The 57671-nt window shown below is 58.1% G+C and carries 53 protein-coding genes (1 of these 53 running past the window's edge); 25 read left to right on the plus strand and 28 right to left on the minus strand.

The window, feature by feature from the left end; translation table 11 throughout:
• From DW754_RS01640 to DW754_RS01650, 3 genes are all read right to left on the minus strand, one after another.
• A partial coding sequence (locus DW754_RS01640; RefSeq protein ID WP_118071988.1) for an NAD-dependent protein deacetylase, SIR2 family occupies positions 1-716 on the minus strand: 716 nt, incomplete at its 3' end.
• Positions 704-1402, minus strand: coding sequence for a hypothetical protein (locus tag DW754_RS01645; RefSeq protein ID WP_117758299.1), 699 nt, complete (start codon positions 1400-1402; stop codon positions 704-706). The genes DW754_RS01645 and DW754_RS01640, both read right to left, overlap by 13 nt.
• 3 nt (positions 1403-1405) lie before the next feature.
• A complete protein-coding gene (locus DW754_RS01650) occupies positions 1406-2371 on the minus strand; it encodes an NAD-dependent protein deacetylase (RefSeq protein WP_187361923.1) in 966 nt (321 codons plus the stop codon).
• Positions 2372-2514: 143 nt separating this feature from the next.
• Here DW754_RS01650 and DW754_RS01655 point away from each other — a divergent pair, with 143 nt between their 5' ends.
• Positions 2515-3075, plus strand: coding sequence for a TetR/AcrR family transcriptional regulator (locus DW754_RS01655; RefSeq protein ID WP_117758298.1), 561 nt, complete (start codon positions 2515-2517; stop codon positions 3073-3075).
• A gap of 224 nt (positions 3076-3299) precedes the next feature.
• Here DW754_RS01655 and DW754_RS01660 read toward each other — a convergent pair whose 3' ends face one another.
• A complete protein-coding gene (locus tag DW754_RS01660) occupies positions 3300-3644 on the minus strand; it encodes a DUF6508 domain-containing protein (RefSeq protein ID WP_117758297.1) in 345 nt (114 codons plus the stop codon).
• 9 nt (positions 3645-3653) lie between these two features.
• Entirely contained in the window at positions 3654-5387 is a 1734-nt protein-coding gene (locus DW754_RS01665; protein ID WP_117758296.1) for a DUF262 domain-containing protein, read from the minus strand.
• 289 nt (positions 5388-5676) lie between these two features.
• On the opposite strand from DW754_RS01665, the gene DW754_RS01670 reads away from it, so the two are divergent.
• The gene (locus tag DW754_RS01670) at positions 5677-6207 is read left to right on the plus strand and encodes a flavodoxin family protein (protein WP_117758295.1); all 531 of its coding nucleotides are present in this window, start codon (positions 5677-5679) and stop codon (positions 6205-6207) included.
• Between the two features lie 108 nt (positions 6208-6315).
• Here DW754_RS01670 and DW754_RS01675 read toward each other — a convergent pair whose 3' ends face one another.
• The 3 genes from DW754_RS01675 to DW754_RS01685 all read right to left on the minus strand — a co-directional run bounded on the left by DW754_RS01675 (position 6316) and on the right by DW754_RS01685 (position 11941).
• A complete protein-coding gene (locus tag DW754_RS01675) occupies positions 6316-7410 on the minus strand; it encodes an ATP-binding protein (RefSeq protein WP_117758294.1) in 1095 nt (364 codons plus the stop codon).
• A gap of 247 nt (positions 7411-7657) precedes the next feature.
• Entirely contained in the window at positions 7658-9898 is a 2241-nt protein-coding gene (locus DW754_RS01680) for a DNA gyrase subunit A (RefSeq protein ID WP_117758293.1), read from the minus strand.
• Between the two features lie 45 nt (positions 9899-9943).
• Positions 9944-11941: a type IIA DNA topoisomerase subunit B gene (locus DW754_RS01685; RefSeq protein WP_117758292.1), complete on the minus strand. Its 1998-nt coding sequence runs from the start codon at positions 11939-11941 to the stop codon at positions 9944-9946.
• Positions 11942-12392: 451 nt separating this feature from the next.
• On the opposite strand from DW754_RS01685, the gene DW754_RS01690 reads away from it, so the two are divergent.
• Together DW754_RS01690 and DW754_RS01695 are read left to right on the plus strand one after the other, a co-directional pair.
• Entirely contained in the window at positions 12393-12623 is a 231-nt protein-coding gene (locus tag DW754_RS01690) for a helix-turn-helix transcriptional regulator (RefSeq protein ID WP_055252407.1), read from the plus strand.
• A gap of 9 nt (positions 12624-12632) precedes the next feature.
• Positions 12633-13217, plus strand: coding sequence for a hypothetical protein (locus DW754_RS01695; protein ID WP_055252406.1), 585 nt, complete (start codon positions 12633-12635; stop codon positions 13215-13217).
• Between the two features lie 90 nt (positions 13218-13307).
• Here the strand turns inward: DW754_RS01695 and DW754_RS10865 are convergent, their stop codons facing one another.
• Positions 13308-13487, minus strand: coding sequence for a hypothetical protein (locus DW754_RS10865; protein WP_147336364.1), 180 nt, complete (start codon positions 13485-13487; stop codon positions 13308-13310).
• A gap of 68 nt (positions 13488-13555) precedes the next feature.
• Positions 13556-14560: a helix-turn-helix transcriptional regulator gene (locus DW754_RS11040; RefSeq protein WP_199411428.1), complete on the minus strand. Its 1005-nt coding sequence runs from the start codon at positions 14558-14560 to the stop codon at positions 13556-13558.
• Positions 14561-14857: 297 nt separating this feature from the next.
• Between DW754_RS11040 and guaA the strand changes: the two genes are divergently transcribed.
• The gene (gene guaA / locus DW754_RS01705) at positions 14858-15838 is read left to right on the plus strand and encodes a glutamine-hydrolyzing GMP synthase (RefSeq protein ID WP_117758291.1); all 981 of its coding nucleotides are present in this window, start codon (positions 14858-14860) and stop codon (positions 15836-15838) included.
• Between the two features lie 116 nt (positions 15839-15954).
• Here guaA and DW754_RS01710 read toward each other — a convergent pair whose 3' ends face one another.
• Both DW754_RS01710 and DW754_RS01715 read right to left on the minus strand, forming a co-directional pair.
• Positions 15955-17103, minus strand: a complete 1149-nt coding sequence (locus DW754_RS01710; protein WP_117758290.1) for a cell wall metabolism sensor histidine kinase WalK — start codon at positions 17101-17103, stop codon at positions 15955-15957.
• Positions 17100-17774 (minus strand): response regulator transcription factor, encoded by a 675-nt coding sequence (locus DW754_RS01715; protein WP_117758289.1) that lies wholly within the window; start codon positions 17772-17774, stop codon positions 17100-17102. Before DW754_RS01715 ends, DW754_RS01710 begins: the two co-directional genes overlap by 4 nt.
• 89 nt (positions 17775-17863) lie before the next feature.
• Between DW754_RS01715 and DW754_RS01720 the strand changes: the two genes are divergently transcribed.
• The 6 genes from DW754_RS01720 (at position 17864) to DW754_RS01745 (ending at position 26746) form a co-directional block, all read left to right on the plus strand.
• A complete protein-coding gene (locus DW754_RS01720) occupies positions 17864-18010 on the plus strand; it encodes a CD1871A family CXXC motif-containing protein (RefSeq protein ID WP_197032826.1) in 147 nt (48 codons plus the stop codon).
• Entirely contained in the window at positions 18003-18914 is a 912-nt protein-coding gene (locus tag DW754_RS01725; protein WP_117758288.1) for a 4Fe-4S binding protein, read from the plus strand. Before DW754_RS01720 ends, DW754_RS01725 begins: the two co-directional genes overlap by 8 nt.
• A gap of 35 nt (positions 18915-18949) precedes the next feature.
• Complete coding sequence (locus DW754_RS01730) at positions 18950-19912, plus strand: redoxin domain-containing protein (protein WP_117758287.1); 963 nt, start codon at positions 18950-18952, stop codon at positions 19910-19912.
• Between the two features lie 226 nt (positions 19913-20138).
• A complete protein-coding gene (locus DW754_RS01735) occupies positions 20139-21830 on the plus strand; it encodes an FAD-dependent oxidoreductase (RefSeq protein ID WP_117743321.1) in 1692 nt (563 codons plus the stop codon).
• 221 nt (positions 21831-22051) lie between these two features.
• Complete coding sequence (locus DW754_RS01740; RefSeq protein ID WP_117758285.1) at positions 22052-25306, plus strand: ABC transporter ATP-binding protein/permease; 3255 nt, start codon at positions 22052-22054, stop codon at positions 25304-25306.
• Between the two features lie 159 nt (positions 25307-25465).
• Positions 25466-26746, plus strand: a complete 1281-nt coding sequence (locus DW754_RS01745; RefSeq protein WP_117635845.1) for an MFS transporter — start codon at positions 25466-25468, stop codon at positions 26744-26746.
• A 202-nt stretch (positions 26747-26948) separates the two neighbouring features.
• Here the strand turns inward: DW754_RS01745 and DW754_RS01750 are convergent, their stop codons facing one another.
• Positions 26949-27512, minus strand: a complete 564-nt coding sequence (locus tag DW754_RS01750) for a TetR/AcrR family transcriptional regulator (protein WP_117563584.1) — start codon at positions 27510-27512, stop codon at positions 26949-26951.
• A 239-nt stretch (positions 27513-27751) separates the two neighbouring features.
• Here DW754_RS01750 and DW754_RS01755 point away from each other — a divergent pair, with 239 nt between their 5' ends.
• The 3 genes from DW754_RS01755 to DW754_RS01765 all read left to right on the plus strand — a co-directional run bounded on the left by DW754_RS01755 (position 27752) and on the right by DW754_RS01765 (position 31453).
• Positions 27752-28990, plus strand: coding sequence for an agmatine/peptidylarginine deiminase (locus DW754_RS01755; protein ID WP_117635844.1), 1239 nt, complete (start codon positions 27752-27754; stop codon positions 28988-28990).
• A gap of 121 nt (positions 28991-29111) precedes the next feature.
• A complete protein-coding gene (locus DW754_RS01760) occupies positions 29112-30176 on the plus strand; it encodes an ornithine carbamoyltransferase (RefSeq protein ID WP_117635843.1) in 1065 nt (354 codons plus the stop codon).
• Positions 30177-30187: 11 nt separating this feature from the next.
• Positions 30188-31453 (plus strand): MFS transporter, encoded by a 1266-nt coding sequence (locus tag DW754_RS01765; RefSeq protein ID WP_117635842.1) that lies wholly within the window; start codon positions 30188-30190, stop codon positions 31451-31453.
• Between the two features lie 123 nt (positions 31454-31576).
• Here DW754_RS01765 and DW754_RS01770 read toward each other — a convergent pair whose 3' ends face one another.
• Complete coding sequence (locus DW754_RS01770; RefSeq protein WP_117758284.1) at positions 31577-32710, minus strand: hypothetical protein; 1134 nt, start codon at positions 32708-32710, stop codon at positions 31577-31579.
• A 63-nt stretch (positions 32711-32773) separates the two neighbouring features.
• Entirely contained in the window at positions 32774-33301 is a 528-nt protein-coding gene (locus tag DW754_RS01775) for a DUF3592 domain-containing protein (protein ID WP_117833463.1), read from the minus strand.
• Positions 33302-33839: 538 nt separating this feature from the next.
• Between DW754_RS01775 and DW754_RS01785 the strand changes: the two genes are divergently transcribed.
• Positions 33840-34793, plus strand: coding sequence for a tRNA-dihydrouridine synthase (locus DW754_RS01785; protein ID WP_117758282.1), 954 nt, complete (start codon positions 33840-33842; stop codon positions 34791-34793).
• A gap of 124 nt (positions 34794-34917) precedes the next feature.
• Here the strand turns inward: DW754_RS01785 and DW754_RS01790 are convergent, their stop codons facing one another.
• The 4 genes from DW754_RS01790 to DW754_RS01805 all read right to left on the minus strand — a co-directional run bounded on the left by DW754_RS01790 (position 34918) and on the right by DW754_RS01805 (position 37985).
• Positions 34918-35802 (minus strand): Sir2 silent information regulator family NAD-dependent deacetylase, encoded by an 885-nt coding sequence (locus tag DW754_RS01790; RefSeq protein WP_117758281.1) that lies wholly within the window; start codon positions 35800-35802, stop codon positions 34918-34920.
• Positions 35744-36529, minus strand: coding sequence for a protein-ADP-ribose hydrolase (locus tag DW754_RS01795; protein ID WP_117758280.1), 786 nt, complete (start codon positions 36527-36529; stop codon positions 35744-35746). Before DW754_RS01795 ends, DW754_RS01790 begins: the two co-directional genes overlap by 59 nt.
• A gap of 331 nt (positions 36530-36860) precedes the next feature.
• The gene (locus DW754_RS01800) at positions 36861-37106 is read right to left on the minus strand and encodes a glutaredoxin (protein WP_117758279.1); all 246 of its coding nucleotides are present in this window, start codon (positions 37104-37106) and stop codon (positions 36861-36863) included.
• 51 nt (positions 37107-37157) lie between these two features.
• Positions 37158-37985 carry a TipAS antibiotic-recognition domain-containing protein gene (locus tag DW754_RS01805; RefSeq protein WP_117833464.1) on the minus strand — a complete coding sequence of 276 codons (828 nt, stop codon included), beginning with the start codon at positions 37983-37985 and terminating at the stop codon, positions 37158-37160.
• Between the two features lie 86 nt (positions 37986-38071).
• Here DW754_RS01805 and DW754_RS01810 point away from each other — a divergent pair, with 86 nt between their 5' ends.
• The gene (locus DW754_RS01810) at positions 38072-38863 is read left to right on the plus strand and encodes a tRNA (N6-threonylcarbamoyladenosine(37)-N6)-methyltransferase TrmO (protein ID WP_233508841.1); all 792 of its coding nucleotides are present in this window, start codon (positions 38072-38074) and stop codon (positions 38861-38863) included.
• Positions 38864-38976: 113 nt separating this feature from the next.
• A complete protein-coding gene (locus tag DW754_RS01815; RefSeq protein ID WP_117758277.1) occupies positions 38977-40188 on the plus strand; it encodes a MalY/PatB family protein in 1212 nt (403 codons plus the stop codon).
• A gap of 96 nt (positions 40189-40284) precedes the next feature.
• On the opposite strand, the gene DW754_RS01820 is transcribed toward DW754_RS01815, so the two are convergent.
• Together DW754_RS01820 and DW754_RS01825 are read right to left on the minus strand one after the other, a co-directional pair.
• Positions 40285-40764 carry a pyridoxamine 5'-phosphate oxidase family protein gene (locus DW754_RS01820; RefSeq protein WP_117758276.1) on the minus strand — a complete coding sequence of 160 codons (480 nt, stop codon included), beginning with the start codon at positions 40762-40764 and terminating at the stop codon, positions 40285-40287.
• A 41-nt stretch (positions 40765-40805) separates the two neighbouring features.
• Positions 40806-43610, minus strand: coding sequence for a transporter substrate-binding domain-containing protein (locus tag DW754_RS01825; RefSeq protein WP_117758275.1), 2805 nt, complete (start codon positions 43608-43610; stop codon positions 40806-40808).
• Positions 43611-43823: 213 nt separating this feature from the next.
• Here DW754_RS01825 and DW754_RS01830 point away from each other — a divergent pair, with 213 nt between their 5' ends.
• The 3 genes from DW754_RS01830 (at position 43824) to DW754_RS01840 (ending at position 46249) form a co-directional block, all read left to right on the plus strand.
• Positions 43824-44249: a potassium channel family protein gene (locus tag DW754_RS01830; protein ID WP_055252221.1), complete on the plus strand. Its 426-nt coding sequence runs from the start codon at positions 43824-43826 to the stop codon at positions 44247-44249.
• A 36-nt stretch (positions 44250-44285) separates the two neighbouring features.
• Complete coding sequence (locus DW754_RS01835; RefSeq protein ID WP_117758274.1) at positions 44286-44819, plus strand: TIGR00730 family Rossman fold protein; 534 nt, start codon at positions 44286-44288, stop codon at positions 44817-44819.
• A 125-nt stretch (positions 44820-44944) separates the two neighbouring features.
• Positions 44945-46249, plus strand: a complete 1305-nt coding sequence (locus tag DW754_RS01840; RefSeq protein WP_117758273.1) for a chloride channel protein — start codon at positions 44945-44947, stop codon at positions 46247-46249.
• A 94-nt stretch (positions 46250-46343) separates the two neighbouring features.
• Here the strand turns inward: DW754_RS01840 and DW754_RS01845 are convergent, their stop codons facing one another.
• From DW754_RS01845 to DW754_RS01860, 4 genes are all read right to left on the minus strand, one after another.
• The gene (locus DW754_RS01845) at positions 46344-47219 is read right to left on the minus strand and encodes an EamA family transporter (protein ID WP_117640579.1); all 876 of its coding nucleotides are present in this window, start codon (positions 47217-47219) and stop codon (positions 46344-46346) included.
• 68 nt (positions 47220-47287) lie between these two features.
• Entirely contained in the window at positions 47288-47986 is a 699-nt protein-coding gene (locus tag DW754_RS01850; protein WP_117758272.1) for an ABC-2 transporter permease, read from the minus strand.
• The gene (locus tag DW754_RS01855; protein WP_117758271.1) at positions 47983-48864 is read right to left on the minus strand and encodes an ABC transporter ATP-binding protein; all 882 of its coding nucleotides are present in this window, start codon (positions 48862-48864) and stop codon (positions 47983-47985) included. The genes DW754_RS01850 and DW754_RS01855 overlap by 4 nt, the downstream gene beginning before the upstream one ends.
• A 23-nt stretch (positions 48865-48887) precedes the next feature.
• The gene (locus DW754_RS01860; protein WP_117758270.1) at positions 48888-49268 is read right to left on the minus strand and encodes a GntR family transcriptional regulator; all 381 of its coding nucleotides are present in this window, start codon (positions 49266-49268) and stop codon (positions 48888-48890) included.
• Between the two features lie 559 nt (positions 49269-49827).
• Between DW754_RS01860 and DW754_RS01865 the strand changes: the two genes are divergently transcribed.
• The 3 genes from DW754_RS01865 to DW754_RS01875 all read left to right on the plus strand — a co-directional run bounded on the left by DW754_RS01865 (position 49828) and on the right by DW754_RS01875 (position 53010).
• Entirely contained in the window at positions 49828-51441 is a 1614-nt protein-coding gene (locus tag DW754_RS01865; protein WP_117758269.1) for a peptide chain release factor 3, read from the plus strand.
• Between the two features lie 156 nt (positions 51442-51597).
• Positions 51598-52320: a VUT family protein gene (locus DW754_RS01870; RefSeq protein WP_231501599.1), complete on the plus strand. Its 723-nt coding sequence runs from the start codon at positions 51598-51600 to the stop codon at positions 52318-52320.
• Positions 52321-52329: 9 nt separating this feature from the next.
• Complete coding sequence (locus tag DW754_RS01875; RefSeq protein ID WP_117758268.1) at positions 52330-53010, plus strand: SDR family NAD(P)-dependent oxidoreductase; 681 nt, start codon at positions 52330-52332, stop codon at positions 53008-53010.
• A 50-nt stretch (positions 53011-53060) separates the two neighbouring features.
• Here the strand turns inward: DW754_RS01875 and DW754_RS01880 are convergent, their stop codons facing one another.
• Positions 53061-53786, minus strand: a complete 726-nt coding sequence (locus DW754_RS01880) for a uracil-DNA glycosylase (protein ID WP_117758267.1) — start codon at positions 53784-53786, stop codon at positions 53061-53063.
• Between the two features lie 88 nt (positions 53787-53874).
• Positions 53875-54777 carry a DMT family transporter gene (locus tag DW754_RS01885; RefSeq protein ID WP_117758266.1) on the minus strand — a complete coding sequence of 301 codons (903 nt, stop codon included), beginning with the start codon at positions 54775-54777 and terminating at the stop codon, positions 53875-53877.
• Between the two features lie 158 nt (positions 54778-54935).
• Here DW754_RS01885 and DW754_RS01890 point away from each other — a divergent pair, with 158 nt between their 5' ends.
• Complete coding sequence (locus DW754_RS01890) at positions 54936-55802, plus strand: LysR family transcriptional regulator (protein WP_117758265.1); 867 nt, start codon at positions 54936-54938, stop codon at positions 55800-55802.
• Between the two features lie 27 nt (positions 55803-55829).
• Here the strand turns inward: DW754_RS01890 and DW754_RS01895 are convergent, their stop codons facing one another.
• Complete coding sequence (locus tag DW754_RS01895) at positions 55830-57212, minus strand: MATE family efflux transporter (RefSeq protein WP_117758264.1); 1383 nt, start codon at positions 57210-57212, stop codon at positions 55830-55832.
• Positions 57213-57390: 178 nt separating this feature from the next.
• On the opposite strand from DW754_RS01895, the gene DW754_RS01900 reads away from it, so the two are divergent.
• Positions 57391-57671, plus strand: partial view of a putative RNA methyltransferase gene (locus DW754_RS01900; RefSeq protein WP_117758263.1) — the 5' portion only. 532 nt of this gene lie beyond the right edge of the window; the window shows 281 of its 813 coding nt (coding positions 1-281); it begins with the start codon at positions 57391-57393; its stop codon lies beyond the right edge, outside the window.

The raw sequence follows: 57671 nt of genomic DNA on the forward strand, positions 1-57671 counted from the left end.
TTCGCGGTCATGCTCCAGAACGGGAGCGTGATGATGCCGGGGGTCATCTCGCCCACGCCGAGCTCCAGCAACAGCACGCGGCGATCGCTGCGCTCGCGCACGAAGTGCTCGTATCGTCCGAGGCTCTCGCGCCAGGCCGCACCCTGCAGAAACGTGTCGTCGCGCACCCACGGCACAAGCTGCCAGCCGCAATGCGGGCATCGGGGGATATCCTCGCTGAGGACCTCGAACCCCGCCATGCCCGCGAGCATGCGTTCGACGTAGGGGCTCGCGTCGAAGAGCTCGTCGCAGCATGGCTGCTTGCACTGAAGGTGCGCGAAGCTTCCCTGATAGTTACAGGTTCTCTCGTCGGGAAACGTCTTCTCGACTTGGGTGTCCACATTGGTGCTCAGGATGAAGTAATCCTTATGGCCGATGAGGGACCGTAGGTCGAGATAGGGCTGCGAGGCCAGCTCGCGCAGCATGAAGTCGATGTATCGCGCATAGTATGCCCATCGCTGCTCGAGGCTGGGGTAGAGGTGGTAGAAGCCGTCGAAAAGGCTCTTGAAGCCAAAGGCTTGCTGCCAGTCCGTCATTCCGGCGCGCGCCATGCCTGCGCGGTTGTAATGGTTGAACCCGGCGGCGCTTGACATGCCCGAGCCGATGCCGACGATGATGGCGTCGGCATCGTCGATAAGGCTTCGAAGCCTATACGCTTCCCTCTCTAGAGACGGCATTGGGCAATCTCCTCGAAAGCCGGGGCCATATCGCCGTCAACGAGAATCGTCTCGCACGATGCATCGGGCGCCATAGCCTGGCTGTAGTTGAACACGATGTAGGTGGCGTGCTCGCAGACGTTCGCGATCTGGGCGAGCATGTGCTTTATGATGCCGTTGCGCAGTCCCACGCCAAGTTCGAGGATGGCGACCCTGCCGTTGCGATGGGCTTGCACAAGGCGCTCGAGCTCCTCGAGCTGGGTCATGGCGAGGGCGTCTGGATGGGCGAGGCGCCGCTCGTCAACCGACGTGCGCGTGCTCCCCTCAGTCTCGAGCACGCGCTCCTCGTCGAACCCGGCGCGCGCGAAGTGCCCGTCGATGTTGCATGTGACCACGAAGGTGTCGGCGTGCTCCGTAAGACGCCGCAGCCCGTTCATGAGCGAGCCGGGCTCATATTCGAGATACTCCTTTTGATGGAACCGCTCGGCCCATCGGCGTCGCACGCTGGCATCCGGGGAAGCGAGCCCCTGCAGTATGCAGCCGATGCCGTCTGCCTGAGCGAGGTCGCCGTACGCCTCTTGGAAATGAGCATCGGCGCAGAAAAGGTTGAGCCCCTCCGCCATGTCGAGTCCGTTGCTAGCGCCGATGATGACAAGATCCGCTTCGGCTAGCGCCCTGCCTATGCGAACTGCTTTCGCCGTCTCCATGCGCTACCTCCCCAGCGTCTTGCGCACGTCGGCGAGCACGTCGGCGATGTCGGCGCGAACGGCGAGCCCCCGATCCTCGATCGCGCGGGGGAGAAACTGCGTCTTGTTGTTTACGGCGATGTAGCTGGCCTGCGGTAACTGCGCCGTTAGGGCCCAGAACGGCTCCTGGATAAACGCGGGCGTCATGCGGCCCACACCCAGCTCGAGGAAGAGGATCCTCTGCCGTGCGTGCGCGTCGAGCCAGTCGGACACCTTGCGGTACTGCTCCTCGTAGAGTTCGCCCTGCAGGAAGTTGCCGTAGCCGCGAACCCAGGGGAACGCCTCTGCTCCGCAGTGCGGGCAGCGCGGCACGAGCTCTGTCGGAACCTCCAGACCGTCTCCCATGGCCTCTACCATGTGGGAGACCGGCTCGACCGCGTTCCACACCTCGTCGGTGCAACAGTGGGAGCACTGAAAGAAGCGGTGGTCGCCTTGGATCTCTGCCACTTTCTCCCAGGGATAGAGCTTCACAAACTGCGTGTCCTGGTTGGTGGTGAGCACGAAGAAATCCTTCTCGGCGAGAATGGTGTCGAGGTCCCTGTAGGGCTTGCGCAGCGGGGCGTTGAGCGTGGTGTCGAGGAAGGTGGCGAGGTATCCCCAGCGCGCCTCGGCGGTGGGCCAGCGGTAGAACGACCCCTCGAAAGCGCCCTTGAAACCGTAGCGCTCGGCGAATTTGCCGAAATGCCTGCGATAGGTTGCGTTGTCCTCGTAATAGAAGTCGCCGCCGCCCGCCGCGGAGAGCCCAGAGGCCCCGCCCACCAGCACGCAATCGGCTTCCTCGATCATGCGGGCGAAGTCCCTGATTTGCTGGTCGTAGGGCTCGGGCTCGCGGTCACTCAGCTCATAGGGCGTGCCGCCGCTGCGGTAGGCGGCCTGAAGGGAAAACGATTGGTTGGTGAGCTCGATAACGAGCTGCTCGTACAGGGTCACTGGATACCTTCTTTCAGCTATTATAAACAGGTGTCTATAAAAAGTATCCATGTCGATTTGCTTAAGAGCAATGAACAGCTTCGGCCTGCTGTCGATAAACGAGCGTTTGCCGGGCATTGTCGAGCGTTGCAATTGGAGGGGTAATGGAAGCGGGGAAGATCGATCGTCGCCGACGCTATACACTCTCGGTCATACGGGAGGCGTTCTTCGCGCTGCTGGCCGAGGTCGGCTTCGCGAAGATGACGGTAGCGGATATCTGCCGCCGCGCCGATATCAACCGTGGCACGTTCTATCTGCACTACGAGGACAAGTTCGCCCTGCTCGACGCGCTTATCGACGAGGCCTTGGCGGCGGTGCCGCCGCTCGAGGGAACGGAGGCGGGTGCCCTCTGCCAGCGTCCGCCGGCAAACGATGACTATTATCTGCTCTACTCGGATGACGACGCGTACGCCCGGGTGGCACAGCGCGTCGTCGAGCGCGGCGCCGAGCAGATGATTCCCTCGATCATGGAGGAGACTGGGCTTTCGCGCGAGGACGCCTATCTGCTCTTCGTCCACAACGTCCAGGGAAATCTCGCGGTCAACCGCCTGCTCGGTTGGAGGCGAGGGCCCGAGTTTGCCCACGCTCAGGAGCTGCTCAGCGCCTATTCCGAAGGGGGCATGCGGGCGGTGTCTGCCCGCTATGATTCTCGTAGTTCATCTTGACCACGGGTTCATTTCAAGTAAGCAGTGCAGCTATGAGCTGAGGATAAAGCGCCACAGTGTGCCCCGCGTTCTCGACTTCCCGGCAGAAACGTGAGTCCTTTGGTTAACGCATCTCAAGATTGAGCGTTGGTTCCGCTTTTGATTTGGTGGCATGACGGAGTGGACGGCATGGCATTGTCGCATCGCCGTGCTGTCGCAGCGCCAGACGTCTTCGTGGCTGCCGTTCAGCCCTCGTCGAGCTCCTTCAGCCGGGAGAGGCAGCGGTCCAGAAACCCGCTCCTAGCTTGCGCGGCAAGGAGTCCGTCGCAAAAGCGGTCGCCACGAACGCACCACGTGATGCATGCACGTATCAGGTCAATGTCCCCATGGTCGATGTCGCAGCTGTCTATACCTTCCGAGGTGTCGATGCTATGGCGTTCAAGCGTCTCGAAGTAGCTGGTGTCCGCGAACCCGTCCAGTCCATAGAAATCGTCGACGAAATCCTCGAGTCCGAACGTCCCGCCCCCAAACTCGACATTCATGTTTCTGTCCGCCAGCTTGCCAGCGTACTTGGTTAGTCTTTCGAACATGTTCGCTCCTTAGCTCAAAAGTCCGTTGTCGCCCAGGTAGTCCACGAAGGCATCGATGATCCGTGCCGTGCGAGTCGCGATGTCTATTTCGGTGAAGTCTCCCATGACTTGTGCCAGGCGCTTGAGTTCCGTGATCTTTGTTCCGGCTTTGCGCTTGCCATTGCCGTCGGTGTATCCCTCATAGTATTTGCGTTTATCGCAGAATCTGTAGTCGGCCGCGCGGATGTTTACACGCTTCTCGAGCAGCGCCTTGTTACCCAGCGCCTCCAGGCTGGATTGATCGACGAGCGGGTCTATCTCGTTGCGCTTCTTGGCATAGATGTGCTCAATTTCGAGCGTGGTGTCTAGGTCCATGAGTGGTTGATCTGGGTCTGCGTACGCCCACCAAGTGAGTATGGACTTTGTTACAGGCCTGCCGTTGGTGAACACGTAGGTTCGGAATCGCTCAGCAATATTTGCGCGATTGAAGTGGTGGTTAGGAAACTCCACCGGGCGGTGCTCCACGATGTTGATCATCTCGGGATACACTGGCGAACGCAGCGCGTTCACGCCGGGTCGCTCAATGGCGTAGGCGAAAATGAATGCCGTGATCTTGTTTAGAAAGCCGTAGAGTGCCTCGTCATCGAGGACACCTTTGCTGTCGCTGTTGGCAAGGAACCAGACGCTTAGCAGATAGGTCCACATGCCGTTGGGGGCGTAGTTCAGCACGAAGAGCCTGCGGAGCACGCGCTCGCTGAACCCTTCCTGCGCGTCGACGCGTTTCCAGAAGCCGAGCAGCGCCTCGAGATCGGCGAGCGTGGCGTCCTCCTTGAGCATGGCGTAACCATCGGCACCGAAGAAGTCGCGCAACGATGCGGTGGTCGTGTCGCGGATGCCTTTCTTCGCGCGGCGGTAGTACATGTAGCGCGTAAATAGCTCATCGGTTGGTGTGCCGCGCATGGGCCGGAAGATAGCGTTCGCTCCCTCCTCGAGTCCCTTCCAGCGACGGATGAACTCGTCCTTGCGCCCCGTGTCGGAATAATGCTTGTAGAACTGGCTCTTGAAGATGTCGGCATCCGAGAGAGGCAACCCTCGGTCGTTTAGAGTCGAGAAGATGCGTAGCGCGGTGTCCTGCGATTCCGCTTCAATGGGCAACAGTATCACATTGTTGATGACGCGTGTGGCCATGTAGACGGTGTAGGTGGGCCACTCGCTCACCAGTTGCTCAATTTTCCTCTGGAAGAAAGCGAAGTTGCGGGCATAGGCGCTCTTCCAGCCATCGCCTACATTGCCCTCTCGTAAAATCTCGAGGAATTCATTCTTGTCGTTGTCCGATGCAACCTCGGAGTCGATCTTGAGGCGTTCCATGTCGGGCTCGTCGAACTCGTCGGTTTTCCATACACAACGGGCGATTGCCTCGCGCATCTTCACAGACTGCTTATCCTTCATGTTGGTGAACTTGTCGTAGAACGCGCGGAGCAGCAGCATGATGGTGGTGAGGCGCTGCTGGCCGTCAATGATTTCGAGTTGGCCAGAGAGGTTCTTAAAGGTGACGATGGGTCCTAGGAAGTATTCGTCGTTCTCGCTGTCGAAGCGCTCGTAGTCATCGCCCGGAAAAGCGAACGCGAATAGGTCATCCCACAGCGTTGCGCATTCGTCCTCGCCCCAGGCGTAGGGCCTCTGGTAGTCGGGGATGAGGAAGTCTGATCGCTTATCGGTGAGAAGATCGCGAATCGATCGCTGGTCGATGTTGAGCTTGGACATGAGCTGTACCTTCCGCGCGGGAACAATCAAGATGACACGGATTATATCGCCGAAGTCGTCATTCGCTCTATTGCTGCGAGCTACTGAATCTGGCAACCTCTGGCCAACCCTTACGGTTTCATGTCGTGATCCATATCGGCGCTGATTAATGTCCGTGATGCTTCTGCTTGCACCTTCTTTGGAGAGCGCGAGCGAGAGATGCGATCTACAGACGTCTGAATAGCTCCATCCGTTTTGGTTACAACAAAATGTGTGCCGCGCGCCTGCGGCATGAAGAAGGGAGATTCTTGTGAATATCGTTGTATTGAGCGGTAGCCCGCGTAAGGGCGCCAATACAGATACCATGGTCGAGGCGTTTGCCGAGACCGCGCGTGAGGGCGGCAATACGGTCGAGGTCGTCCGCGTTGCCAGCAAGAAGATCGCCGGCTGCTTGGGATGCCAGTACTGCTTCGCTCATGAGGGCGTCTGCGTGCAGAAGGATGACATGGTCAACGTGATCGAGTTGCTGAAAGACGCAGATATGGTCGTCTTTGCCTCGCCTATCTACTGGTTCGATATCACTGCGCAGGAGAAGGCTGTCATCGACCGCCTGTACGCCTTCGGTGCTACGGGCTTCCCGTTCACCAAGACGGCCCTTTTGCTCGATAGCCACAGCGAGGGCGTCTATGATGCGGCGATCGCCATGTACAAGTCCACGTGCGCATACTGCAAGTGGGAGGACCAGGGCATTGTCACCATCAGCGGTATGACCGAGCGCGACAGCATGGCCTCCTCGCCCAAGCTGGAAGAGGTGCGAGAGCTCGCTCGCAAGCTTGCCTAAGGACAAGAAGAACGCGTGGCAATCAGCACAAGCGGAAATGCTTGCTGCCCTTACCAAGAGGATTGCTGATTGCCATGCAACGATGCTCCCGCGGACAATTCCGGTGTGCTAAAACGCCTTCTCGTTCAAGAATTCCCTGAACGCGGGGATGTCGAAGCCGACGAGGCCACGTCCACGTTCCCCGATAACGCCGTCCTCGAGGAGGCGGCGTTTGTATTGGCTTGCGTAGTTGCTGGCGACGCCCATGCGTTTGGCTATCTCCGAGACCCTGCTGGGGCCAGAATCGGGCAGCATCGCGAGCAAAAACTCAATGTCTTTATCGGAAAGCTCCTGATAGGTCGTTTCGAGAATACGATCGCGCAGCTCCATACGGGCAAGCAGAGAACCCTGCTGGACATCGGATGTACTGATTTGGGGCGAGTTTTCCGAAACATCCCAAGTGCGATATCCGACGAGCTGCATCATGTAGGGAAATCCGTCGACGGCCTTCACGGCATCCTCGAGCGCTTCTGGCGTGATTGAGCGTCCTCCTGCTTCAATGGTTTTACGAAATGCATTTGCAATCTCAACATCAGTGATTCGTCCCAGCTGATGATACTGGGAGCGTCTGAGGAACGAGACGGAATCGTTACGTAGCAACGCCGATACTTTGTAGGGCAGTCCTGCCATGAGTAGGGCAACTTTTTTACCTTCGCGTACAAAGTGCTGGTAAACAGAGGCAAATTGAAGCATTTCTTCGAGATCGACGGTTACTTCATCGATGGTGATGAGAAGTCCGATGTCATGTTTTTCGAGTTGCTTAAAGATGCCATTCATGCGCGTGCGCCAGTTGCCCTGAGCCTCTTGAGCGTATGTCCAATCGATGCCCACTGGGCCAATTTGAACACCGTTTATGCGCGCGTGGGGCTGTGAGAGGTAGCTATCTGCGGCTTCTTTGGTTCGCTCGATAATATCTTCGAGCATGCCTGGCATGGCGGAGACATTTGCTGCGATCCAGTCGTGTTCAAGCGCTGTTTCTGAAAGGAGCGAGAGAAGTGCCGTCTTGCCCGTTCCCCTTGCGCCAGTAAAAATGGTCGACAGGTTGGGATCTCCTGGGCCGTTGATAAAGCCACGGTTGATGTCGCGCAGGATATGCTCGCGACCCGCTAGAAAGGGAGGGACGCTTCCAAATGTTGGGGTAAAGGGGTTCTTGCTGTACTCCATGGTAGCTCCTTTGCAGGTTTTGCTAATTTTTGCAAGTTTTGCTAACTTTTGCAAGTTTTGCTAACGACTGACCAAAGGGCATCGAAGTAGTGACGCTGACATTTTTTACGCAGAAAAATAAGCAGAAATCAATTTATCTGCGTTAAAAAATAGTTGAGAAGAAAAACGACGAGTCCCGGGCGCAATGCCGTTGCGTTCCGGGCCTCGTCGCTTTGCGAAGTATCTAACGATCTCGTTGCCGTGGTACCTAGTCAAACAAACTCGGCATGTCGTTTTCTTTCATGAGGGCACCGGCAGAGGGAAGGCTCTGCGCGGTGAACTTCTCGGCTGAGACGCCGGCGCCAAGAATCTCCTCGGTCGTGCCGACGGTGGTGACCGAGCGGCCCTTCTTGGTCGTAAAGGCCTGGACGCCCTGCGTGTTGGTGGTCGTCTTGGTCTTGAGCAGCGACGTGTTGAAGTTCATCAAACGATAGTCGCTCGAGACCAACGCGATGTCGCGATCTTCCTTGAGCACCTGGGCATACAGCAGCTTGCTGCCACCGTAGATGGCGTTCTTGAGGCGCTTGCGGTTGGTCTTGGTGACGTATCCGGCAAGTGCGACGCGCGCCACGCGGCCGTTTTCAAAGACAAACAGCACGTCGGCCTTGTAGTCCTCGGGGTCGATGACCCAGATGACGCTCTCGTCGGGTTCCATCTCGAGATCGGTCGGAAGGTACGAGCCCAGCTGGGCCGACTTGGTATCCTCAAACGCCGCGACCTTGCACTTGTACACCTGGCTCTTGTTGGTAAAGACCAGCAGCTCGTGCGTGTTGGAGGACGGGAACTCGATAAAGGGTTTGTCGCCGTCCTTGTACTTGAGCGTGGTCGCCTTCTTGAGCACGCGGTCCGTCATCTTCTTGAGGTAGCCATCGCGCGAAAGCATGATGGTAACCGGGTACTCCTCGACCTCGGGCTCCAGGCTTACCTCGATAACCTCATGGGGCTCGATCCTGCCCGTGCGGCGCGGCATCACGTACTTCTTATTGACCGCGGCCAGCTCGTCGCTGATGACCTTCTTGATGTTCTCCTCGCTGGAGAGGATCTCCTCGAGCTCGGCAATCTCGCCCTCGAGCTTGGCGATGTCCTTGGTGCGGTTGAGGATGTACTCCTCGTTGATGTTGCGGAGCTTGAGCTCGGCGACAAACTCGGCCTGAGTCTCGTCGATGTCGAAGCCGCGCATGAGGTTGGGCACGACCTCGGCCTCGAGCTTGGTGCCGCGGATGATGGCGATGGCCTTGTCGATGTCGAGCAGAATTGCCTCAAGGCCGTGCAGCAGGTGCAGGCGCTCGGACTTTTTGCCCAGGTCAAAGTTAATGCGGCGACGCGTGGACTCAATACGCCACTTGACCCACTCGTGCAGGATCTGGCGCACGCCCATAACGCGAGGGTAACCATCGACCAGTACGTTGAAGTTGCACGAGAACGAATCCTGCAGCGTGGTCGAGCGATAGAGCTTGGCCATGAGCTTGTCGGGGTCGACACCGCGCTTAAGGTCGATGGCGATACGCAGGCCCGAAAGGTCGGTTTCATCACGGATGTCTGCGATCTCCTTGACCTTGCCCTCCTTGGAGAGCTTGACGATGCGCTCGATGATGACATCGGTTTTGGTGGTGTAGGGGATCTCGTAGACCTCGATGATGCGCTCTTCGGGAATCCAGCGCCAGCGGGAGCGAATCTGGAAGCTGCCAAGGCCGGTCTCGACGATCTTTTCCATCTCCTCGCGGCGGTAGATTATTTCGCCGCCGGTCGAGAAGTCGGGCATGGGCATGTACTCGAGGAGGTCGCAGTCGGGATCCTGCAGGTAGTGCATCGTGGCGGTGCAGACCTCGTTGAGGTTGAAACCGCAGATGTCGGACGCCATGGCGACGCCGATGCCCTTATTGGCCGAGACAAGGATGTTGGGGAACGTGGTGGGCAGCAGGCGCGGCTCCTTCATGGCGCCGTCGTAGCTGTCGACGAAGTCGACCGGGTCCTTGTCGATGTCCTTGAAGATCTCGGCGCTGATGGGGGAGAGCTTGGCCTCGGTGTAACGCGAGGCGGCGTAGCTCAGGTCGCCCGAATAGTACTTGCCAAAGTTGCCCTTCGACTCCACGAAGGGGGCAAGCAGCGCTTCGTTGCCCGTCGCCAGGCGCACCATCGTTTCGTAGATCGCGGCATCGCCGTGCGGGTTGAGCTTCATGGTCTGACCCACGATGTTGGCGCTCTTTTGGCGCTCGCCCTTGAGCAGGCCCATCTTGTACATAGTGTAGAGCAGCTTGCGGTGCGAGGGCTTAAAGCCGTCGATCTCGGGGAATGCGCGCGAGACGTTGACGCTCATAGCGTAGGGCATGTAGTTGACCTCGAGCGTCTGCGTAATCGGCTGGTCGGTGACCTCGGAGTGCAGGCCGATGACGTTCTCGGCGTTGACCTGCTTTTTCTTTGGCTGGTTCTTCGTCTTCTTCTTTGCCACGATTTCCTCTTGAACTTCTTATAGGCCGTCGTTATCGATTTGCTGCTACTGCAGGTCCAGCTGGTCCAGGTATTCCTTGCCGTGCTCGGAGATATGGCGCTTGCGGCCCGCCTCGTCGTTGCCCAGCAAAAGGTTGAACATGGTTTCCATCTTGGTGACGTCCTCGGGCTCCACCTTGATCAGGCGGCGCGTCTCGGGATTCATAGTGGTGAGCCACATCATGTCCGGGTCGTTCTCACCAAGACCCTTGGAGCGGTTGATAGAGCACTTCTGGTCGCCGATTTCCTTGAGGATGCCGTTTTTCTCGAGCTCGGTGTAGGCAAAGTAGGTCTTCTCTTTGCAGTTGATCTCGTAGAGCGGCGATTCGGCGATATACACATAACCTTCGTCGATAAGCGTGGGCACCAGGCGGTAGAGCATGGTGAGCACGAGCGTGCGGATGTGATAGCCGTCGACGTCGGCGTCCGTACAGATGATGACTTTGTTCCAGTTGAGGTTGTCCAGGTCAAAGGCACCGAGGTTCTTGATGCGCTTGTCCTTGATCTCCACGCCGCAGCCCAGCACGCGCATAAGGTCCATGATGATGTCGGACTTAAAGATGCGCGGGTAGTCCTCCTTCAGGCAGTTGAGGATCTTGCCTCGGACGGGCATAACGCCTTGGAACTCGGCATCGCGCGAGGTGCGAATGGCGCCTGCTGCCGAGTCGCCCTCTACGATGTAGATCTCGCGGCGGCTCTTGTCCTTGGAGCGGCAATCGATGAACTTTTGCACGCGGTTGGCCATGTCGGTCTTCTGCTGCAGGTTGGTCTTGATGCTCTGGCGGGTCTTCTCGGCATTCTCGCGCGAGCGCTTGTTGATGAGCACCTGCTCCACGATCTTGTTGGCAGCGTCTTTGTTCTCGATCAAGTAGGTCGAGAGGCGCTCCTTAAAGAAGGCGGTCATGGCCTGCTGGATAAAGCGGTTATTGATAGCCTTCTTGGTCTGGTTTTCGTAGGACGTCTGGGTGGAGAAGCAGTTGGTCACCAGTACCAGGCAGTCCTGGACGTCTTGCCACTTAATGCCGGTCTCGTTTTTGTTGTACTTGCCCTGTTGCTTAATGTAAGCATCGATGGCGCTGGTCAGAGCACTGCGGGCCGCCTTCTCGGGCGAGCCGCCGTTCTCGAGCCATGACGAGTTGTGGTAGTACTCCTGCATCATGAAGGTGCGCGAGAAGCACATGCACGCGGTGATCTTTACGTTGTAGTCGGGCAGGTCTTCGCGGTCGCGACCGCGACGGTCGGCCTCGATAAAGAAGGGCTCGGTGAGGTAGTCGGCACCGACCTTCTCGAGCACGTAGTCCTCGATACCCTTGGGGTAGCAAAAATCCTCTTCGGAAAACTCGCCGTCGTCGCCCTCGATGCGCAGGCGGAAGGTCACGTTGGCGTTAACCACGGCCTGGCGGCGCATGGTCTCGCGATACCAGTCGTGGGGAATGCTGATCGAGGTAAAGACCTCAAGATCGGGGCGCCACTTGATGGTGGTACCGGTGCGGTCCTCGTCGCTGGGCTCGATCTCGAGCGCCTTCTTTTTGGCGCCGACGACCTTGCCTTTCTTAAAGTGCAGAGAGTACTTGTTACCGTCGCGCCAAACGGTGACGTCCATGTACTCGGAAGCGTACTGGGTCGCGCACGAGCCCAGGCCGTTGGTGCCGAGCGAGAAGTCGTAGTCGCCGCCCTGGTTGTTGTTGTACTTGCCGCCGGCGTAGAGCTCGCAAAAGACGAGCTCCCAGTTAAAGCGCTTCTCAGAAGGGTTCCAGTCGAGTGGGCAGCCGCGGCCGTTGTCCTCTACCTGAATGGAGCCATCGCGAAAGGCGGTAAGGATGATGAGCTTGCCGTAGCCCTGGCGCGCCTCGTCAACGGCGTTGGACAGGATCTCGAAGGCGGCATGCGCGCAGCCGTCGAGCCCGTCCGAGCCAAAGATGACGGCGGGGCGCAGGCGTACGCGCTCCTCGTCCTTGAGCTGACGAATACTGTCGTTACCATAGTTTGCGGTGTTTTTTGCCATACTCGCTCTCTCGGTGCTCCTTTGCTGCGTTTAAGTCATATAGATAGTCAAGGTAGCATAGCCCAGCCCACAGACGATTCCACCCAACACGAAATCCATCGAACAATCGTTCGGATTAACGGGTATCGTGTTTAGTGGTAACGCGGCATTGTTAAACAAATTTGGATACAAACGAATTTTATTTAATAGGGACCTAGTTTTACTAAACAAAATCGAATGATGCTGATTGCACGAGCGGGCACAGCGATCGACTATCAATCACGTTTACTCGGACAAAACCGAGTCGGTTCTGTCCGAGTAAGTTTGAATAGCGAATCGAGATTGTTATGTCCACATGGCGATGGCGAACATGGTTTCCATAATGACAGATATAGTTGACATCTTGTGAAGGATGCAATATATTTCTGTCATGTTGCAACGGATATCTGTCCACATTTACGAAAGGAACTCCATGCCGGGCAAAAAGAACCTACGCATGAAGGCGGCACGCGCGGCGGCTGGCCTTTCGCAAGCTGACTTAGCCCAAGCCGTGGGCGTTACGCGCCAAACCATCGGCCTTATCGAGGCGGGCGGCTACAACCCCACGCTCAATTTGTGCGTGGCAATCTGTAAGGCGCTGCGCGTTACGTTGAACGACTTGTTTTGGGAAGACGAAACCGACGCCGACCCTAATGCTCTTTAGGAGTTCACTATGAAATATGAAGATCTGAAAATCGTGCAAAAGTGGCGTGAATATGCCGGCCCAAAGGATGAACGCCTGGAGGCTGAGAACGCGAAGATCTACAAGATTGGCTTCGTGCTGCTTTCGTTTGGCATGTTGATGATCTTTTTCTACCAGTTTATAGCTCGACAGGTTACGTGGGTTCACAGCGACGCTAGTGAAATGCCGCATGGCTTTGCAACGCCGTTCGAGGCAGCCATGTATTTGTGGCTCGTTCTCGTGATGTTGATTTGCGCAGGACTGCAAACGCGGAAGGGCTATGTCGATACCAATCGTTTTGGGCAAACCGAGCATCTTCCTGTTGGATATTTCCTGCTTGTCAGCGGTCTTAGCGGCGCCGCGTTCGCGCTTGTTATTGCCGCAATGCGCTGTATCGCTGAGGCGCAGATCGTACCGCTCGAAAGCGTCTTTTGGTTGGCGAACCTGGTCACGGGCGTGTTCTGCGGTGCGACGATTTTCGCGGCCACGTTTGCTGTCCTGTGCGCAACGTTTTTCACGGCGAAAAGACGCCGTGCCAAGCTCGAGGCAGAACTCGACTCCTCAGACGACATTTAATGCGCAATGGGCTGGCTCTGGGTATTCAGAACCAGCCCATTTTGATGTTCGATGAGCCGAGTCGGCGTCTCTCACAAAGGTAACTAGGAGCTAGCGAGGCCTATCCGAATTGACCTCATTGGCGGTGTCTTTTTCGAGCGCCGTGCGGCGGGCGCTGTAGGCGACGAGGCCGGCGCCTGCCACGGCGAGTGCTGCAGCGGCTGCCGTAAGGGGGACGTTGCTGTCTTTGCGAGAAGCCGCTTCGTGGCGGTAGTGCCGTTCAAGGGTCAAAATGTCCATTTTAGGCGAGCGAAGCGCCGGGTTCCGGAATGTGTTCGATGCGCTTGGCAGCCCGGTCGTTAACGCAGCATATGCGCGACCAGCTCGGCGCGTGTGCCGATGCCAAGCTTTGCGTATACGCCGGATAGGCGGTTTTTAACGGTGCCCGGCGATACTCCCATATGACGTGCGATTTCGGCGTTGGTCCACCCACGACAGGCGAGCATGGCCATGGTGAATTCCGTGGTCGTTAGATCGTCGGCCACGTCCTCGCCCGAATCGGGGTTGTGGATGCGTCGCCAGCCGTAGCTGAATCGATACGTGATCTCGATGATGCGTGCGAAATCGTCAGGGTATTGCGATTTTAGGCATGCCTCGATGAGTCCCTGCAAAAGGCCATGGTGTTCGCCGATGAGTTCGATAAGGCCGTCGGGGCGCGCAATGTCCCAAGCGGCGCCAAAATGCGCTTTTGCGGCGTCGACGTCTTTGAGACTCATACAGGCCATCGAAGCCGACAAGTGCAGGAATAGCTCCGAGATGGGGTAGCTTCCCTGTTTCATAATCAGGGCGTTTTCCGCCATGCCCAGGCTGCGGCCGTATTCGCCGCGCAGATACAACGCGTGCGCCATCACGTAGCTGGCGAACAGGCGCAGGCCTTCGGGCAGATGCGCCGCAAGTGGATAAAACTCTTCGGCAGAATACGGGGAAGGCAAGTGCAACAGGACGCTCGCGGCGGAGGCGAACAGGATATGCGTGGCGTGGACGGCAGACGATTCCTCGTCAGTTGGCGTATCGAGGATGCCCGCAAGGCAACGACGGGCATCGGTGATACGGTTGAGCGACAGACTGGCATATCCGCAGATAAGGCATGCGGAATAGCGCAGCGCGGGGTCGGTGGCGTCAAGATAGGGGCGTGCTGTCTCGGCGGCGAGTGTGGCCTGTCCGCGAAAGTACAGCGCTTCCGCCGTGGCGATGGTGCGTGAATCGGGGTCGGAAATGCCTGCAACCGCAGCGTCAATCTGCCCCGGCACAAAGGCGGTGCACATCAACGGCATGGGAATGCGCGGGTAGCCATCGCAGTCCATCTTCCATCTCCCAACAGCTGGCAACATTAGCAGCCATTTTACCCCTGTTGATCGGGACTGGAATTTGTGGTTATCGCCTACGATTATGCCGAACGTATAAAGGAAGAGTCTATTGGCGATGCTCCCAAGGTGGCTACCGAAGCCTAGCTGACCTCGACATTAGGAAAAATTGCCACCCCTGCAAAAAGCTCCGTCGCAGCGATGGGAAACGAACCTCGCTCTGCATATAATGAGGTCATATGACGGTGCGTTTGCATACGTGTAGCGCATTCCCATCGAACCGAAAAGGAGCTTTGCATGGATCCCAACAAGCGTCCCGACGACATGGTGCGTATCACCACTCCCGAACTCGCTCAGGCGTTCATCGAAGAGCAGGTTGCTGCAATCCGTGAGCACATCGGCAACAAGAAGGTCCTGCTGGCCCTTTCCGGCGGCGTTGACAGTTCTGTCGTCGCGGCGCTGCTGATCAAGGCCATCGGCAAGCAGCTCATCTGCGTGCACGTGAACCACGGCCTTATGCGCAAGGGCGAGAGCGAGCAGGTCGTCGACGTGTTCAAGAACCAGATGGACGCCAACCTGGTTTACGTGGACGCTACCGACCGCTTCCTCGATAAGCTCGTCGACGTCGACGAGCCCGAGGCCAAGCGCAAGATCATCGGCGCCGAGTTTATCCGCGTGTTCGAGGAGGAGGCCCGCAAGGTCGGTGACGAGGTCAGTTTCCTCGCCCAGGGCACCATCTACCCCGACATTCTGGAGTCGCAGGACGGCGTGAAGGCTCACCACAACGTTGGCGGCCTGCCCGAGGACCTGCAGTTTGAGCTCTGCGAGCCCGTTAAGCTGCTGTACAAGGACGAGGTGCGCGTCGTGGGCCGCGAGCTCGGCCTGCCCGAGAACATGGTTGAGCGTCAGCCGTTCCCCGGTCCTGGCCTGGGCGTCCGCTGCCTTGGCGCCATCACCCGCGACCGTCTCGAGGCGCTGCGCGAGGCCGATGCCATCGTGCGCGAAGAGATCGACAAGGCCGGCCTGACCATCTGGCAGTACTTTGCCGTAGTGCCCGATTTCCGCGCTACCGGTGTGCGCGAGGGCAAGCGCGCCTACGACTGGCCCTGCATTATTCGCTGCATCAACACCGTCGACGTCATGACCGCCGAGGTGCCTGAGCTCGACTGGGCGCTGCTCAAGCGCATTACCGCTCGCGTGACCGCCGAGGTCCCCGGTATTTGCCGCGTTTGCTACGACCTCACGCCGAAGCCCGTTGGCACGGTCGAGTGGGAGTAAGCTAACTCAGCTGGTAGGCGACGAGAACTAGCAGATGTGACAAAGGGACAGTCCCTTTGTCACATCCTCGATATTATGTGCGGGATGGTACGCCACGCGGCGTGCCATCCCGTTCGTTATTTTAATGAGCCGAGTGCGCGAGTGGGAAGAGTCACGAGCATGGTCGTTCCGCGCTCCGAGCTCTCTTCGACCTCGATGGAGCCGCCGTGGAGTGCGGCAATCTCCCAGACCAGTGCAAGCCCCAGCCCCACGCCGCCATATGCCCTGCTGCGCGATTTGTCGACGCGAAAGAAGGGCTGAAAGATGCTCGTCTGGTATTGCTCGGGAATGCCCGGTCCCTGGTCGCGCACGCGTAGCAGCACGCGGTCGCCTTCGGCGCAGGCGTTGATTTGCACGGTCGAGTTGGGCGCGCTGTAGCGTATGGCGTTTTCGGTCAAGTTGAACAGCAACCGATAGATCAGCGTGTCGCTGCCGATCGTTTGCGCGTCGCCCTTACTTGTAAGCGTGATGTCTTTTCGCTCGGCAAGGGGTGCCAGGTCCGTGAGCACTTCTTCGATCATCGGCGCTAGGTCAATCACATCGTTGCAAGGGACACTGCGCAGCTCGCTCATCTCGAGCAGGGTCTTTGTCATGTGCGTCATTCGCTCGGTCTGCTCCTGCAGCAGCCCGAGCAGGCTCGCTGTATCGGCATCGACGTCGGGGCGCTCGGCGCAAAACAGCTCAACCTGGGCCTGCATGAGCGCAAGCGGCGTGCGCAGTTCGTGCGCCGCATTGCCCGTAAACTGTCTTTGTGCGGAAAATCCCTCGTCAAGGCGGGTAATCATGTCGTTAAACGACGCGCTGCAGCGCCTGAGTTCAGAGGGCACGTCCTCGCTGATTTTTGTGTCGGCGAGGTTGTCGGGCCGCACGCTCTCGACTTGCGTCGCAAAGAAGCGCAACGGCCGCAGCGCATGTCCGCTCACAAAGTAGGCCAGCACGCCGCCGAGCAGCGTCACCGCTGCAGTTATATACCAGCTCGTCGCGCCAAACGATTCTTGGGCGTCGTTCACGACGATGGTCAGCGCGTCGTCGAGCTCTTTGTTTGTCGGGTCAAATGAGCTGGGCGAGGCCGCCTCCACCTTGCTGTGCGCCGATAGTTCATTGCCGATCGAGTCCATGTAGCGCATGCCGGAGTAGCCAACCAGGCAATTCATAAGTACGCAGGTTGAACATATCAGCAGTGCCGTCATCAACGTGATGCGCCACTGCAGCGACAGCCGCTTCATTTGCCGTCCTCCATAACGTAGCCTTCGCCGATTCGGTTGCGGATGGGGTCGTGCCCCAACGCGCCGCGCAGCTTTTTGCGCAGCGACGAGATGTGCACGCGGGTCGCGTTGCTAAAGCTGTTGACGCTGCTGTCCCATACATGCTCGATAAGCTCTTCCTGGCTCACCGGCCGCCCCTGGTTAAGCATCAGGTATTCCAAGATGCCGGTCTCCTTGCGCGTGAGGGATAGGGTCTCGCCGCCCACGGAGGCGAGGCGCGCTTTGGTGTCAAAGCTCAACAATCCACAGGCTAGAACAACGTCGTTTTGCGTAAAGCGCCTGAGCGTGAGACTGCGTATGCGTGCCGCCAGCTCGTCAAGATGGAACGGCTTGGTGAGGTAGTCGTTGGCGCCCGCATCGAGCCCCGCTACCTTGTCGGAGACCTCGCCACGTGCCGAGAGCACGAGCACCTTGGTCTCGCAATCGGTAATTCTGAGTTGCCTGAGCACGGTCATGCCGTCGACATGGGGGAGATTGAGGTCGAGCACGACAAGATCAAAGGTCTCGACATCGAGCAGATCGAGGGCCTGCTGCCCGTCGTAGCAGCAGTCGACGCTATAGGCCAAGTTGCGCAGGCTGCGTGCGATCGCATCGCACAGCGCCCGCTCGTCCTCGACGACCAAGATGCGCATAACGTTCTCCTTGCATAGTCATTCACGCTTAACACGGATTTTATAGTCGGTATGGTCCAATGGGTCGCGAAACGAAAGGAGTGGTCAGATTGTTCAAAGCGATTAAGCCTGTGGCGCAGGTGGCTTTGCTGATCGTTGGGGTAGCCATGGTTGGCTTTGGAATTATGCGCGGCGAGGCAGATGCCGTGCTGGCCAAGGCAATCAGGCTGTGCTTGGAGTGTATCGGAATTGGATAAAAGAAAAAACACTGCATCGCATCTTTTGGCGAGATTCCGCGGATTGATTCAGGCGGCGGCGACGCTTGCGACCAATATTCACCTGCCTAACTTTGCCAAGGGCGGTATCTACCAGGGAGCCGGCAAAGCCGTCTGCGTGCCGGGGCTTAACTGCTACTCGTGTCCAGCGGCCTCGGGTGCGTGTCCCATCGGGTCGTTTCAGTCGGTGGTGGGCTCGTCTAAGTTTAGCTTTTCGTATTACGTCACCGGAACGCTCATTCTAATCGGCGTGCTGCTGGGACGTTTTGTATGCGGCTTTTTGTGCCCGTTTGGATGGCTGCAAGAGCTTTTGCATAAGATTCCCAGCAAGAAGCTCTCCACGAAAAAGCTCAAGCCGCTCACGTACATCAAGTATGCCGTGCTGCTGTTTGCCGTGGTGCTGCTGCCCGTCTTGGTGGTTAACGATGTGGGTATGGGCGACCCGTTCTTTTGCAAGTACATCTGTCCGCAAGGTGTGCTCGAGGGCGCGATTCCGCTGTCCATCATGAACGTGGGAATCCGCTCTGCGCTGGGAAAGCTCTTTACCTGGAAGCTCGCGATCCTCATTGTGGTTGCGGTGCTGAGCGTGCTGTTCTACCGCCCCTTCTGTAAATGGATTTGCCCCCTCGGCGCATTTTATGCACTCATGAACAAGGTGTCGTTGCTGGGGATTCAGGTTGACCAGTGCAAATGCGTCTCGTGCGGTAAGTGCGCCAAAGTGTGCCAGATGGACGTGGACGTTACGCGTACGCCCAACCATGCCGAGTGCATTCGTTGCGGCAAATGCGTGGGCGCATGCCCCGTCGATGCCATTAGCTTTCGCTACGGGCTGGGTGTGACGGGCGACAAACCAGCGCAGCCCGCGCAAGCCTGCGAAAACAAATAGGTACCTATATTAGTTTCGATATAAACGGAGGAACCATGAAACTGTCAAAAATTGCGGCTCTGTTGATGCTGCCCGTGCTGTCGCTGACTCTCGCGGCGTGCTCTGCGCCCAAGGGCGACGCGAAGGGTGCTACGAGCGGCGATGCGCAGATTGCCGAGCTCATAGCGCAAAAGCCGTCGAGCGCCGAGGAGGCGGCCAAGCTGTACCAGCAGCTGCTGCAAAAGGAAAACGAGATCTTTGCGAGCGATAACGCCCTATGGGAAAAGGTGTTCCTTGCGGCCAACAAAGACACTCCCATGATTGAGGACGGCAAGAACTACGGTGACTTCTTGCTCGATACCATCGAGGGCGCCAAGGATCAGTTTGCGGCTGACGAGCTTAAGACGCTTAAGGCCGGCGCGCAGCAGGTCAAGGAGATCGAGGACAAGCTCATGGCGCTGGAGAAGGAGTTCCCCGGATGTGGCAGCACGCCCGGCGAGGGGGAGAGTGTTGATGCCTCGACCGCAGGCATGACCAACGGCGAGAGCGGGGAGACGAAGTTCCCCAGCTTTAAGGGCAAGGACTTGGACGGCAACGATGTAAACAGCGACGAGCTGTTCTCCAAGAACAAGGTCACCGTCATGAACTTCTGGTTTACCACCTGCAAGCCGTGCGTGGGAGAGCTGGGCGATCTGGAGAAGCTCAACAAGGAGCTTGCCGAGAAGGGCGGCCAGGTCGTGGGCGTTAATTCCTTTACGCTCGATGGCAACAAAGACGAGGTGGCTGATGCCAAGGACGTGCTTTCCAAGAAGGGCGTGACGTATAAGAACATCTGCTTTAAGTCGGACAGCGAGGCCGGAAAGTTCACCTCCAACCTGTACTCGTTCCCGACCACCTACGTGATCGACCAGAACGGTAACATTGTGGGAGAGCCGATCATGGGCGGCATCAACTCCGCTGAGCAGCGCGAGGCGCTCAACAAACTGATCGATCAGGCACTCGCGAAGAGCGAACAGTAAGTCCGTGGGACAGACAACTGAAGGGGAGTCGCTGGAAACAGCGACTCTTTTTTCTGCTTCGGGGTAGCATCATGGGTATACGTCGAAAGGGCACGCAGCTTTTCGTGCATTGCCTGAGCGGTGCGCGAAGCAACCAAGCTGTGAGTTTTCTTAAGCGTTTGGGGTACGGCAGTGTCAAGAATATCGGCGGCATAAGCGGCTACACGGGAAAGGTGGTGCGTTGGCTATGAAGGTGGTTATCGTTGGAGGCGTCGCAGGCGGCGCATCGGCGGCCGCACGTTTGCGCAGACTCGACGAGCAGGCCCAAATTGTCATCTTTGAGCGCACGGGTTTTGTATCGTATGCCAACTGTGGGCTTCCGTACTACATTGGCGGCGTGATAGAAGAAGAGAGCGCATTGACGCTGCAGTCTCCCAAGGGCTTTTGGGACCGCTTTCGCATTGCGGTCAAGACGAGTCACGAGGTGTTTGCCATCCATCCCGATTCGCATACGGTCGAGGTTCGCAATATGCTGACGGGCGAGGAATTTGTCGAGACGTATGACAAGCTCATCCTGTCGCCGGGTGCAAAGCCGATTCGCCCTGCGTTGCCGGGCATCGACTCGGATAAAATCTTTAGCCTACGCACCGTTGAGGACACGCTGCGTATTCACAGCTATGTTCGAGAGCGGCGACCGAGCAGTGCCGTCGTGATCGGCGGCGGCTTCATTGGCGTCGAGACGGCGGAGAATCTGTGCGAGCTGGGGCTCCAGGTGACCCTTCTGCAGCGTCCCGTCCAGCTTATGAACAACCTGGATTACGACATGGCGACCCTTTTGCATACCGAGGTGCGTGAGCACGGTATCGATCTGCGCCTCAAGGCCGATGTGACAGGTTTTGAGGAAGTTGATGGCCGCGTTGTCACCCATGTTGCGGGCGATGACCCTATCGGAGCCGATATGGTGCTGCTTGCCATTGGCGTGGCACCTGAGAGCCATCTGGCGCAAGAGGCGGGGCTCGAACTGGGCATCAAGGGGGCTATTGTGGTCAACGATCGCATGGAGACCTCTGCTGCCGACGTGTATGCCGTGGGCGATGCCGTGCAGGTCACGCATCAGGTGACCGGCGAGGACGCGGTCATTTCGCTCGCCGGCCCCGCCAACAAGCAGGGGCGTGTCGTCGCCGATGTCATAGCCGGCATGGACAGCTGCTACCTCGGATCGTTGGGCTCATCGGTTATCAAGGTATTCGACTTGACGGCGGCAAGCACGGGACTATCCGAAAAGGCAGCACACGCGGCGGGAATTGACTGCGACAGCGTGGTCCTGTCGCCCGGTTCGCATGCGGGTTATTATCCGGGTGCAACGCCCATGACCATGAAGGTTGTCTTCGAGAAGCAGGGATTGCGCCTGCTGGGTGCGCAAATCGTGGGCATCGATGGTGTGGACAAGCGTATCGACGTTCTGGCGACTGCCATCCAGGCAGGCATGCGCGGCGATAGGCTTAAGGATTTGGACCTAGCATACGCGCCGCCGTATTCATCGGCGAAGGATCCCGTCAATATGGCGGGCTTTATGATCGAGAACCTCAATCGCGGCATACTGGCGCAGTGGCATTGGGAGGATGAGCCCAACTTGCCACGCGATGGCAGCGTGCAGCTGCTCGATGTTCGTACGGAAGGGGAGTATGAGCGCGGGCATATCGATGGTTTCGTAAACATTCCCGTCGATGATCTGCGCAATCGCCTGGGCGAGCTCGACCGGGCCAAGCCGGTCTACGTGATTTGCCAGAGCGGCATTCGCAGCTACATTGCTTGCCGCATTTTGGCGCAGCATGGCTTTGAGTGCTTTAACTTCTCGGGCGGCTATCGCTTCTTTGCAGCCGTGACTGAGGCTCGCCGCGGCAGCGCTAACGTTATGCCGTGCGGGCTCGAAAAGTAGCGCGCATTGGAATGTGACAAAGTGACAGCCTCTTTGTCGCATCGGGGATGTTGTATGCGGGATGGTGCGCCATGCGGCGTGCTGTCCCGTTCGTTTTTTGGCGCGGTTCGTTACATTCCTCACTGGTATCGGCCAAAAATGAGGATAGAGTAGGACAAACGCGCCGAACGTGAACGGCGGGGGAGCGGGCGAGCGCGCCCGCGCGAGAGAGGTTGCCGTCCATGCTGGATCTCAGAGTTATTTGCAAAAGGTACGTTACGCAGTCGTTTACGCAGGTAGCGCTCGACAGCGTAAGCCTGTCTTTTCGCGATAACGAGTTTGTAGCCATCCTGGGTCCCTCGGGTTCGGGTAAAACTACGATGCTCAACGTCATCGGTGGACTCGATCATTTCGATTCGGGCGATCTGCTGATCGACGGCATCTCGACCAAGGACTTCAACGACCGCGATTGGGATGCCTATCGCAATAATCGCATCGGCTTTGTGTTCCAGAGCTATAACCTCATTCCGCATCAGACCATTTTGGAAAACGTGGAGCTGGCGCTTACGCTCACGGGCGTGGGGCGTGCCGAGCGCCGCCAGCGTGCGCGCAAGGCGCTCGAGGCAGTTGGCCTGGGCGAGCACGTTGACAAGCGCCCGAGCCAGCTTTCGGGCGGGCAGATGCAGCGCGTGGCCATTGCCCGCGCCTTGATCAACGACCCCGAGATTGTGCTGGCTGACGAGCCGACCGGCGCCTTGGACTCAACGACATCCGTACAGGTCATGGATTTGCTCAAGGATGTTGCGCGCGATCGTTTGGTCATCATGGTCACGCACAATCCCGAGTTGGCATACAGGTACGCCACGCGCATCGTCACCCTGGCGGACGGCAAGATCACCGACGATTCAGATCCCTTTGATGCTGCCGAGGCCGCGCGTCGCGAGGCCAAGCCCACGCGCAAAACCTCGATGAGCTTTGTAACGGCGCTGGGGCTTTCTGCCCGAAACCTCATGACCAAGAAGGGCCGTACGGCTATGACGGCCTTTGCAGGTTCGATTGGCATTATTGGCATCGCGGCGATTCTGGCGCTCTCCAATGGCGTAAACGGCTACATCAAAAAGGTCGAGGAGGACACACTCTCGAGCTACCCGCTTACGATTTCCAAACAAGATTACGACCTGTCGTCCATGATGGGCGGGCATAGGGCCACGGATGACGATACGTCCAAGAACGAGGGTTCGTCCGACGACGGCACCGACGGCAAGGCTCAGGGGACCGATAAGATCCCTGTGGTCACGGCCGTAAAGGATATGTTCGCAAGCGTTAAGTCCAACGACATGACGAGCTTTAAGGCATGGCTCGATGCCGGTGGCGACGGCATCGATAAAGAGGTCAACGCCATTCAGTACGGCTACGGCGTGACGCCGGTTGTCTATCGTGCCGGGAATGGCGATGAGAAGCCTGTCCGGCTGGTGCCCAACGCCATGACCGAGGCCATGAGCGGAGGCGCGAGCTCGGCGGCAACGGTGAGCATGGATTCCATGGGAACCTCGGTCTTTAACGAGATGATTGACGACCAGAGCCTGCTCGACAGCCAGTACGATGTCGTTGCCGGCCATTGGCCTACGTCCGCCAACGAGGCCGTGATGGTGCTTTCGAGCCGCGGAACGGTGGGCGACTACACGCTCTACAGTATCGGCGCGCTGGATATCGATGAGCTCAACGACCTGGTTAACAGTGCCATGACGGCCGACGGCAAGGTCAAGACGCCCAAGACCGGCAGCGACTTTACCTACGACGATGCACTGTCCACGACGTTTAAGGTGTTGTCGCCGGCCGATGCCTATCGCAAAAACGAAGAGACCGGCATGTGGACTGACATGTCTGGCGACGCCGACTTTATGAAAGCCAAGGTTGCCGACGGTATTGACGTGCGCATTGTGGGCGTGGTGCGACCCAACGAGACGGCAAACGCGAGCGCATTGTCCCCGGGCATTGTCTATACGCATGCGCTGACTCGCCAGCTTATGGAGCGTGCTGCCGATTCGCAGATTGTGCAGGAGCAGCTTGCCCACCCCGAGACGGATGTCTTTACGGGCAAAACCTTCGACGAGCTGCAGGGCGAAGCCAAGCAGGGCGTGGATTTGGGCAGTATGTTCAGCGTAGACGAGGCGGCACTGAAGAGCGCGTTCTCACTCGATACGTCTGCGCTCTCGGGCGCAGCCGGCGGTATGGACCTTTCTGGTCTCGACTTGTCCGGCCTGGACATTGACCTTTCGGGTGTTGGGAAGGACATCGACTTCGGCGACATCATGGCCAAAGCGCCGGCCCCAGATTTCTCGGGCATCTTTGATGGTCTTGAGCTCACGCCTGAGCAAATGCAGCAGGTGGGAGCACTTGCCAACCAGCTGTTTGAGGGCTTTATGCGCTCTGATCAGTTTAAGGCGCTGTCACCCGAAGACCTTAAAGACGCGTCAAAGCTCGCTGCCGCATTCTCGGCATATCTTGAGAATGATGCCGCAGCCCAGCAATACCTGGCTCAGCTCAGGGCGCTCGGCGGCGATGCCCTGGCCGAGCGTCTGCAGCAGGTGATGGGCGACTATGTGCAAAAGCAGCTGGCTCCGTATTTGCAGCAGTCTATGGATCAGGTGATGAAGGCGGTCAGCGAGCAGATTGCGACGACGGTATCAACCCAGCTCAAGGCGGGTGCGGCAGGGCTTACGGACCAAATGGCGACGCAGATGTCTTCGAGTTTTGCCAACTTGGCGAGCGCCATGCGCGTGGATGCGAACGCCTTTGCTCGCGCTATCCACTTTAACATGGACGCTGAGGACCTGAGTTCGCTCATGATGAGCTATGCCAAGGCGTCGAAGCTCACCTACGACAACAATCTGACCACGTTGGGCTATGCGGACGAGGCGGACCCCATTTCGGTCAAGATTTTCCCGCGCGACTTTGAGGCCAAGGAGCGCGTGCTCGATTACATCGATGCGTACAACAAGCAGGTCAAAGCCGCTGGTCACGATGAGCAGGCAATCTCGTATACCGACTACATGGGCATCATCATGGGCTCGGTGACCGACATCGTGAACACCATCAGCTTGGTGCTCATCTCATTCGTGAGTATCAGTTTGGTGGTGAGCTCCATCATGATCGGCATCATCACCTACATCAGCGTGCTGGAGCGCAAAAAGGAGATTGGCATCCTGCGCGCGATCGGCGCGTCAAAGCGCAACGTGACAAACGTATTTAATGCCGAGACCTTTATCGAAGGCCTCATTGCCGGCGTCTTTGCCATTGTCGTCGTGGTGGCCGTGAGCTTTCCGGTTAATGCCTGGGCGCTTGCGGCCAAGCAGGTGCCCAACCTGATGAGCCTGCCCGTTCAAGACGCGCTGATGCTCATTGTAATTTCGGTGCTGCTGACGGTCGTTGCCGGCCTGCTGCCGGCCCGCAGCGCATCCAAGAAGGATCCCGTGGAGGCCCTGCGCTCCGAATAATGCGACAAAGGGACAGCCCCTTTGTCACATTGGGGGCCCAATTACCGTTCGGCACGTTAAGGGTCCCCGCTCCCCGCTTAACACTTGACGAAGAATCTCCATCTTTATATACCTATCGGTAGGCATATAGGTTGCATTGCCGATAGAAACGGAGTAACCATGACTCTCATCGCACCAGCCGAAAAGGACCGCCCCCGTGAGAGCGGCGCATTTGCTTGGATTGTCGTTATTGCGCTCGGTTTAATGTCTGCGGGAACAACCGGCACCTACAGCATCATTGCCGGCTCATTCATCGCTCCTGTATGTGAAGACCTGGGCTTTGACTACACTTCTTTCTCTTTCTATTTCACCGCGATTCTTCTTGGCCTTGCGCTTGGGCTTCCGCTTTTGAGTCGTTTCATTCCAAAAGTAATCGGCAAACCATGGCATATTTGCGTTGAACTCGTCCTTATTGCCGCCGGCGCCGCAATGGCGTTCTACACCGAGGTCTGGATGTTCATCGTCTCCGCCGCAGTGATCGGCATCTGCTTTTCGTTCACAACGGGTGTCTGCATGTCCGATGTCATTGACCAATGGTTCAGTAAATCGTCTGGTCTTGCCATCGGCCTTGCGTGGGGCGTTAATTCTCTCTGCACGCTGCTATTGAGTCCTGTCATTACACTGGTCATCGAGCAGCAAGGCTGGCGTACGGGTTACATCGTACTTGCGGCCGTTTCTGCAGCCATGATATTGCCCACAAGCGCATTTATCATTCGCCTTAAGCCTTCTGATCGCAATATGCTTCCGTACGGAGAGACTACCTCCGAAACCCATGAGAGCTACAGCGCCGATGAAAAGGAAGATGTCTCTTCGGGCATGGCGCTCCGCGATGCCGCGAAAACGCCATCTTTTATTCTCTGCGCCCTTCTGCTCTGCGTGGCGCAACTCACCTGCTGCATGAACCAGCTGTTCCCGACCTATGCAAGCGAGGTCGGCTTCAATCCCATCGTGGGAAGCCTAATGGTTTCGGCGGCTTCGCTCTCCGATATTTTCCTAAATCCCTTCGTAGGCAAAACATGCGACAAGCTCGGTGCTATTAAAGCAACGGTCGCATGGACGGGAGTCAGCATTCTTTCATTCCTACTTCTCATCTTTGGCGGAAGCAACGAGACCGTTTCCATCATCGCGGCCGGCGTAAACGACGTCATGTTCGCCATCGTTGGAACTGCAATGCCGATGATTCTCCTCTCGCTCTTCGGATCACGCGATTTTGGAAGGATCTATTCGATTATATGCTCAGCGGGCTATGTTGTCGGAGCTTTCGGAATGCCAGTCATGATGAAGGTTTACGGTATGGCAGGGTCTTTCCAAGGAGTATTCGTCTTCTGTATCATCTGCAACCTTCTGATTGCGACATTTGCTTTAGTTTCCGGTATCCTCAATAAGACTACCGCGAAATAACCTGACCAACGAACTGCCCTTCAGCCCTGTCATTTGTCTCCGCAAGTTAAAACGAAATTGGGGCCGATTCCAACATAGCTGGAATCGGCCCCAATTTCTATTCAACAACTTTTGCAATCATCGCGAACACGGGTTTCGAACCATTCCGCGACCCCGCAAGTCGTCGCATCGCGCTTGCCAAGGTGCCTCTGTTATTACGCGCCTATTTAAACATGAGTTCGACGATCCCTGCCCAAACAGCCTTTTCATCGATGTCTTCATCTTGGGCAACGGTATTGCTCGCTCCCTCAAGTACGGTGTAAAGAATCTGCACGTACAGCATGACGTCTGTTTCATCGGAAAACGCGCCAATTTCTAGGCCATGGAGAAGGATGTCTTTAAGCGCGTCCATAGTTCGGTTGATCGCCGTTGCCTGACGTTCCTGAACTGCAGGGATTCGATTTGCCTGAATACTGACCTCGGCCAGCACGCGACGGCGCTTTTCATCACTACGATAGCCACCTATAACCGAATTGCCGAGCTCGATAAGCGCCGCCTTGAATCCGTCCCTATCGACTATTAGCGAGTAGTCGCGCTGATAGTCGATAGTCGGAAACATACTATCTAAGAGCGTGGTGAAAATATCCTCTTTAGAGGGAAAGTAGTAGTACACCGATGGCTTGGATATACCGACACGGTCGCAGATTTTTCCAATGGACGCCTTGTCGTAACCGACTTCTGCCACAAGATCATACATTGCGTCCAATATTTTTCCCTTTGTGCTCACGCTTCACTTCTCCATTGCAAATCACTTCCGCATTGCCAACATTATTAAGAATGGCAACGGAACATCAATTCGTGTCCAAACACGACCACTATAAACGGTGAACGGTAGGTATCGACAGGCGAATGGCAATTATACAAAAACACCTACCGAACGGTAGGTATAGTAGTACTATAGCTGGTGTAACCCCGCTATTGTCGCGGCCGGACAGCATTGCGGGAAACCCGACGGAAGGACCAACCATGTACGAGAACTATCGTATGCCGGGCGAGTTTGAGAAGCGCTCCAACGTCTATGTGACATGGCTTCCCGATTACATTCGCGCAGAGGGCTTCGATAATCGCCAGCCCTGCGTTGACGTAATTAAAGCTTTGCTTGAGTATGGCGACGTTACGGTCAATCTCAACTGTGGCACCCCCGGCTCCTACGAGGAAGCCTGCTCGCGCCTTAAAGAAGAAGGGGTGGATCTCGACCGTATCCAGATTACGCAGTTCGAAGACTCCAACTTCTACGTTCGCGACAACGGCCCCAGCATCATGGTCGACGACGAAGGCCATTCCTATATGGTCAACCCCGCTTGGACCTATTATGGCGTGTGGGACAAGAACTCCCCAGAGTGCCAGTCCGCACGCAGGGCAGCTGTTCACATGGCGGTTGCGCTCGGGTGCTTCGATATCGTCAATTCCGAAATGGTTTCGGAGGGCGGCGACCGCGAGTTTGACGGTCACGGCACCCTGATCGCCATCGAGGACACGGAATGCCGCAAGCGCAATCCCGAGTTCTCAAAAGAGGAAGTGGAGGCCGAGTACAAGCGCATCTACAACCTCAACAAGGTTATCTGGCTGCCGCAGCCTATGCTTGAGGACGACGACTATCGACTGGGCATCCTCGACGAGAAGGAAGATGGAACTCCTGTCTTCGGCATGAGCTTCGCCGCCCACATCGATGAGATGTGCCGCTTTATCACCCCGAACAAGATTCTTCTTGCCGAGGTATCCGATGAGGAGGCCGCCTCGAGCAAGGCGGGCGCGGAATCGCATCGTCGCATCGACGCCGCCTACGAGATTCTACGCGCCGAGACGGACTGGGAGGGCAAGCCCTTCGAAATCGTCCGCATGCCCACTGCCGAGCCGATCGAGGTTGTCATCGCTCCCGGCGACGAGGACTACGAGCTGTATAAGGGCTTCATCGACGAAATGGGCGGCAAGTTCATGGATGGCACCCCTTGGCCCGAAGGCCCCGTTCACTTTTATGCCGCAGCAAGCTACTGCAACTTCCTCATCTGCAACGGCGTCGTTCTTGGCCAGCGTTATTACCACGAAGGCATGAGCGAAGTCGTGAAGGAGAAGGACGAGCAGGCCAAGGCGGTTCTTGAGAGCTGCTTCCCCGATCGCAAGGTCATCATGATCGACTCTCTCGCGCTTAACCTGTCCGGCGGCGGCGTGCACTGCTGGACCAAGGACGTGGCCGCCAGCTGCTAGCAAGTTCTTAAACTTGCGCTGCCTGATCCAAGCGCCACATTTACAGTCCCCGAGGGATATCCGTGTTTCCCTCGGGGGCGCATTCGACACTTACCCATCAAACAATTGAAAGGAAATAGGCATGAACAACAGCCTTCGCGGTCGCGACTACCTCAACATCCACGATCTTTCCTCTGAGGATTTCCGTTACCTCATCGATCTTGCCTGGAACCTCAAGGCCCAGAAAAAGTCCGGTGTCGACCAGCGCTACTTCCCCGGCAAGAACGTTCTCGCCAACTTTGAGTGGGGCTCGACCCGCACTCGTTGCGCCTTTGAGACCTCTTGCAACGACCTGGGCATGGGCTTCACCTATCTGACCAACTCCCACATGGGCGATTGCGAGACCATCGAGGATGCCATGCGCGTCTTCAACGGCATGTATGATCTCATTGTCTATCGTGCACAAAAGGACGAGCAGTTCCTCTATGATGTCGCCGACTTGGTCGATATTCCAGTCATCAATGCCCTCACCCTCGGCGATCACCCGACCCAGATGCTCGCTGACGCTCTCACGATGGAGGAGCAGTGGGGTGGTCTGCGCACGAGCCGTGGCAAGAAGATGGCCTTCGTTGGCAACTGCGCCGGCGCCCCCGTGTGGTATGGCCGTCTGTGCGCGATGCTCGACATGGACTTCCTCGCCATCGGCCCCGACGACCTCCGTCACCAGATGTGCAAGGAAATGATCGAGGAGGTTGAGGCCTGCTACGCCAAGTACGCGCCTAACAGGACCTTCACCATCACCTCTGACCTTGATGCTCTGGACGGTGTCGACGTAATCGTTACCGAGGAGTGGCGCTACATCAACCCCGAGTGCGGCGACGAGGTTCTGGACCCTGACGACTACAACTCTTGGCTTGGCGACGCCGAGTCCCTGTACCCCTATCGCGTCACCAGTGAGCTGTGCAAGCGCACCAACAACCCCGACATCTTCTGCATGCACGAGCTCCCCTCTGTTCACAACGCAAATCACCGCGTTGGCAAGATGTTGCTCGACCAGTGCAAGAACGACCTGCATCGTGAAATCATCACCGAGGGCTTTGAGATTGCGGACGAGTGCTTTGAGGCCAACGCGTCGGTCATCTTCCGTGAGGCAGAGAACCGTCAGCACACCATCAAGGCCGTTATGTGCGCCCTTCTGGGTCTCTAGGAGCTGTATCAATGGAAAATGCAAAGTTAAAGAGCAGCAAGGTTTACGCATGGGTTCTCGTGATCGCGCTCGGCCTCATGTCTGCCGGTACGACCGGATCCTATAGCGTAATCGCTGGCTCCTTCGTCGCGCCCGTGTGCGAGGAGTTCGGATTTGACTACTCCATCTTCTCGTATTACTTCACTGCAACGCTCATTGGTCTTGCAGCGGCTCTTCCGTTTGTCGGAAAACTCATCCCCAAGGTTGTTGGCAAGTTTTGGCTCCCCGTCGTCGAGCTTATTCTGCTCGCCGCTGGCGCAGGCATGGCCTTCTACACCGAAGTCTGGATGTTCATCGCAGCTGGTGCTTTGATTGGCGTTTGCTTCGCCTTCACTACCGGCGTCGCCATGTCCGATGTTATTGACCAGTGGTTCAAAAAATCTGGCGGCCTGGCAATTGGTCTCGCTTGGGCAGTGAACTCGATTTACATGCTCATCATGAGTCCCGTCATCACCTCTGTCATTGAGGCTGCTGGCTGGAGGACTGGTTATCTGGTGCTCGCTGGCGTCTCCGCCGTGCTCATTCTTCCCGCTTCCATCCTGATTATCCGCTATAAGCCCCAGGACAAGGGCATGCTGCCCTATGGCTATGTCGAAGGCGAGACGGTCGCCGAGACCGAGGAGACGACCGAGGATAGTGCACGTGGCGTTAGCTACGCACGCGCTATTAAGTCGCCTGCATTCTTTTTCTGCATCGGCTTCCTCTGCCTCGTTCAGCTTACTTGCTGCATGAACCAGCTGTTCCCCACCTATGCCGCCGAGGTCGGCTTTAGCCCCATGGTGGGTGGCTTCATGGTTTCCGCCGCATCGCTGTTCGACCTGTTCCTCAACCCGATCGTCGGTACCACTTGCGATAAGTTTGGCAGCACCAAGGCCATTCTGAGCTGGCTCGCCGTCTCGATTCTCTCCTTTGTCATGCTCATGATGAGCAGCGGCAACTCGACGCTCAGCATTCTTGCTGCCGGCGTTAACGACGTCATGTACGTCATCGCCGGCACCGCTCTGACCGTTTTGGTGATGGACGTCTTTGGCTCCCGTGACTTTGGTCGCATCTTCGCGCTCATCTGCTCCGTGGGCTATATCGTCGGCGCCTTTGGCATGCCCGTCATGATGAAGGTATACGAGCTTGTCGGCTCCTTCCAGGGCGTTTTCATCTTCTGTATTGCATGCAACGTCATCATCGGTCTGTTCTTGCTGCTGGCAAAGAAGACTGGTAAGAGCCTCTCTTGGGACGAATAGTTCGATTCGTCTTAGTCATACGCTGTAGGAGTTAATCTGCAGCAGCTTTAGGGCATCGGCTAACGCCGGTGCCCTTTTTCATGGAATGTGACAAAGGGACAGTCCTTTTGTCACATTGGGCGCCTAGCTCGTTTTGCCCATCAATGTAATGCGGACGCTTGGATGGGTGTACTCGTCAAACTCGTCCTCGGGATCCGTATCAAACGAGTAATACGTTTTGATGGGGTTGTCACTCGTCCTGATGGAGATTCTCTCGTAGAGCGAACCGTTCAAAAAAGCCTGCCTAAACTCTTCGGGGAGCTTTTGCGGTGCTAGGAGCTCGGGACTCACGGTCTTGACGTCTACGGTTTGGACGACAGAGGAAAGTTCGTCCAAGTCGAGCTCGATGCGGGCGAGGTTGTCCTCAAGGCTCGCGTCGGGGTCGATCTCTGCTATGTAACTCACTTCCTTGAGCGTTCCCTTGTTGTCGAAATCCAGGTACGTATAGGTCTTCTGGGTATCGGAGTCGCCGTCGTGAAGGTAGCCGCGGACGTGATAGCCGTAATCTTGATATCGCTCGTAAGGGTCATCGGCGGACACGTACTCGCATGCGGGTCCTAGCGTCTTGCGGGCGATGGCAATTTGCTCGGCCGCGGCCGCGGCGTTCTCCTGCATCTCGATGTTTCCCTGCGCCAGCTGCGGGATATAGGCACCGCACACGATCGCGAGGGGCAGCGCCACAAGCGCGATGATCCACTTTTTTGCACGGGGGATAGGCACGCTATAGGCCTCCGCCATGGCCTTTGCGTTAGCGAAGCTCTCGGTAAGCACGTCCGCTGCGGTGGCGACGGCGCCTACGGCAGCGGCGACTTCTGCCGCGCCGCCCAAGTTGCGCGCGGTCTCGTTGTCGCTGTTCTTGAGTAGGCGCGCGGCGGCCTGCGTGCCAATAACGCCTGCGATTTGTGCCGTGCGGTCTTTCTCGGACTGCTCGACGGCGAGTCGGTGCTGCATTTCCTTCCACTGCTTGCCGCGCATGCCAAAGCGCGGCGCGAGCGCGCAATAGCAGAAGATGATGAGCTCGATGGCGGTGAGCGCCAGGGCGGCCATCATGCCCGTCTCCTGGAAGCCTTCGTGATGGAAGACGATGTCGTCAATCATTTCGAAGGGAATGATCAAAAAAGGCAGCACAAACGCCATGGCAAGCGCCGCACCGGCAACCTTGGGACAGATGCAGTATCGCTGGATGCGCTTGCGTTCTTGTTCGGAAAGTGTAGCCATAGCTGGTCCTTGGTGTCGTGGCGGTCGTTGCGGCGCATGGGGCGCGGGGCGCATCAGTTTGAGCTAGCGCTGGATAAGAACATAGAGCAAGATGCTCATCGCGATGAGCAAGAAGCCTGCGATGTTAAACATCAGTGTGGCAAAGTTGCCCACGATGGGGCGTTCGACATAGCTTTTGTCTGGGTTGCCGGGGTTGTAGTACACGGTCATTTGGCTACCGAGGGGCCAAAGCTGCTCCGCGAGGGTGCCTAGGCTGGCGATGGGGCCTGTCTGCACGTGCAGCCAGCCCTTGGCGTCTTCGTAGGCGGTGGCTTGCGTGCGGATGGGGAGTCCCGACAAGCTTTTGGTCTTTATGCCACGGAATTGTTTTTTCGCGCGGTATTGCGTGCCGTCGACGGTGTATTCCAAAACGGGATTCATTCTGCCTTCACCCATAAAGCGATGGTCGATGACCGTCCCCATGGTCACGGCGGTACAGGCCTTGGCTTTCTTGCGGGCGGCGGCCTTCATGAGCATGCTCGCTCCGATAAACAGGATGCCGATGCCTCCAACCGAGATGAGCGCGAGTAGAGATATCTGCGAGGTGGTCACGGCGTTCTCCTTTGGCGCGATACCGTCATATGTGACCCAGTATAGAGAATCCCGCCATCGATGAGCTATTGCGGGGGGGGGTCAATTCTGAATGTGACAAATGGACTGCTCCTTTGTCACATCGGGGACTGCGGAATCGAGGTCTAATACTTTTCCCGAGAAGTGAACGAGTGAAAACGGACTCCCGAAGCATCGACACTTTTGGCGTGCAATTTCCTGCGGTTTTGCCAGTCAAATCCTGCGGTTTTGACGCCTAAAAATGTCAATGCTTCGGGGGTCCAAATACAGCCGTTCACTTCTCGGGAAAAGTATTAGACCTCGAAATATGGGCGGCGTTCGCGAACGGCAACTAGCTTGCGTCCGGTAGCCGGCACTTGGGGCAAAGGGACTGCCCTTTTGCCCCTTCACCATTGCATCGTATCTGGTGTGGAAAAAATATCGCCTGCGTTCTCGCGCCTGCGAAGAGTTCCTGAACCGCTTGAATGGGATGTGACAAAGGGACAGTCCCTTTGTCACATTGATTTGAGAATGGATGTTGATGTATTTATCGCTGGCCCCTATGGAGGGGATTACCGGGCATGTGTTCCGTCGCGTGCATGCGGAGTGCTTCGGCGCGCTCGATTGTTATTACACGCCGTTTTTGCCGCCGCCGCGGGTGGGCAATCGCTTTGGCGGCAAGGCGTTTAAAGAGGTCGATCCTGCCAACAACCAGGGACTTAACGTGGTGCCCCAGCTGATGTCCAAGAATGCGGACGAGTTTGTGTGGGCGGCGCAGGTGCTTGCCGATATGGGCTACCGCGAGGTCAACCTCAACCTTGGCTGCCCTTCGGGTACGGTGGTCGCGAAGGGCAAGGGTTCGGGCTTTCTGCGCAATTTGGATGAGCTCGAGGTGTTCTTGAGCGACGTGTGCGAACGCTCGCCCTTGCCGGTGTCGGTCAAGACCAGGTTGGGGTTGGAAAGCGACGACGAGTACAAGCGCGTGCTCGACCTCTACTGTCGCATGCCGTTAGCAGAGCTGATTGTGCACCCGCGCGTGCAAAAGGACCGTTATACGGGCTCGCCGCGCAAAGAGTTTTACGGCGAGACGCTGGAGCGGGCGCCGTTCCCCGTGGCCTATAACGGCGACATCTTTGATCTTGAGGACATGGATGCGCTGGTGGAAGCCTATCCCGGAACACGCCACGTAATGTTGGGGCGCGGCTTGCTTGCGAATCCCGCGCTGGCTCGCATGGTTAAGGGCGGCCCTGCCGCCACCGCCGCTGAGCTGCAACGCTTCCACGACATGCTGTTTGCGGCTTATGCGGACGAGATTGGGGGCAACGCGGTCTTTCGCATGAAAGAGTGGTGGTTCTACGCCAAATGCGCCTTCGCCGATCCCGCGACCGTTCACAAGCTCGTTCGCAAGACCAAAAAGGTCGATGAATACCGCGCTGCTGTCGAGCGCGTCTTTCGCGAGCAGCCGCTTGCGCCCGCTGCCCGCTTTTGCGGCTAAATGTGGGCGTTGGGGACGTTCTTAAACGACTATGTTGCAAAAAGCTGTACGTCAGCATCCAAAGATGTCGGAAAATGTCGACTTTGGATGCTGACGTACATGTTTGAAGGCGGTATCGCCCTCGTTATCCGACGACTTGGACGGCAAGTGCGTCCAATACACGTTCCGCGTCGGCGTCGATCAGGATGCTCCGATCGGCGATTTCTGCCGGAGCGACTGCCTCGCCAAAATTGACGCACGCGTACGTAGCGCGCTCATTTTTGGCAGTCATCTGCCAAAACGGATACTTGATGATGACGGGCGTATTGCCGCCTACGCCAAGCTCAAAGAACAGAATGCGCATATTGCTGTGGCGGCGCAGGAAATCCTGGTAGCGATCGGCCGCAGCATACCAGCCCCTATCCTGCACAAACGTATCGTCGGCGCGCAGGTTCATCGTAAGCGGGGAACCACAGTGGGGACAACGGGGCACAAGTGCAGACGGAATGCGCAGGTCCTGTTGGGCGCCGACCATGCAGTTTACAAGTCCTTCGTTATCCCACGTTTCCTGGCAGCAGGGCTTGCTGCACTGGAATAGGCCATAGTCGCCCTGCGTGTAAAAGAGCCGCTGCTTATCAAAGCCGACGCGCTGGAAGCAGTGGTCTACGTTTGTGGTCAGCACAAAGTAATCGCGGTCGCGCAGTAGGTCCAGGAGCTGCTCATAGACCGGTTTGGGTATGGGGTCATATCGGTTGCACTCAATATAGCGGCTCCAAAATGCCCAGTATTCCTCGAGCGAGTCGTAGGGGTAGAAGCCGCCGGAGTACATGTCAGCAAAGCCGTAGCGTGCAGCGAAGTCGCCAAAGAGCTTCTCGAAGCGTTCGCCCGAATAGGTATAGCCAGCCGCGGTGGAAAGACCCGCGCCGGCACCGATTATCACGGCGTCGGATGCATCGAGTGCGGCTTGGAGCTTAGCGATCTGTTTGGAGAAGCTCACGGTAGATTGATTCGTCAGACGCGAGAAATACATTGAAGATCACCTTAAGGTTGGAGTCGTTATGGTCTAGATGATGACGAACGGTATCGACGGCAACGCGCGCGGCGGCTTGCTGGGGATAGCCAAAGACGCCCGTCGAGATGCAGCAGAATGCAAGCGTGTCGAGCCCTTGGCGTGTCGCTTCGTCCAGACAGCTGGTGTAGCAACGGCGTAGTAGCAATTCTTCGCGCGGGCCGGGCTTATGGCTGGGCACGATGGGGCCGACGGTGTGAAAGATGTGGCTGCTCGGCAGGTTAAACGCTGGCGTGACCTTAACGCGTGCGGTCGGTTCCTCATGCCCCTGCTTACACATGAGGTTGGCGCACGTCAGACGTAGCTGCATGCCGGCGTATGTGTGGATGGCGTTGTCGATGCAGTGGTGCCCCGGCACAAAGCAGCCGAGCATTTGGCTGTTGGCGGCGTTGGCGATGGCGTCGGCTTTAAGCAGTGTGATGTCACCGCGCCAGACGGCAACGTGATTGCGGTAGGGGAGTGCGCCGGCATCGGTCGCTCCGCCGCGCTCAACAATTCGCTGATGCAGGTAGGCGTCCTGGATGTCGAGGGTTTCTGTCGTAAGCGCTTCGGGCGGCCGCACGTTCATAAGGGCTCTGAGCAAATCACGCTGCTCGTCGGCTCCGGCAGGAACGGCAACGTCGCGTCCATCCGGTCGCTCATCGAGCAATGCGTTGATAAGCCAAACACGACGCTCGGCTTGATTCATGGCTGGCCTCCTGTCCAATTGATTCGGGTGTGTCTGACAGTAGTGTGCAGCCTGGATCGTTTTTAAAAAAGAAGGCACAAAAAGGTAACCGTGGAGCGGTATGCCCCACGGCATCCATTTCCTTTAGGTTTGACGAGAGCACCTTTTGGCTGATGCCGGGAATAGAGCGATGGAGTGCGTTGAAGCCCAATGACTACCTGTGTCGGGCCCATGCAAAAAGCTGTACGTCAGCATCCAAAGATGTCGAAAAATGTCGACTTTGGATGCTGGCGTACATGTTTGGTTCGTATGGGTTCGGCTCGGTTGGCGCGAACTGGCCGCAGTGCGCGTGCTAGAGCAAATTCTCCTGCACCCACGCGATGATGTCGCTCGATTCGTAGAGCGGCTTTCCGTCAATGAATAAGCAAGGAACCTGGCGCTTTCCGCCGACGGTGATGAGCGTCTGCTCGGCATCGGAATCGGTCGAGATATTGCGCTCGGGAATGGTCACGCCGTTATCGGCCAAAAAGTGCTTGACCTTTATGCAATACGGGCAGCCGGTCATAACGTAGAGCGCGAGCTCGTGATCAGTAGCCATAGGTCTCCAATCGGTTGAGGTTTCGATTGAAATACCCAAAGCCGCCGCGGTCTATGCACGCGTCAACGACGACTCGATTGCCTGTACCAGAAACGCCGTGGCTCCGGTGCCGCAGGGCTTGTCGTAGTAGTCAACAAAGCGCTGGTCCGCAAGATAACCATTGGCGAGGCCCAGGTATGCTTCGTCCTGGGGCTCGTGTCCCCAGTTGAGGCTAATCCAACGACGATGCATCGCAACAAGTTTTTGGGCCTCGATGCTCTTTGGGTCGCCGTCGTCCATGGCAATCGAGAGCTGGCCCAAAATCGCGCGCTCGAGTTCTTTCATGTCGTTCCAGGTTTCGGGGTCCATGTCCAGCAACGCCTCGTTTGCCGCATCGATTGCCCTGTCGCCGTAGCGCGCCCGGGCCTCGGCGCCGTAGCGCTCCTCGTTTTCCTGCACGGAGCGCCAGCGCTCCAGTTGCGGCAGCACGGCGCCCATGAGCGAGACGGCTTCGTCGAGCGACATACCGGTGCTTTGTGCCAGCCGCGGGGCACAATCCTCGATCATTGCTTCCATTGTGGTGTCGTAGGTGTACTTGCCGCGGTCGTAGCACCACTTGCAGTAATGGTCGGTCGTGGCGCCCGCGGCATCGGTGCCGCAGTCGTCGGGCGTGAGCACCATGCCGCAGCTCTGACAATAGTGCTCGGGCATTTCGAGCAGGTGCGACAGCGGCTCTCCGGTAACGGCGGCAATGAGCTTCATCATGTCGATGCCCGGGGTGACTTCGCCGCGCTCCCAACGGCTCACGGCTTGGCGCGTGACGTAGAGCTTGGCGGCGAGCTGCTCTTGGGTAAGGTTGTTGGCGCGGCGGACGGCGATGAGTTTTTCTGCAAAGGCCATGACGGCTCCTTTCTGGTGCTTGTTTGCTTAAGCATACGCGGCAGCCGATGTCCTTCCAAGCAACCGTTGGTTGCATGCAGATGACGATGAGAGAGAATCGCAGCCTGCGCCCCGCGCGCCTGTGCCGTACAATGACCGGCATGGAACCTATTGCACGCATACATACCGACCTGCCGCAGAAGTTCGGCATTCCGCGCAACAGTTTTTTGGCGCCCCATCTGCAGGGACGCATCGTTTTTGAGCCGGAATTTGCCTCCAATGCAGCGGTTGAGGGCCTGGACTCCTTCTCTCACCTATGGCTGCTGTGGCGTTTTGAAAACGGAACGCCCGGCGGCACGGCTAAGGACATAGCCACCGATGCCAAGACGCAGGACAGGTCCGGCACCAATGCCAAGTGGTCGAAAACCGTGCGCCCGCCGCGTCTGGGCGGAGCCGAGCGTGTGGGCGTGTTTGCCACGCGCAGTCCGTTTCGCCCTAATCCCATTGGGCTTACCTGCGTCAAACTCGATCATGTCGAGCTTACCGACGATGGCCCAATCATCCATGTGCTAGGGGCCGATCTGCGCGACGGCACGCCCATCTACGACATTAAGCCCTACATTCCGTTTGCGGATTGCCATCCAGATGCGACCGGCGGCTGGATTGAGGATGCTCCGTGGCAAGAGCTCGATATCGAGTTCCCGCAAGCGCTGCAGGATATGATTCCGCCCGCAAAGCTCCCCGGCTTGATAGAGGTCCTTCGTCAAGATCCTCGCCGCGCGGGTAGCAAACACGAGCCAAACCGCGTCTACCATCTGGCTTACGCTGGGCTCGACATATCCTTTACGGTTGATGGAACCAGGTTGACGGTAATCGCCGTCAACGACGCGCGGGACTAGCCGGCTATTCGCCGGCGCCCGCCAAATTCAACGCCAAACCCTCATGACAAAATCGCCCACGCTGGTGGACAATAACGCCTACCAAAACAATCCGCTTTGCACGGGAGCTCAGCATGAAATACGACTTTACTTCGCTTATCGACCGCCACGGCATGGACGCCATCGCCGTTGACTCCTGGGGTGAAATCCCCGGCATGGCTCCGAACGCGCCCGACGAGGGCTTCGACCGCATCCCCATGTGGGTGGCGGACATGAACTTTGCCACGGTGCCCACGGTCCAGGAGCACATCATTCAGCGCGCCCAGCATCCCATGTTTGGCTATTTCGATCCTCGCCCCGAGTACTTCGACCGCATCATCGAATGGCAGAGCCGCCGTAATGGCGTCGAGGGCCTGCTCCCGGAGCATATCGGCTACGAGAACGGCGTGCTGGGCGGCGTCGTGTCGACCCTGCGCGCGTATGTCCAGCCGGGCGATGCGGTGCTGGTCCACAGCCCGACCTACATCGGCTTTACCAAGTCCATCGAAGCCGCGGGCTATCGCATTGTCCACAGCCCGCTTAAGCTCGACGACCAGGGCGTGTGGCGTATGGACTTTGAGGACATGGAGCGCAAGCTCGCCCAAAACCACATCCATGCCGCGGTGTTCTGCTCGCCGCACAACCCCTGCGGCCGCGTATGGGAGCGCGATGAGATCGAGCGCGCCATGGATACCTATCGCCAGCACGATTGCGTGGTGATCTCGGATGAGATTTGGTCCGATATCATCCTGCCGGGGCACAAGCATATCCCGACGCAGTCGGTGAGCGAGGATGCCCGCATACGCACGGTTGCCCTCTACGCGCCCAGCAAGACGTTCAACCTGGCGGGCTTGGTCGGCAGCTACCACATCATCTATAACGAGACGCTGCGCGACCGCGTGTGCGCCGTGTCCAACAAGACTCACTACAACGAGATGAACGTCCTCTCCATGCATGCGCTTATCGGTGCCTACCAGCAGCAGGGCTACGAGTGGGTCGATGAGCTCAACGAGATCATCGATGCCAACGTTGGCTACTTCTGCGATTACGTTGACGAGCATTTTGAGGGCGTGTCCTATTCACGTCCGCAGGGCACCTACATGGTGTTTCTGGACTGTACCAAGTGGTGTCGCGAGCATGGCCGCGATATTCAGTGGCTGCTCGACGAGGGGGCGCGCGTGGGCGTGGGGTATCAGGACGGCCGCCCGTTCCACGGGCCCTGCCACATTCGCGTGAATCTGGCGCTGCCGCTTTCGCGCGTAAGGGAGGCGTGCGACCGCCTGGACCGCTACGTTTTTGGGGTATAGGGGGCGCTCGATTCGAGTGCTGCCCCATGCGCCCACGCCGTCAAAATGCGTGGGCGCATGGGGCGCAGAGGGTAGCGAGCGCGTTTTCCGCATTCGCTACTTTTCCTGAATCTGCTTGCCGCAAAGATACTCAATCGAAATCTCGTAGAGTTGGACGCCCTTTATGTCTTTGGCGATCTCCTCCTCGACTTCTTCGGCAGAAGGGTAGTACTTAAGCGCGAGCTGACGGACTTTGTCCTCGATAAACGCGGGCGCTTCATCTACCAGGCGACAACGACCAAAGACAACGGTACTCATAACGTAGGGAGCCCAGTCGCCGTCCTTGTACCACTCGTTGCCGTAAACGGTAAAGCAGACTTTATCATCATGCTTGAGTGAATCGACCTTGTGGCCAGCCTTGGCGCCATGGAAATAAATCTTGTCGTGCTCGGCGTCAAAGAAGTAGTTGACGGGAATGGCATAGGGGTAGCCATCATCGCCGTTGACGGCAAAGACGCCGCGCTTGCAGGCAGCGAGCAGTTCGCGCGCTTTCTCGTCGGTGATGGCGCGTTTCTTTCGACGTAAGGGCCTAAACATCGTTGGCTTCCTTTCTACTGCGCATGGTGGTTGAGCACAAACTATAGCGAAACAGCCCCATTTTTCTTGATACAGGCGAGTATGTTTTTGAGCTTGCTAAAGTCGAGCGGTTTGGGCAGATGGGCGTTCATGCCGGCGTCGTGTGCCGCCTTGGCGTCTTCGGCAAAGGCGTTGGCGGTGAGCGCGATGATGGGGATGTCGGCCGCATCGGCCTTTTCGCTCAGGCGGATCGCCCGGGTTGCCTCGTAGCCGTCCATGCCCGGCATCATGATGTCCATCAGGATTGCATCGAAGCTGCCGGTGGGACGACCAACATATAGATCGACCGTTTCGTTGCCGTCGGCGGCGCGAGTCACGACGATGCCTTCGCTTTCGAGCAGAGCTTGGGCAATCTCGGCATTGAGTTCGTTATCTTCTGCCAAAAGGACGTTCATGCCGGCGAGTGAGCAGCTGCTTACCTGCGTGTCTGCACATTCTTTTATCTGAGGGTTCTTGTCGATATCGAGCGGAATCCGGACGTCAAACGTACTCCCCACGCCAACCTCACTCGAAATCTCAATCGTGCCGCCCATCATATCGATGAGCGATTTGACGATAGACATGCCAATGCCGGTTCCTTGGAACTTGCTGCGCGCATCGTCGCCTTCCTGGGCAAACGGCTCGTAAATGTGTGCCAAAAACTCGGATGTCATACCAATGCCGGTATCCGAGACGCTAAAGCAAAACACGGCGTGCTCGTCGTCGACCGGTTTGATGGTCGATGAGAACGTGACGGTGCCTCCGTGCTTGTTGTACTTGATGCTGTTGTCGAGCAGGTTGACAAGGATCTGCCGAATATGGGTGGGGCTGCCGATCATATATTGGTCGACAGCGTAGGGCTCGCTGGTGTCGAGCATGGTTATGCCGCGGTCCGATGCGCGGAGCTTGCACAGTACGAGCGCATTGTCGCACAGCTCTTTAAGGTTGAATGATTCGTGCTCGAGCGTCACTTTGCGCTCCTCGATCCTGCCCATCTCGAGGATGTCGTTAATCAGTGACAGCAGGTGATTGGCGGCAACGCGCGCCTTGGCGCGGCTTTCGCGGGCGACCTGCATGTCGCCTTCTCTCAATTCCTCAATTTCGATAAGGCCCAGGATGCCGTTGAGCGGCGTGCGGATGTCGTGGCTCATGCGCGTGAGGAAAGCGGTTTTGGCGGCGTTGGCGGCATCGGCTTTCTGCCGTTCCTCCTGTGCGCGGTAAAGCGACCAGACAAGGATGACGATGCCGGTGAGCAAAATGCAAATGACGACTGCCGCAATGACGATGCGGTTGCGGTAGAGAAGTCGGAACGCATCCGATTCTTGCGCCGAGTACGATGTGGGGAAATAGCTGTTTGCAGAGAGCGATTCACCTGCATTGACGATGCCCTTATTGATGATTCCCAGCAGCTCGGGCTTGCCGCGCGAAATTAAACACGATAGTTGTGCCGTGTTGGTGAGTTCCTGTGTTTCGAAATCCTCGATGTCGTAGATGTCGCGGAGAGTTTCCAGGCGCGTGCTGGGGACAATGATGCAACGTGCCTTCCCCTCATCGAGGGCTTTGAGCACCTCGCCGTCATTCGAATACTCGGTTACCGTTGCGTTCGGAAAGAGACTTTCGAGCTCAAAACGGTTAACGATTGTGCTCTTTGTACAAGCGATGTTCTTAAGGTCGCTGTTCAGGTTTTTGCCACTGTGAATGGCGGTCAGCGAAACCGTTCCCATCGAGTTTGACTGGATGACCCCTGTCTGTTCGGCGAGCCAGTAGTCGCGAAACAACGGCAGGGCGACATCGATGGTCCCGTTGGAAAGGGCTTTGATCATTTGCTTGTTGTTCGAGAGTGCGATTGTTTTGACCGTAATGTCAAACTTGTCGTGCAACGTCGTTGCAAGCGAGGCGAGCGACCCTTCCATCTCGCCGTCGTCATTTTGCGTACAGTAGGGAAGTTGGTTTTTAAGATAGCCGAGCGTGATGGTATTGCCGTTTTCTTTGAGCCAGGTGGTCTCGGTGCCGGTGAGCGATGACGAGCCACTGTTTTGGGTCGAGTAACTCGTTTTGACTTCCTCGTTATAGCGCGGGTTATCGCGGGCGATGGTCGTCATGGCGGCGTTGATGTCGTTCATCAGGTCAGGGCGGCTTTTGGGAACGGCAAAATAGTAGTCGCTCGAGCCTACGTAGAACATGGGTGACGCATCGGGCGACGAAATGGTGTCGTTCATGATGACGGCGTCGACCTCGCCGTCTGCAAGCGCCTCAAAGAGGGCGCTGCCGGTGTCGATTTCTTTATAGGTGCAGGTAACGTCTTCGTTGGCGAGCCACTGCTGGCCGACGATAGTTTGCATAACGCCAGAGTTGCAGCCGATGGTGAGGCCTTGGAGCGCCTGAGGGTCACCCTTGGCTAGATCGTCGCGGTCGGGCCTGGCGTAGATATAGTAGCGCTCGGTGCCCTCGGGATTTGAGGAAAAGAGCAGCTTCTGCTCGCGTTCTGCCGAATACGAGATGTTGGGCATGAGGTCGATTTCGCCTGCCTCGAGCATGTCCATAAGCTCGGAGAAGGTGCCGCTAACGTATTCGTATTGCCAGCCCTTTGTGTAATACGAGAGGGTCTGGAGGTACTCGTAGCCCCATCCCGAGAGGCGCTCGCCCGGCGTGCCTTCCTGGAAGCCTTTGTTGTTGACGAGCCAGCCAACGCGGACCGTCTTGACCTGGTGGTCGGAGTCGGCGGCAAAGGCGGGGGCAGGCATGACGGCGCTCAGTACGGTGAGTACGGCAACCGCGACGGCTAGGGTGCGATATAGAGCCAAACGAAGGATGGCGGAAGGTTTCACATGTAATCCTATCGAGTCGAGACAGTATCACATAAGGATACCAGCTCAACCTGCCCACTCAGCCACCGCACCGCTAAACGGTCAGGTAGTCATTGGGGACGTTCTTGTTTGACTAGTCATTTAAGAACGTCCCCAATGACTAGTTCCGTTTGCGGGGGAGGCGTGGGACAATACCGAGCGAATGTGATTGGGCGTCTGGGAAAAGAGGTCGCGATGAACAAGTTGAGGACGCTTGCTGACGTGTTGCGCCAGGCTGGCTTTGCGCGCATCACGGGCCTGTTTCTCGTCTTCTATCTGCTGTGCTCGACGGCCGTCTGGCTGTCCGAGCCCACGACCCTCACGTTTGGCGACGGCCTCTGGTTTAGCTTTGAGACCGTATCGACGATCGGCTTCGGTGATATCCCGGCCGAGACGCCGGTTGCCCGCGCTATCACCGTCGTTTTGAGCGTCATCAGCATCTTCTACATCGCCATGCTCACGGGCGTGGCGGTGAACTACTGCAACACGCTCATCAAGATGCGTCAAAAGGACACCATGGCGCGCTTTATGGACGATCTCGAGCATTTGGAAGAGCTCGATCGTGACGAGCTCGCCGACCTGTCGCGCCGTGTGCGCGAATATCGCCGACGCCAACGCTAGAACGGGCGACGCGCGTCACGACGAGGGGGACTGAATATGAATATCACGGTATACCTGGGCGCGAGCGTCGGCAACGACCCGGCGTTTCTGCCTGCAGTGCGAGAGCTCGGCACGTGGATTGGCTCCAACGGCCACGCGCTGGTATACGGCGGCTCCAAGTCGGGCCTGATGGGCGCGCTTGCCGATAGCGTGCTCAATGCTGGCGGGCATGTGACGGGCGTTGAGCCGAGCTTTTTTATCGAGGCAGAGTTTCAACACGACGGTATTGACGATCTCATCGTGACGAGTGACATGGCCGAGCGTAAGGCCAAGATGATCGAGCTCGGCGACGCGTTCATCGCCTTCCCGGGCGGTACGGGCACGCTCGAGGAGATTGCCGAGGTCATGTCCGCCGTGTCGTTGGGGCATCTCGATGCGCCGTGCATCCTGTACAACCTCGGGGGCTACTACAACGATCTTAAGTCGCTGCTCGGGCGCATGATCGACAAGGGCCTATCGAGCCCGCAGCGCCAGACCGGCATCTACTTTGCCGACGACCTGCGTCAAATCGCATCGATTATCGGCGCCTAAGCCTTAGGCTCATCGCTCGTGCGGCACCCAACGGCACCGTTCGCGGCGTAGATGGTTAGCCCGCCCGAGGCCTGCTCGTCCTACAATAAAACGTATCTTTGTCGATTTGACCACGGGAGGTCCCGATGGATACCCTTGCAAAACCCAAAAACCGTGCGCTGTTCTTAGTGAGCGTGGCTGCGACCGGTGCGTTTGCGGGCACCGCGGTCTGGCTGTTCTTCTTTGCGATGGAGCGCGGTATCGACTATCTATGGACCGAGATCCCGCATATGCTGGGCGTCGCTTCACCCGAGCTCGCGAGCGGCCCGTTCGGGTTTTTGCCGTATCCGTTTTTCGTCTGCCTGCTGGGCGGCCTGCTGATCGGCCTGTACGAAAAGATGACGGGCACCAAGACCGATGACCTCAACCAGGTAATGGCCAAGGTTAAGCAAGACGGTCGCTATCCGTACGACAACCTGGGCAAGCTTTCGCTCGCGGCGTTGCTGCCGCTGCTGTTTGGCGGAAGCATTGGACCGGAGGCCGGCCTGACCGGCGTTATCGCGGGTCTGTGCAGCTGGGTCGGCGACCGCATGCGTCGCTTTGGAGCTGAGTTTAGGGAGCTCACGCTGCTGGGCACCCAGGCTGCTCTGACGGCACTCTTTACCGCGCCCGTGTTTGGCTTTGTGGCGCCGCTCGCCGGAAGTGCTGACGGTCAGGGTGCCAACGAAGACGAGGATTCCGCCTCCGACGAGATCACCATCAAGCTGCCCAAGGCGCAAAAGACCGTGGTCTACGGCATCGCGATTGCCGGCGGTCTGGGTACCTACCTGCTGCTCGGCCAGCTTATGGGCGGCGGCATGGGCATGACCAGGTTCGAGTCCGCTCAGGTGGGCAACCTGGAACTTGTCTGGCTCATTCCGCTGGCGTTGGTCGGCACCGTATGCGGCTGGCTGTACTTTGTCTCTGAGCACGCGAGCGAAACGTTTGCCCGGGCCATAGGAGAGCGTCCTGTCGTTAAGGCAATGCTGGCCGGTCTGGTACTTGCCGCCTGCGGTACGGCTCTGCCCTACACCATGTTTGCCGGCGAGACCCAAGCCGACGTGCTCATGGAGACCTATCTGACCATTCCCGCCGGCGTGCTTATCGCGACCGGTCTTGTTAAGGCCATGCTGACGCCCGCCCTCATCAACCTTGGTTGGCGTGGCGGCCACTTCTTCCCGGTTATCTTCTCGGGTGTGAGCCTGGGCTATGGTCTTGCCATCCTCACCGGCGCCGATCCGGTCTTTTGCGTCGCCGTCTGCACCGCCTCGACGATGGGCGTCGTTATGCGTCAGCCGGTCATGGTTGTGGGCCTGCTGCTCATGTGCTTCCCGCTCAAGGGTATCGTCTGCATGATCATCGCCGCCGTCATCGCGGCGGGCATTCCGCTGCCCAAGCCGCTGCGCAAGTAGCACGGTAGCGCGCGGGCAATACAAACATCTCAAGCCCGGTGTGGGCGCTGTGTCACGGATTTGCGGGTGGACTGAATCTCGCCTGACACCGACGCTACTTCCAAATCGCGAGCGCGGCGGTGCCCAGCACGATGAGGAAAAGGCCGATGGCGCTTCGATGCGACAGCTTTTCGTTGAAGGCCAGTCGTGCGAACAGCACCGATACGACAATCGATAGTTTGTCGATTTGCACGACGACGCTCACCTGGCCTGCAGCGATGGCGTAGTAGTACAGCAGCCACGACGCGCCGGTCGCAATGCCCGATGCCGCAAGAAATGCGAGTTCGCGCGGGTCAATGCGCGCGACCTGCTCCAGCTTTCCCTTGGCAGCCACGATTGCCCATGCCATAACAAGTACCACACAGGTGCGGATTGCCGTGGCCAGGTTTGACTCGACACCTTCGATGCCGATCTTGGCGAGGACGGAGGTGAGTGCCGCGAACACGGCGGCGCCGAGGGCGTAAGCGAGCCAGGCTCGGTCTTGCTTTTGCTCTGCGCCGACGGACTGCTTTTTCTCGATCATCAAAAACGTGCCGAGCGTGATAACTGCGGTTCCCACGAGCTTGACCGCCAGGTTGCCTGTCTCACCAAAAAGCACTATGGCGATCAGCACGGCGAGCACGGTGCTCATCTTGTCGACGGGTACAACCTTGTTGACGTCTCCGATGCTGAGCGCCTTAAAGTAACAGATCCACGAGGCGCCGGTGGCGAGTCCCGAGAGGGTGAGGAATAGCCAGGCTTTGGCGGGAATGGCGCCGATTGCTCCGATGGATCCAGAAATGCCCGCCATTGCCCAGGCAAATACGAGCACCACGCAAGTACGGATGGCGGTTGCAACGTCGGAGTCGGTGTGCCTGATGCCGCATTTGGCCAAAATGGATGTGATGCCGGCAAAGAAAGCTGATGCAAATGCTGCTGTAACCCACGACACGGGTTGAGCGCCTCCTCATAAAAGACCGCGCCAGATCTGCGGCGCATGCCCGATGATACCGCGCTTGCCTACAGGTCGCGTGCTCGATAGACCTTGGTACTGATGGCGCAACTCAGTGCAAAGAGCACGAGGGCCAGTACGGCAATTCCTGCGCACAGGCAGCCGAGGACGGCGGGATCGGGATTCGCCCCAGCAATCGACATGAGCCAGTTGCTGATGGGGTTGGAGGAGCTCAGTGTGGCCATGGCAAGGCATCCGAGCAGGGCAAACAGGCCGACGGAAAGGCGCAGCGCCTCCATGTGTCCAAATCGAAAGAACAGCGGCTGTGCCAGAAACACCATCATGAGGGAGATGAGCATCGATGCGGCGGAGGCTATCGTGGTCTCAAAGACGATCTGTCCCGTCGAGGGCATGCCCATGTGATCGAAGAACGGAAAGGTGATGATGCTCAAAAGCGCGGCGGCGCAGGTCATAACGGCCGAGAAGGCAATGATGCTCAGGTAGCGTGCACAGATGATGTCTTTGCGCGAGATGGGCAGCGTCGCCCGATAACGCTCCCATCCGTTTTGATTGTCGAAGCCGGCCAGCGAACTCATGACTATGATGGGCGACATGGCACTGACCGCGCAGGCGCCGGCGCTCATACCGGAATCGCCATCCGATGCGTTGGCGAGGGCCAGTACGACGAAGATGAACAGGCCGACGCCCGCGATGCTCGGGGCGAGCGTGCGAACGATGGCGAGCTCGGACATAAAGGCGCGTTTCATTTCGAAGCCCCTTTCAGCATGAGGCGAAGATAGTCATCAATGGTTGCCCGATCGCAGGGAATCTCTGGAAAGGCCTCGAGCGTTTCGCGACGGTCGGGCACAAGCACGTCCACGCTGTAGGCGTGGTGGGCGGCGCGGGCGTCTTCGACGCAAGCCATAAGCTCGGCGGCCTGTGCCTGAGTGCAGTGAGCGATGCCAGCACGGTCAGTAATGTCCTCGCGCGGCAGGTCAAACACAATCGAGCCGTTATCGATGCAGATGACGCGGTCGGCGGTGTGATCGAGGTCGGACGTAATGTGGCTCGAGAGCAGCACGCTGCGCTGGCCGTCGGCGACAAAGGCAAGCAGCTCGTCGAGCAGTTCCTCGCGCGCCATGGGATCAAGGCCTGCGGTGGCTTCGTCCAAAACGAGCAGCTTGGCATTGTGACTGAGTGCGCAGGCAAGCTGCAACTTCATGCCCATGCCGCGGGAGAGGTCCTTGACCTTCGTCTTGGGATCGAGGCCAAATCGGTCGATGAATCCGGCGAACGTTTCGCAGCTCCACGTGGGGTACGCCGGGCCTACGAGCCTCTCGACCTGGCCCACCTTGAGCGTGGAGGGGAAGGGGCATGTGTCCAGGACAAGGCCGACGCGGGAGCGCAGGTGGCGCTGTGCCTCGTCGGGCGCGTTGGCGTCGCAGCGCTGTCCAAGCAGATGCGCCTCGCCGGCATCGAGCTTTATAAGCCCGAGCGCGGCGCGAATGGTCGTCGTCTTGCCGGCGCCATTTGCGCCCACAAAGCCAACGATCTGGCCGGGCTCCACGGCAAGTGTGACGTCTCGCAGTGAAAAACGGTCGCTCACACGGCGTGAGATGCCTTTGAGTTCTAGAAGGTTTTGCATGGTATAGCCTTTCTTGCAGATGGCTACTGCATGGTTTCGGGGGCTATCAGGTCGAGCATCTCGTGCAGCTTGTCGCGCGTAACGCCCAGGGCTTCGGCTTGGCTCGCCGCTTTCGCAAGCAGTTCTTCGATATGGCAGAGCTGGTTTTCGCGCAAGAGCTCCTGGTTGCCCTCGGCGACAAAACAGCCCTTGCCCTGCACGGTGCAGATAAACCCGAGCTGCTCCAGGTCGGCGTAGGCGCGCTTGGTGGTGATGACGCTCACGCCAAGATCGCTCGCGAGCGCGCGGATGCTGGGGAGTTTGGCTCCCGCAGTGAGTGTGCCCGAAAGGATCTGAGCTTTGACCTGTGAGGATATCTGTTCGTAGATAGGCTTATCGCTCGAATCGGATAGGATGATGTCCACAGCGGCTCCTTAGCTGTTGGGTTACACGTGTATATAACCGGTAAGCACAGTATATATACACTATGCACAGTTATGCAAGAGCTAAATGTGGAATAGCCCATCGGCGCCGCGCTTGCTCCAAAACAATCTCAATCTGTAACACCTGGGTCCGTTTTGGGTCGCCTGCTGTTACAGATCGAGATCTTATTTGCCCGCTTGCCTATTTGTCTCAGTCTGTAACAGTAAGAGTCGATTTGCGCGGCTAGATGTTACAGATTGAGACATTGGCTCCCTGCCTTCCTGTTTATCTCGATTTGTAACAGCTAGACCCAATTTGGGCGGTCAGATGTTACAAATCGAGATTGTGCCGGCGGGCCTGCCGGTTTGTCTTGATCTGTAACAGGTAGAGGCTCAAAACCCGTCTTACTGTTACAGATCGAGACAGTCCTTGAGGCGACTGCCAGGTGCACAGCGAGCTTGGCTAATGAATTTGTCCTGATAGGTGCCCTATGGCGGGATTTCGCGGCTACAATGGTGCGGTTACAACGACGTAATGCACTCAATGCAAGAAAGGATCCGCATGGCAAGCCTGTCGGATGAAATCTCGTCGCGCCGCACGTTCGCGATTATCAGCCACCCGGACGCCGGTAAGACCACGCTTACCGAGAAGCTGCTGCTCTATACCGGCAGCATCCAGACTGCCGGCTCGGTCAAGGGCAAGAGCTCGGCCAAGCATGCCGTCTCGGACTGGATGGACATCGAGAAGGAGCGCGGTATTTCCGTTACCTCCTCGGTGCTGCAGTTCACCTACAACGGCGCCTGCGTCAACATCCTCGATACCCCCGGCCACCAGGACTTCTCGGAGGATACCTACCGTACCCTTATGGCCGCCGACGCCGCAGTCATGGTCATCGACGGCGCTAAGGGCGTCGAGGCCCAGACCAAAAAGCTCTTTAAGGTCTGTACGCTGCGCCATATTCCCATCTTTACCTTTGTGAACAAGCTCGACCACGAGGCTCGCGATCCGTTTGAGCTCATGGAAGAGATCGAGAACGTCCTGGGTATCAATACGTATCCCATGAACTGGCCGATCGGCAGCGGGCGCAACTTCCGCGGCGTGTTCGATCGTCAGACCCGTCGCGTCATTGCCTTTGAGGGCGACGGCCACGCCAACGCCACCAAGAAGGTCGCCGAGGTCGAGGCCGAGCTGGGCGATCCGGCCATGGACGAGCTTATTGGCGAGGAGAACCACAAGAACCTGATGGACGACATCGAGCTGCTCGATGGCGCCGGTGACGAGCTCGACCTGGATGCCGTGGCCTGCGGCAAGCTGAGCCCGGCGTTCTTTGGCTCGGCACTCACCAACTTTGGTGTGGAGCCCTTCCTTAAAGAGTTCCTGCGTCTGGCCCCGACGCCGCGCGCCTATACCGATACACTCACCAGCGAGCCGGTCGCGCCCGCCGAGAACGACTTTAGCGGCTTCGTGTTTAAGATCCAGGCCAACATGGACAAGAACCATCGCGATCGCATTGCCTTTGTGCGCATTTGCTCGGGCAAGTTCGAGCGCGGCATGGATGCCTTCCATGTGCAGGGCAACCGCAAGCTCAAGCTGGCTACGGGCACCTCGATGATGGCCGACGATCGCGCCATCGTGGACGAGGCGTACGCCGGCGACATCGTGGGCCTGTTCGATCCCGGTATCTTTAGCATCGGCGACACCGTGTGCTCCGGCAAGCGCCACGTGCAGTATCCGCAGATCCCGACGTTTGCCCCCGAGATGTTTGCCCGCATTACGCAGGTCGACACGCTCAAGCGCAAGCAGTTTGTGAAGGGCATGGAGGAGCTTGCCCAGGAGGGCGCCATCCAGATCTTCCGCGAGCTGGGTGCCGGCATGGAGAGCGTCATCGTGGGCGTGGTCGGCGTGCTGCAGTTTGAGGTACTCGAGCGCCGCCTCAAGGCTGAGTACCGTGTCGAGGTTCGTCGCCAGCCGCTGCCCTATACGGACATTCGCTGGATCCAAAACGACTCCGACACCATCGATATCCCGGGTCTTTCGCTCACGCGCGACACGCTGCGTGTCGAGGACATGCGCGGCGGCAAGCTGCTGCTGTTCACGAGTCCGTGGAATGTTGACTGGGCGACCGACCACAACCCCGACCTTGTCCTGTCGGAGTTTGGCAACGTAACGTTTTAGTGCACCGGCGCGGTGGCCCTGCGGGGCTGCCGCACCGTTTGCTTGCCTGCCGCCGCGTGAGCGGCTATCATACCCACCGTCGCCTCAAGACCGTGGCGGCCGAGCAGTTCGGGTCCGATATCCTGCTCGTTAAACCTAAAACCAAAGGAGTACATAATGATCAAGAAGGTCATGGAGGACTACAAGGTCCTGTTGCGGAGCATTCCCGCGGCAACGGTTTCGCTGTTTTTCGTGAGCGTCATCATGATGAACCTGCTGGCCAACAAAGAGCTTATCAGCCTACCGTATCTGGCACTCGATTGCGGCTTTGTGGTGAGCTGGGTCTCGTTTTTGTGCCAGGACATGATCTGCAAGCGTTTTGGCGCCAAGGCATCCATCAAAATCTCTATCCTCGCGCTGGCGGTCAACCTGGCCGTAAGCCTGTGCTTTTGGCTGTGCTCGCTCACGCCCGGCATGTGGGGCGCCTACTATGACACGGGCATGATCGAGGTCAACACCGCCCTTAACGCCACCATCGGCGGCACCTGGTACGTGGTGTTTGGATCTTCGCTCGCCATGCTCGTCTCTGCCGTCGTTAACTCCACGCTCAACCAGTCGCTCGGCCGTATGCTCAAAAAGAATAACTTTGCGAGCTTCGCCTTCCGCTCCTATGTGTCCACGGGTGTTGGCCAGTTTATCGACAACCTGGTCTTTGCCATTGTGGTGAGCCACACGTTCTTTGGCTGGACCTGGGTGCAGGTTCTTATGTGCTCGCTGACCGGCGCTGTTGCCGAGCTGCTGTGTGAGGTCTTCCTGAGCCCCGTGGGCTACAAGGTCGTGCGTGGCTGGGAGCGCGAGAATGTGGGCGCCGAGTACCTCGAGCGTCACGCAACCGCCTAAGGAGCAAGTATGCGGGTTTTGATCACGGGTGCCTCGGGCGGTATCGGAGCCGCGTGCGTGCAGCGTTTTTTGGACGAGGGCCACGAGGTCGTGGGCTTTGATTTGCTGCCGGCGGCAGTCGAGCACGAGCACTATCGCCATCTGATCGTCGATGTCCGCGAGCCGGACTCGTTTCCGGACGAGCTTGAACCCCAGGTGATCGTGAACGTTGCCGGCACGCAGGATTCGGCCGACGATATTGCCGCCAACCTGTGCAGCACCATCAACGTGACCGAGCGCTATGCCTTTGTGGGGGAGGGGCTTGCCGCCAAGCCGGCGCCGGCCATTACATCCGTGGTCAATGTGGGGTCGGCGAGCGGGCATACGGGATCGGAGTTTCCCGCCTATGCCGCCAGCAAGGGCGGCGTTATCGCCTACACCAAGAACCTTGCAAACCGCTTGGCGCCGCAGGCCATCGCCAACAGTGTGGACCCGGGCGGCGTCATCACGCCGCTCAACCGTTGCGTGATGGAAGACGAACACCTGTGGAACCAGATTATGGAGCTCACGCCGCTTAAGCGCTGGGCCACCGCCCAAGAGATCGCCGAGTGGATCTACTTTGTGGGCGTGACCAACCGGTTTATGACCGGGCAGAGCCTGCTGATCGATGGCGGAGAGGCCGGCCGCACCCAATTTATTTGGCCCGAATAGGAAACGCGCCCGATGGAAAGCCGTCGGGCGCGTTTTTGATGTATCGATTTTTAGCCGAGGCAAGTCCAGTTGACGGGGGTCGAGCCGTGCTGTTCGAGTAGCCGATTGGCTGCCGAGAAGGGGCGCGACCCCATAAAAGCGGGGAGTTCTGCCGTGGCACGGTTGGCCGAAAGTGGCGAGGGGTGCGTGGAGGCCAGACAGAACTTGCCGCTTGCCTTGCCCGCGCCGGTCGCGGCGAGCTTGCCCTCAACCATCTGCTGGGCAAAGCGGCCCCATGCCAAAAAGACTACCGGCTGGGGCAGCTGACAGCAGCGTTCGATAACGTAGTCGGTGAGCGCGCTCCAGCCCAGCTTGGCGTGCGAGTTCGCGGCATGCTCGCGCACGGTGAGCGTAGTGTTGAGGAGCAATACGCCCTGCTGTGCCCATGGCGTTAGATCTCCCGTGGCGGGAACGGGGCAGCCCAGGTCGGCATTGAGCTCCTTATAGATGTTGCGCAGGCTCGGCGGCAGCTTGGTTTGCGTCGCGGGGACCGAGAACGAAAGCCCCATGGCCTGGTTGGGTCCGTGATAGGGGTCTTGACCCAAGATGACAACTTTGGCTTGGTCTGCCGGCGTGTAGACGAGGGCATTGAGGATGTCGTCTTGTGCCGGGTAGATGGTTTGCTCGGCACGCAAAAGGGCGATGCGCTCGAGCAGCTGGTTCGTAGTGTCACGTACCGGCTGCGGCGCATCGCCCAACCAAGTTGCTATGTTGCGGTTGCGGGTCGCGGTGTCCATGGGGCTCCTTTATGGCAGATGCTCTGTTGGCATCTATTGTAAAGGCACACCGGAAACCTTTATGCCGCGGCTGCATAAGGAGTGGGGACTACGAGACGCGCTCGGGCGCTCCTGCCATACGGGCCTGTCCATGTTCACGGAGGCGCGGAAGCTCGACGGTTGCCACCATGACGCCGGTGAGGATGAGGGCGGCGCCAAAGAAGGCGATGGGGCTCAGGACCTCGCCGACCAGGAAGAACGAGAAGACGGCAGAGCAGACCGGTTCGAGTGAGAAAGCGAAGCCGGTGGTCTCGGCGGGCACGTGGGGCTGCACGAGCGTCTGGGTGATAAAGCCATAGGCAGAGCAGATGAGTGCGAGGGCAACGACGACTACGACCTCGCCCGGCGTGCCGGGAAGCGTGAAACCGCCAAAGACGAATGCGGCGATGCCCGAGAACAGGCCGCCAAAGCCCAGCTGCCAAACGCCCAGAGCCAGCGGGTCGACATCTTCGACAAAGCGCTTCGCCACAATGATGTGGCCGGCATAGACAAAGGCCGAGAGCAACATGATGAGCGCGCCCGGGTTCAGGCTGGTGAAGTCGGCGCCCGAGAGCAGCAGCATGCCACAGGTGACGATGGCGGTGCCGACGAGAACTTTGCGCTCGGGGGCGCGGCGCAGCAGGGCGGCGTTGGCAAACGGCACGATTACGACCGTCAGGCTCTGCAAAAAGCCGGCGGTTGAGGCGGAGGTGAGGCTGGAACCCAGGCACATACAGGTGAGCTCGGTTGCCATGATGGCGCCGATGATGGCGGAGCGAACCATCACGTCACGGTTGATACGCAGCGCGTGCTTGTGGAAGAGCAGCAGACAGGCCACAAAGGCGATGATGCAGCGCAGCGCAACGATGCTCGTGGCGTTCATGCTATCCATGCCGATCTTCATGAGGGGGTACGAAAAGCCCCATGCGACGGGAACGGAAAATGAGAGCGCGATTGCTTTTTTGCGATCCATGGGACTCCTTTTGTTACAGAACGGTTTCGCAAAAAGGATTCTGCTCCCAGATGTGGATGTAGTAAAGCGAATGTATCTTCAGTATGATTAAGAAATACTAATGTTGCTAGAAAAAGCGCTGGCAAAACGTTTTACGGCTGCATTGATGTGGAGGCACGATGGCATCGCGGTATCAGATTGTTTGTATGGTGGTCGATCGCGGCAGTCTTAAGGGTGCAGCCGATGAGCTGGGCTATACACAAAGCGCGGTGAGCCAGGCCGTCAAGGCGCTCGAGCGCGAGCTGGGCACCACGATTATCGAGCGCGGTAAGCAGGGCGTATCGCTTACGCGCGACGGCAAACAGTATCTGCCGTATCTGCGCCAGATTGTAACTGCCGAGGCCGAGCTTGAGGGCAAGCGTCAGGAGTTGCTGGGGCTTTCGTCGACTGACATTCGCATTGCGACGTTTACCAACGTGAGTCGTACCGTGCTGCCGCGCGTGATCCGCGACTTTGGGGCCCTGCACCCGGGCGTTCACTTTACGCTCAAGCAGGGCGATTACACGCGCAACGCCCAGTGGGTGCACGATGGCGTGGTTGACTTTTGCTTTACGGCACGCGGATTTACCGCGGGGCTCGAGAAGCGCGTGGTCTATCATGACGAGTTGGTAGCATTGTTGCCGGCCGCGCATCCGCTGGCGGCAAAGGAAAAGGTGACACTCGCCGACCTAGCGTCCGAGCCGTTTGTGCTGCTGGATGAGGGCGAACAGAGCCTGGTGCTCGATGCATTTGCGGCGCATGGGCTGTCACCGCACGTGACGAGCGAGGTGACCGACGACTACACCATCATGGCGATGGTGGAGGAGGGCCTAGGCGTGAGTATGCTGTATCGCCGTACCGTCGAGGGCATGCGGGCCGATATTCGCGTACGACCCATCGTGCATGCTCCTTCGCGTGACGTGGTTGCAGCCTGGCGCAGCTGGGACACCATGCCTGTCGCCACGAGGCACTTTATCGACTATATGAGCTCGCATATTGTCAATTAATGACTGGCGTGGCGTTGAGTGTGGTGATTAGCGGGCTGTCGCTTTGGCTTGCGTCAGACGGTAGGTGTGTGCCGGATGGCAGAGCAATACCGCCACGACCATAAAGAACGCCGTGGTGCCCAGGCTGATGGGGTAGACCATCATGATGTTCGCAAAGGTGCGGAAGTGCGGGAACACGCAGAATACCCAGTAGAAGCGGATGCCGCAGACACAGATCATGGTGATGAGGGCGGGCATGAGCGAGATGCCAAAGCCGCGCAGGTAGCCGGACATATTCTCGTAGAACATGCTAAAGGCGTATGCCGGGAAGATCGAGCACACACGGATATAGCCGATCGAGACGATGTTGGGGTCGCTGTTGAACAGCGCCAGGATCTCGCGCCCCAGACCGACGATGATGACGATGGTGGTGAGTGCGACGATACCGCCTTCGACCAGGCAGACCTTGAGCGTCTTGGTGCAGCGGTCGATCTGGCGAGCGCCGTGGTTTTGCCCCACAAAGGTGGTGCAGGCCTGGCTAAAGCTGTTGAGCAGGTTGTAGCACACGTACTCCAGGCTCATGGCAGCGCTGGATGCCGCCATGACCTCGGTGCCCAGGCTGTTGATGGCGGACTGGATGATGATGTTGGCGACGGCAAAGACGGCGCTTTGGATGCCGGCGGGCAGGCCGATCTTGACGATGCGCTTGAGGGCGACGGGGTCGATAGCCAGATCGCGCAGGGTGACGCGGACGACGGAATCGGTCTTGAGCAGACGGATAAAGAGCGTGACTGCGCTGACGGTATAGGCGATGGCGGTGGCGATAGCGACACCCGCGACGCCCCAGTGGAGCACGGGGACAAAGATGAGGTCCAGGCCAATGTTGAGGACGGTGGACACGGCAAGCGCCTGCAGCGGCATGCGGGTGATGCCGACGGAGCGGAAGATTGCGGCCTCAAAGTTGTAGAGCAAGATCGAGGGCATGCTGAGCAAAAAGACGCGTAGGTAGAGTGAGGCGAGTGGCATGGTCTCGGCGGGAACGTTGAGCGCGGCGAGCATGGGCTCGGCAAAGATCTCGCCCAGGGCGATGACGACAAAGCCCACGAGCGCCATTAAAATCGAGGTATGGACGGCGCGTTTGACCATGTTCTGATCGTTGCGGCCGATAGCGTTGGCAATGACCACGTTGGAGCCAAGCGACATGCCGATAAACAGGTTGAGCATAAGACTGGTAAGCGGAACATTGGAGCCGACCGCCGCCATGGCGAGGGTTCCCTGGTCGCCTGAGAAGTTACCGATGATGACCGTGGCGATGAGGTTCGATAGCTGCTCCAAGATGCTCGTGGCGGCCACGGGGAAGGCGAACAGGGGAATATTGCGCCACAGTGAGCCGGTGGTCATGTCAATGTGCTTGGACGCGGTATCAGCCATACGCTCTCAATCTCTAATATGCTCTTTCGTGCTTATTTGCGCAGATGATGATACTCCTAATCGACTAGTCATTGGGGACGTTCTTGAATGACTAGTCGTTTAAGAACGTCCCCAATGACTAGGTGGGGAAGGCGTGCGACAATGGTGGGCGTTGTGTTGTTCGCGCTAAGGAGTTGCCATGTTGTTGTGTCCCGTTTGCCATGAGCCGTTGGTGGACGATGAGCGCGGTGCTGTGTGCGCGGGCGGACACCGGTTTGATCGTGCGCGCGAGGGCTATCTGTATCTACTGCGCTCGTCCAAGAGCGGCGACTCCATGGGCGATCCCAAGTCGCAGGCGCGTAGTCGTCGCGACTTTCTGAACCGCGGTTACTATGCGCCGTTGCGCGATGCGATGGTCGAGCTGGTGCGCAAGCAGGTGTCTGGGCGCGCGGCGTCTGCAGGCGTCCCCATGACCTTGCT

The sequence above is a fragment of the Collinsella sp. AM29-10AC genome (genome assembly GCF_003469085.1).
Lineage (GTDB): Bacteria > Actinomycetota > Coriobacteriia > Coriobacteriales > Coriobacteriaceae > Collinsella.

Excerpts from the sequence above, each read along its gene's own strand:
- DW754_RS01840 (WP_117758273.1), top strand. The coding sequence starts at position 44,945 with ATGGATACCCTTGCAAAACCCAAAAACCGTGCGCTGTTCTTAGTGAGC.
- DW754_RS01795 (WP_117758280.1), bottom strand. The coding sequence starts at position 36,529 with ATGAATCAAGCCGAGCGTCGTGTTTGGCTTATCAACGCATTGCTCGAT.
- DW754_RS01820 (WP_117758276.1), bottom strand. The coding sequence starts at position 40,764 with ATGTTTAGGCCCTTACGTCGAAAGAAACGCGCCATCACCGACGAGAAA.
- DW754_RS01800 (WP_117758279.1), bottom strand. The coding sequence starts at position 37,106 with ATGGCTACTGATCACGAGCTCGCGCTCTACGTTATGACCGGCTGCCCG.
- DW754_RS01695 (WP_055252406.1), top strand. The coding sequence starts at position 12,633 with ATGAAATATGAAGATCTGAAAATCGTGCAAAAGTGGCGTGAATATGCC.
- DW754_RS01690 (WP_055252407.1), top strand. The coding sequence starts at position 12,393 with ATGCCGGGCAAAAAGAACCTACGCATGAAGGCGGCACGCGCGGCGGCT.
- guaA (WP_117758291.1), top strand. The coding sequence starts at position 14,858 with ATGGATCCCAACAAGCGTCCCGACGACATGGTGCGTATCACCACTCCC.
- DW754_RS01710 (WP_117758290.1), bottom strand. The coding sequence starts at position 17,103 with ATGAAGCGGCTGTCGCTGCAGTGGCGCATCACGTTGATGACGGCACTG.
- DW754_RS01765 (WP_117635842.1), top strand. The coding sequence starts at position 30,188 with ATGGAAAATGCAAAGTTAAAGAGCAGCAAGGTTTACGCATGGGTTCTC.
- DW754_RS01785 (WP_117758282.1), top strand. The coding sequence starts at position 33,840 with ATGTATTTATCGCTGGCCCCTATGGAGGGGATTACCGGGCATGTGTTC.
- DW754_RS01790 (WP_117758281.1), bottom strand. The coding sequence starts at position 35,802 with ATGTATTTCTCGCGTCTGACGAATCAATCTACCGTGAGCTTCTCCAAA.
- DW754_RS01810 (WP_233508841.1), top strand. The coding sequence starts at position 38,072 with ATGAGAGAGAATCGCAGCCTGCGCCCCGCGCGCCTGTGCCGTACAATG.
- DW754_RS01685 (WP_117758292.1), bottom strand. The coding sequence starts at position 11,941 with ATGGCAAAAAACACCGCAAACTATGGTAACGACAGTATTCGTCAGCTC.
- DW754_RS01655 (WP_117758298.1), top strand. The coding sequence starts at position 2,515 with ATGGAAGCGGGGAAGATCGATCGTCGCCGACGCTATACACTCTCGGTC.
- DW754_RS11040 (WP_199411428.1), bottom strand. The coding sequence starts at position 14,560 with ATGGACTGCGATGGCTACCCGCGCATTCCCATGCCGTTGATGTGCACC.
- DW754_RS01805 (WP_117833464.1), bottom strand. The coding sequence starts at position 37,985 with ATGGCCTTTGCAGAAAAACTCATCGCCGTCCGCCGCGCCAACAACCTT.
- DW754_RS01755 (WP_117635844.1), top strand. The coding sequence starts at position 27,752 with ATGTACGAGAACTATCGTATGCCGGGCGAGTTTGAGAAGCGCTCCAAC.
- DW754_RS01890 (WP_117758265.1), top strand. The coding sequence starts at position 54,936 with ATGGCATCGCGGTATCAGATTGTTTGTATGGTGGTCGATCGCGGCAGT.
- DW754_RS01880 (WP_117758267.1), bottom strand. The coding sequence starts at position 53,786 with ATGGACACCGCGACCCGCAACCGCAACATAGCAACTTGGTTGGGCGAT.
- DW754_RS01745 (WP_117635845.1), top strand. The coding sequence starts at position 25,466 with ATGACTCTCATCGCACCAGCCGAAAAGGACCGCCCCCGTGAGAGCGGC.
- DW754_RS01895 (WP_117758264.1), bottom strand. The coding sequence starts at position 57,212 with ATGGCTGATACCGCGTCCAAGCACATTGACATGACCACCGGCTCACTG.
- DW754_RS01885 (WP_117758266.1), bottom strand. The coding sequence starts at position 54,777 with ATGGATCGCAAAAAAGCAATCGCGCTCTCATTTTCCGTTCCCGTCGCA.
- DW754_RS01875 (WP_117758268.1), top strand. The coding sequence starts at position 52,330 with ATGCGGGTTTTGATCACGGGTGCCTCGGGCGGTATCGGAGCCGCGTGC.
- DW754_RS01735 (WP_117743321.1), top strand. The coding sequence starts at position 20,139 with ATGAAGGTGGTTATCGTTGGAGGCGTCGCAGGCGGCGCATCGGCGGCC.
- DW754_RS01760 (WP_117635843.1), top strand. The coding sequence starts at position 29,112 with ATGAACAACAGCCTTCGCGGTCGCGACTACCTCAACATCCACGATCTT.
- DW754_RS01715 (WP_117758289.1), bottom strand. The coding sequence starts at position 17,774 with ATGCGCATCTTGGTCGTCGAGGACGAGCGGGCGCTGTGCGATGCGATC.
- DW754_RS01835 (WP_117758274.1), top strand. The coding sequence starts at position 44,286 with ATGAATATCACGGTATACCTGGGCGCGAGCGTCGGCAACGACCCGGCG.
- DW754_RS01665 (WP_117758296.1), bottom strand. The coding sequence starts at position 5,387 with ATGTCCAAGCTCAACATCGACCAGCGATCGATTCGCGATCTTCTCACC.
- DW754_RS01645 (WP_117758299.1), bottom strand. The coding sequence starts at position 1,402 with ATGGAGACGGCGAAAGCAGTTCGCATAGGCAGGGCGCTAGCCGAAGCG.
- DW754_RS01830 (WP_055252221.1), top strand. The coding sequence starts at position 43,824 with ATGAACAAGTTGAGGACGCTTGCTGACGTGTTGCGCCAGGCTGGCTTT.
- DW754_RS01660 (WP_117758297.1), bottom strand. The coding sequence starts at position 3,644 with ATGTTCGAAAGACTAACCAAGTACGCTGGCAAGCTGGCGGACAGAAAC.
- DW754_RS01865 (WP_117758269.1), top strand. The coding sequence starts at position 49,828 with ATGGCAAGCCTGTCGGATGAAATCTCGTCGCGCCGCACGTTCGCGATT.
- DW754_RS01675 (WP_117758294.1), bottom strand. The coding sequence starts at position 7,410 with ATGGAGTACAGCAAGAACCCCTTTACCCCAACATTTGGAAGCGTCCCT.
- DW754_RS01855 (WP_117758271.1), bottom strand. The coding sequence starts at position 48,864 with ATGCAAAACCTTCTAGAACTCAAAGGCATCTCACGCCGTGTGAGCGAC.
- DW754_RS01730 (WP_117758287.1), top strand. The coding sequence starts at position 18,950 with ATGAAACTGTCAAAAATTGCGGCTCTGTTGATGCTGCCCGTGCTGTCG.
- DW754_RS01740 (WP_117758285.1), top strand. The coding sequence starts at position 22,052 with ATGCTGGATCTCAGAGTTATTTGCAAAAGGTACGTTACGCAGTCGTTT.
- DW754_RS01815 (WP_117758277.1), top strand. The coding sequence starts at position 38,977 with ATGAAATACGACTTTACTTCGCTTATCGACCGCCACGGCATGGACGCC.
- DW754_RS01870 (WP_231501599.1), top strand. The coding sequence starts at position 51,598 with ATGATCAAGAAGGTCATGGAGGACTACAAGGTCCTGTTGCGGAGCATT.
- DW754_RS01850 (WP_117758272.1), bottom strand. The coding sequence starts at position 47,986 with ATGAAACGCGCCTTTATGTCCGAGCTCGCCATCGTTCGCACGCTCGCC.
- DW754_RS01770 (WP_117758284.1), bottom strand. The coding sequence starts at position 32,710 with ATGGCTACACTTTCCGAACAAGAACGCAAGCGCATCCAGCGATACTGC.